Below are 44,317 nucleotides of genomic sequence, written 5' to 3' on the forward strand. Positions count from 1 at the left end.
GCGAGGCCTTCGCCGGTCCGCATCCGGCGGGCCTGGCGGGAACCCACATCCACTTCCTCGACCCGGTCGGGGCGCACAAGTCGGTGTGGTACCTCGGCTACCAGGACGTGGTCGCCTTCGGCAAGCTGTTCTCCACCGGCAGGCTGTGGACCGAGCGGGTGATCGCGCTCGCCGGCCCTGCGGTCGAGCGGCCGCGCCTGGTGCGAACCCGGCTCGGCGCCAACCTCGACGAGTTGACCGCCGGCGAGCTGGTGGCGGGGCGAAACCGCGTCGTCTCGGGCTCGGTGTTCGGCGGACGCGTAGCGCGCGGCGCCTGCGCCTTCCTCGGCCGCTACCATCTGCAGGCGTCCTGCCTGCGCGAGGGCAACGATCGCGAGTTCATGCATTTCCTGCGCGCCGGCTTCAACAAGCACTCGGTGATGAACATCTTCGTGTCCAAGCTGTTCGGCGGTCGCCGCTTCGACTTCACCACCACCACCAACGGCAGCCCGCGGGCGATGGTGCCGGTCGGCAACTACGAGGAGGTGATGCCGCTCGACGTGCTGCCGACCCAGCTGCTGCGTTCGCTGATCGTGGGCGATACCGAGATGGCGCAGAAGCTCGGCGCGCTGGAGCTCGACGAGGAAGACCTCGCGCTGTGCAGCTACGTTTGCGCCGGCAAGTACGAGTATGGCCCCATCCTGCGGGACAACCTGACGCGCATCGAGAAGGAGGGTTGAGCATGAGTCTGCGCTCCTGGCTCGACAGCATCGAGCATCATTTCGAAAAGGGCGGGCGTTTCGAGAAGTGGTACGCCCTGTACGAAGCGGCCGACACCTTCATGTACCGCCCGGCCAGCGTCACCCGCACCACCGCCCACGTGCGCGACGGTCTCGACCTCAAGCGCATGATGATCATCGTCTGGCTGTGCACTTTCCCGGCGATGTTCTTCGGCATGTGGAACGTCGGCTACCAGGCCAACACCATCCTCGCCGCCGACGCCGGGCTGATGGCGGGGCAGGAGGGTTGGCGACTCGCCCTGATCGGCGCCCTGGCGGGCTTCGATCCGGCGAGCCTGTGGGACAACTTCATCCACGGCGCGGCCTATTTCCTGCCGATCTACGCGGTCACCTTCATCGTCGGCGGCTTCTGGGAGGTGCTTTTCGCCACCATCCGCCGCCACGAGGTCAACGAAGGCTTCTTCGTCACCTCGGTGCTGTTCGCGCTGATCTGCCCGCCCGACATCCCGCTGTGGCAGGTGGCGATGGGCATCAGCTTCGGCGTGGTGATCGGCAAGGAGGTATTCGGCGGCACCGGCAAGAACTTCCTCAACCCGGCGCTGACCGGTCGCGCCTTCCTGTTCTTCGCCTATCCGGCGCAGATCTCGGGCGACGCGGTGTGGACCGCGGTCGACGGCTTCACCGGCGCCACCGCGCTGTCGCTCGGCGCCGCCGGCGGCGTGGGCCAGATCGTCGCCGGCGGGATCGACTGGATGGACGCCTTCGTCGGCACCATCCACGGCTCGATCGGCGAGACCAGCACGCTCGCGATCCTGATCGGCGGCGCGGTGCTGCTGCTGACCAAGATCGCCTCGTGGCGGATCGTCTCCGGCGTCATGCTCGGCATGATCGGCATGAGCCTGCTGTTCAACGCCCTGGGCTCCGACAGCAACCCGATGTTCGGCATGCCCTGGCACTGGCACCTGGTGCTCGGCGGCTTCGCCTTCGGCATGATCTTCATGGCAACCGATCCGGTGTCGGCCTCGATGACGAATACCGGCAAGTGGATCTTCGGCGCGCTGATCGGTGTCATGGTGGTGCTGATCCGGGTGGTGAACCCCGCCTTCCCCGAGGGCATGATGCTGGCGATCCTGTTTGGCAACCTGTGTGCGCCGCTGATCGACCACTTCGTGATCGCGGCCAACGTCAAGCGGAGGATGGCGCGCAATGTCCAATAAGGAATCCACTTCCCGCACCCTGCTGGTGGCGCTCGCGGTCAGCCTCGTCAGTTCCGTGTTCGTGGCGGGGGCGGCGGTCTCGCTGAAGCCGCTGCAGACGCAGAACCGCCTGCTCGACAAGCAGCGCAGCATCGCGGCCATCGCCGGCATGGGCGGGCGGGAGTTGCCCGCGGCGCAGGTGCGCGAGCTCTTCGGCGAGACCATCAAGGCCAGGCTGGTGAATCTCGAAACCGGCGAGTTCGCCGACGAGTTCGACCCCGTGACCTTCGACCCGCTGAAGGCGGCCAAGGACCCGCAGCTGTCCACCGTGCTCGCCGCGGGCGAGGACATCGCCTCGATCAAGCGTCGCGAGCGCTTCACCACGGTGTACCTGATCGAGGGCGCGCAGGGCGAAATCGAGACCCTCATCCTGCCGATCCGCGGCTACGGTCTGTGGTCCACGCTGCACGGTTTCATGGCGCTCGAGGGCGACCTCAACACCGTCGTCGGTCTCGGCTTCCACGAGCATGCCGAGACCCCCGGCCTCGGTGGCGAGGTCGACAACCCGCGCTGGCGCGGGCAGTGGGAGGGCAAGCGGCTGTTCGACGAGCAGGGCGAGGTCGCGGTGCAGGTCGTCAAGGGCGGCGTCGATCCGCAGAGTGCGATGGCGGCCTACCAGGTCGACGCGCTCGCCGGTGCGACACTGACCAGCAACGGCGTGAATAACCTGCTGCATTTCTGGCTCGGCGAACAGGGCTTCGGCCCCTTCCTCGCCAAGCTGCGTTCGAAGGAGGCGTGATCATGGCCAAGCTCACTCCGAAGGAAGTCCTGCTCAATCCGCTGTTCAACAACAACCCGATCGCGCTGCAGATCCTCGGCATCTGTTCCGCACTGGCGGTGACGACCAACCTCAACACCGCACTGGTGATGTCGGTCGCGCTCACGCTGGTGACGGCCTTCTCCAACCTGTTCGTGTCGCTGATCCGGGCGCAGATCCCGAGCTCGATCCGCATGATCGTGCAGGTGGTGATCATCGCCTCGCTGGTGATCGTGGTCGACCAGACCCTCAAGGCCTTCGCCTACAGCCTGTCCAAGCAGCTGTCGGTGTTCGTCGGCCTGATCATCACCAACTGCATCGTGATGGGCCGCGCCGAGGGCTTCGCGATGCAGAACCCGCCCTTCCTTTCCTTCCTCGACGGTCTCGGCAACGGACTCGGCTACAGCCTGGTGCTGATCGCGGTCGGCGTGGTGCGCGAGCTGTTCGGCGCCGGCAAGCTGTTCGGCATCACCATCCTGCAGCCGGTGACCGAAGGCGGCTGGTACCAGCCCAACGGTCTGCTGCTGCTGCCGCCCTCGGCCTTCTTCCTGATCGGCCTGCTGATCTGGGGGCTGCGCGAATGGAAGCGTGAGCAGGTCGAGCACACGCAGTTCAAGATGGCGCCGCAGGTGCGCAAGGAGGCGTTCTGATGGAACACTATCTGAGCCTCTTCATCCGCGCCGTGTTCATCGAGAACATGGCGCTGGCCTTCTTCCTCGGCATGTGCACCTTCATCGCGATCTCGAAGAAGGTCGAGACCGCGATCGGCCTGGGCATCGCGGTGGTGGTGGTGCAGACCCTCGTCGTGCCGCTCAACAACCTCGTCTATCACACCTTCCTCGCCGATGGCGCGCTCGCCTGGGCGGGACTGCCCGACGTCGATCTGTCCTTCATCGGCCTGCTGTCCTTCATCGGCATCATCGCGGCGACGGTGCAGATCCTGGAGATGCTGCTCGACAAGTACGTCCCCAGCCTCTACAACGCGCTCGGCGTCTTCCTGCCGCTGATCACGGTCAACTGCGCGATCATGGGCGGCGTGCTGTTCATGGTGGAGCGAGACTACACCTTCGGCGAATCGGTGGTCTATGGCCTGGGCTCGGGCTTCTCCTGGGGCCTGGCGATCGCCCTGCTGGCGGCCATCCGCGAGAAGCTGAAGTACAGCGACGTGCCCGAGGGCCTGCAGGGTCTGGGCATCACCTTCATCACCATCGGTCTGATGTCGCTGGGCTTCATGTCCTTCTCCGGTGTGCAGCTGTAAGGAGGCAGTCAAACGATGAATACCGAAATCGTCCTGGGCATCGGCATGTTCACCGTCACCGTGGTGGTGCTGGCGGTGATCATCCTGTTCGCCCGTTCCAAGCTCGTCGCCAGCGGCGACGTTACCATCGACGTCAACGGCGAGAAGACGCTCACCGTTCCCGCCGGCGGCAAGCTGCTGCAGACGCTCGCCGAAAGCGGCCTCTTCCTGCCCTCGGCCTGCGGCGGCGGCGGCACCTGCGCGCAGTGCAAGTGCGTGGTCAAGGAGGGCGGTGGCTCGATGCTGCCCACCGAAGAGTCGCACTTCACCAAGCGCGAGGCCAAGGAAGGCTGGCGCCTGTCCTGCCAGACCCCGGTCAAGCAGGACATGAAGGTCGAGGTCCCCGAAGAGGTTTTCGGGGTGAAGAAGTGGGAATGCACGGTGGAGTCCAATCCCAACGTCGCCACCTTCATCAAGGAGCTCACCCTGCGCCTGCCCGAGGGCGAGAACGTCGACTTCCGCGCCGGCGGCTACGTGCAGCTCGAGTGCCCGCCGCACGTTGTCCACTACAAGGACTTCGCCATCGAGGAGCGCTTCCATGGCGACTGGGACAAGTTCAACATCTGGCGCTACGTCTCCAAGGTGGACGAGACCGTGATCCGGGCCTACTCGATGGCGAACTACCCGGAAGAGCGGGGTGTGGTGAAGTTCAACATCCGCGTCGCCACGCCGCCGCCGGGCCGTGACGACATTCCGCCGGGCAAGATGTCGTCGTGGGTCTTCAACCTGAAGAAGGGCGACAAGGTCACCGTGTATGGCCCGTTCGGCGAGTTCTTCGCGCGCGAGACCGACAACGAGATGGTCTTCATCGGCGGCGGCGCCGGCATGGCGCCGATGCGATCGCACATCTTCGACCAGCTCAAGCGCTTGCACAGCAAGCGCAAGATCAGCTTCTGGTATGGTGCGCGCTCGCTGCGCGAGGCCTTCTACGTGAAGGACTTCGACGAACTCGCGGCGGAGAACCCGAACTTCACCTGGCACCTGGCGCTGTCCGATCCGCTGCCGGAAGACAACTGGACAGGTCCCACCGGCTTCATCCACAACGTGCTGTACGAGAACTACCTTAAGGACCACCCGGCGCCCGAGGATTGCGAGTTCTACATGTGCGGCCCGCCGATGATGAACGCGGCGGTGATCAAGCTGCTGCTCGACCTCGGCGTCGAGCGCGAGAACATCATGCTCGACGACTTCGGCGGCTGAGCGGCGCGCGCGCCACAACCCGCATCAGCCCGCTGCCCGCCCCCTTCGCCCTGCGAGGGGCGCGGGCAGCGGCTTTATCGGTACTCGAAACAGACAGGAGAACGATCCAGATGGCCGGAACCGCTTTGCTCGACGTCACCGACGGCGTCGCCACCCTGACCCTCAACCGCCCCGACGCGCTCAACGCGCTGTCGGTGGAGATGATGCAGGACTTGCAGGCCTGCGTGCGCACGCTGCCGGGGCGCGATGACGTCGCCGTCGTCGTCGTCACCGGCGCAGGCGATCATTTCATGGCCGGGGGCGACCTGAAGGACTTCGCGACGCAGCTCCACCTCTCGCCGCAGGCCCGCCACGCCGCCTTCCGCGCGATGATCGAGCAGTACATCAACCCGACCGTGGTCATGCTGCAGCAGCTGCGTCAGCCGGTGGTCGCGAAGGTGCGCGGGGCCTGCGCCGGCTTCGGCCTGTCGCTGATGGCCGGCTGCGACCTGGCGATCTGCGCCGACGACGCGAAGTTCACCACCGCCTATGCGGCGATCGCGCTGTCGGGCGACGGCGGGGCGTCCTACTTTCTGTCGCAGATCCTCGGCCGGCGCAAGGCCGCCGAGCTGTTGCTGCTCGGCGACCGCTTCGATTCCGCCGAAGCCGAGCGCCTCGGCCTCGTCAATCGCTGCGTCGCCGGGGCCGCACTCGATGTCGAGGTCGACAAGCTGGTCGCCCGCCTCAAGCGCGGGCCGCGCCGCGCCTATGCGGAAATCAAGGCCCTGCTCGCCGCGGCGCCCTCGAACCAGCTCGAGTCCCAGTTGCAGAGCGAGGCCGAGGCCTTCGCCCGCTGCAGCGCGAGCGCCGACTTCGCCGAGGGCGTCACCGCCTTCCTCGACAAGCGCAAGCCGGGCTTCACCGGGGCCTGAGCGGCGGCGTCCGGCCTCAGCGGCTCAGCCGGTAGGCGAGCAGGCCGAGCCACTCGTGCAGCGCGTACCAGCCGGCGTAGGCGGTGTGCTGGCTCGGCACCAGGCTGATCACGCGATCGCCGTCCTCCCGGCTGCCCAGCCAGGCGGTGGGGGCGGGGATCACGGTCAGGCCCTGGGCCTCGAACTCGGTCTGCGCACGCCGCATGTGGGCGGCATGGGTGACGAGCAGAATGCGGTTCACCCCGGCGGCCTTCAGCCGCACCGCGGAGAACTGCGCGTTCTGGCGAGTGTCGCGCGACGCGGTCTCGCGCCAGCGCACCGCGATGCCGAAATCGCGCCGCAGCGCTTCTTCCATCAGGCTCGCTTCGGCGATCTCGCCGGTCGGTGCGCCGCCGGTGACCAAGACCGGCAGGCCGCTCTCGCGCGCGAGCCGGGCGCCGTAGCGCAGGCGCTCGAGCGCGAGGCGATTCACCGTCTCGCCGCCGAACTCGGGCGCATAGGTGCGCTTGCCGGCGCCGAGGATCACGATCGCCTCGGCGGCGCGCATCGAGCGCGCATCGAGCGCGCGCTCGGCCTCCAGCCCGTTCAGCAGCCAGCCGACGCTGATCGGATGCACCAGCAGCAGGTTGAGCACCACGCCGCCCCAGGCGAGGGCGATGCCGAGCCGGCGCCGGCGCCCGAGCAGCAGCAGGCCGAGCGCGATCGGCAGCAGCGGCAGCAGCGGCGGCAGCACCAGCACGGCGACCATCTTCTTGAGCCAGAACAGCAGCAGCGATAAGTCGAACGTCATCATTGGGAAGCGGTGCGCTTGCGGGGGACGGCGGCCATTGTGCCGCAGATCCGGGGCCCGGCCACATGCCGGCAGCGGGCGCGGGCGGATTACAATCGCCGTTTCCCATTCGTCAGCAGGAGCCCTCCAATGAGCCGCATCATCATCTCCACGCCGAACGCGCCCGCCGCGATCGGCACCTATTCACAGGCGGTCAAGGTTGGCGACACGGTCTACCTGTCCGGCCAGATCGGCCTCGACCCCGCGTCCGGACAGATGGTGGAGGGCTTCGAGGCGCAGACCGTGCGCGTGTTCGACAACCTCAAGGCGGTCGCCGAGGCGGCCGGCGGCTCGCTCGCCGATGCGGTCAAGCTCACCATCTACCTGACCGACCTCGCCAACTTCGGCACGGTCAACGCGGTGATGTCGCGCTATTTCGACGAGCCCTATCCGGCGCGCGCCGCGGTCGGCGTGAAGGCGCTGCCGCGCGGCGCGGTGGTCGAGGCCGACGCGGTGCTCGTCCTCGGCTGATGCCGCAGAGCCCGCCGGCCGCCGGCTGGCCGGGCGTCGGACCGCAGCTGGCGGGGCGTCTGGCGAAGCTCGACATCCGCCGGCCGGAGGACCTCGTCCTCCATCTGCCGCTGCGCTACGAGGACGAGACGCGGCTGACCGCGATCGCCGCCGCCCGGCCCGGTTTTCCCGCTCAGGTGGAGGGCGAGGTGGTCGCCTGCGAGGTCGTCCTGCGGCCGCGCCGCCAGCTCGTCGCCCGTGTGCAGGACGACTCCGGCATCCTCGTCGCGCGCTGGCTCAACTTCTACCCCTCGCAGCAGAAGCAGATGGCGGTCGGCCAGCGGGTGCGGCTGTTCGGCGAGGTGCGCGGCGGCTTCTTCGGCGACGAGATGGTGCATCCGCGGGTGCGCCCGGTGGCTGCCGGGGAGGGGCTGCCGCAGGCGCTGACGCCGGTGTACCCGACCACCGCCGGTCTTGGCCAGGCCACGCTGCGCAAGCTGATCGATCGCGCACTCGCCACGGTGCGACTCGACGAGCTGCTGCCGGCCGATGCCTGCGCCGTGCTCGGCCTGCCCGGCTTCGCCGAGGCGGTGCGTGCGCTCCACCACCCGGCGCCCGACGCCGACCCCGCCGCCCTCGAGTGCCGCGAACATCCCGCCTGGCGGCGGATCAAGCTGGAGGAGCTGCTGGTGCAGCAGCTCTCCCTGCGCCGTGCCTACAACGCCCGCCGCGCGCGCGGCGCGGTGGCGCTGGCGGCGCGCGGCCAGCTCACCGCCGCCTTGCGCGCCCAGTTGCCCTTTCGCCTCACCGGCGCGCAGGCGAGGGCGGCCGCCGAGATCGCCGCCGACCTCGCGGCGTCGCACCCGATGCAGCGCCTGCTGCAGGGCGACGTCGGCAGCGGCAAGACCATCGTCGCCGCGCTGGCGATGCTGCAGGCGGTCGAGAACGGCTACCAGGCCGCGCTGATGGCGCCCACCGAGATCCTCGCCGAGCAGCACTGGCGCAAGCTCGCCGGCTGGCTCGCGCCGCTCGGGCTCGAGGTCGCCTGGCTGTCGGGCAGCCGCCGCAAGCGCGAACGCGAGGCCGAGCTCGAACGCCTCAGGAGCGGCGAACTGCAGCTCGCGGTCGGCACCCATGCGCTGATCGAGGACCCGGTGACGCTGCCGCGGCTCGCACTCGCGGTGGTGGACGAGCAGCACCGCTTCGGCGTGCGCCAGCGCCTGGCGCTGCGCGAGAAGGGCGCCGACGGCCTGCGCCCGCACATGCTGATGATGTCGGCGACGCCGATCCCGCGCACGCTGGCGATGACGCACTACGCCGACCTCGACGTCTCGGTGCTCGACGAACTGCCGCCGGGGCGCACGCCCATCCTCACCAAGCTGGTGTCGGACGGCCGCCGCGAGGAGGTGATCGCGCGCGTCCATGCCGCCTGCCGCACCGGGCGCCAGGCCTACTGGGTATGCCCGCTGATCGAGGAGTCCGAGGCGCTGCAGCTGCAGACCGCGGTGGAGACCTTCGAGGCGCTGTCGGCGGCGCTCTCCGGGCTGCGCGTGGGGCTGGTGCATGGCCGCCTGAAGGCGGACGAGAAGTCGGCGACGATGGCCGCCTTCGCCGCCGGCGAGCTCGACGTGCTGGTGGCGACCACGGTGATCGAGGTCGGCGTCGACGTGCCCAACGCCAGCCTGATGGTGATCGAGCACGCCGAGCGCTTCGGTCTCGCCCAGCTCCACCAGCTGCGCGGGCGGGTGGGGCGGGGCAGCGCCGAGTCGGTGTGCATCCTGATCTACGCCCAGCCGCTGTCGCAGACCGGTCGCGAGCGCCTGAAGGTGATCTACGAGAACACCGACGGCTTCGTCATCGCGCGCGAGGACCTGCGCATCCGCGGGCCGGGCGAGTTCGTCGGCGCGCGCCAGAGCGGGCTGCCGCTGCTGCGCTACGCCGACCTCGAGGCCGATGCCGCGCTGATCGAGCCGGCGCGCGCGCTCGCCGAGCGCCTGCTGGCCGAATCTCCCGTGCTCGCCGAGCGCCTGCTGGCGCGCTGGCTGGGCGGGCGCGAGGCGCTGCTGCGGGCCTGAGCGCGCCGCCCGGCGCGGCCGTCGGCGCTGGCCGGGGCGGCGGCGGCGGGCTAAGATGCCGGCCTTGCCCGTCAGCCCAACCATGCGTCCCCGTCCCCACCACGAAACCTGGCATCGCACGCCGCCGCGTGCAAGCGCGCCGACCGCGCTGCGGCCGTGGCTCACCGATCCCGGCTCGCTCACCGCGCGCATCCGTGCCCGCTGCGGCGAGTTTCGCGTGCAGGTGCTGCGCCAGGGGCTGGGGCGGCCGTGCCCCGACGAGGCGGCGCTGCTCGGCATGCGCCCGGGGGAGCTGGCACGGATCCGCGAGGTGCTGCTGATCGCCGACGGCCGGCCGGTGGTGTTCGCGCGCTCGCTGCTGCCGCCCGGCAACGTGCGCGGGGCCTGGCGGCTGCTGCGCGGCATCGGCAACCGCCCGCTGGGCGCGCTGCTGTTCGCCACCCCGGCGATCTCCCGTGCGCCGCTGGCCTGCGCCCGGGTCGATCGCCGCGATGCACGCTATCATCGGGCGAGCGCCGCCCTGCGCGCCGGTGGCGACGATGCACCCCTGCCGCAGTCGCTGTGGGCGCGCCGCTCGGTGTTCCGCTTTCGCGGCCGCGCGCTGATGGTGAGCGAGTTCTTCCTTCCCGCAATCCTAGATCTGCCGAAGTGATCCGATGACCCTGACCGAGAACCTTCCTACGCGCCTGCAGCACTACGTCCGCCTGATGCGGATCGACAAGCCGATCGGCACCCTGCTGCTGCTGTGGCCGACGCTGTGGGCGCTGTGGATCGCCGCCGGCGGCTTCCCGCCGCTCAAGGTGCTGGTGATCTTCGTGCTCGGCACCTTCCTCATGCGCTCGGCCGGCTGCGTGATCAACGACTACGCCGACCGCGACTTCGACGGCCACGTCGAGCGCACGCGCAACCGGCCGCTCGCGGTGCGCGCAGTCAGCCCGGCGGAGGCGCTCGCGCTCGCCGCCTTCCTCGCCTTCGTCTCCTTCCTGCTGGTGCTGCAGCTCAACACGCTGACGATCGCGCTGTCGGTGCCGGCGCTGTTCCTCGCCGCCACGTATCCCTTCACCAAGCGCTTCTTCGCGATCCCCCAGGCCTATCTCGGCATGGCCTTCGGCTTCGGCATCCCGATGGGCTTCGCCGCGGTGCTCGGCGAGGTGCCGGCGGTCGCCTGGGTGATGCTGCTGGCGAACGTGTTCTGGTCGGTCGCCTACGACACCGAATACGCGATGGTCGACCGCCCGGACGACCTCAAGATCGGCCTCAAGACGGCGGCGATCACCTTCGGCCGCTACGACGTGCTGGCGGTGATGCTGTGCTACGCGGCCACCTTCGCCCTGCTCGCGGTGGTGGGCGCGATGGTCGGGCTCGGCGTCGCGTGGTACCTCGGCCTGCTCGCGGCCAGCGTGCTCGCCGGTTATCACTACACCCTGATCCGGGGCCGCGAGCGCGCCCCCTGCTTCAAGGCCTTCCGCCACAACAACTGGGTCGGCGGAGTGATCTTCGCCGGCCTGGTGCTCGACCTGCTTTCGCGCTGATCGCGCGGCGGGCGAAACCCGACGCGCACGGCCAGGTCAACAGGAAGCGGGCAGGTGCCCGCCCCCCAAGGAGACCAGGATGAAAGTCACCACGCTCGTGACAGGGCTGTGCGCCGCCCTGCTTTCCAGCTCCGCCTTTGCCTTCCACTGCCCGGCGGACATGAGGAAGATCGATGAGGCGCTCTCCGGCAATCCGCAGATCAGCCAGCAGCAGCTGGCGCAGGTGAAGCAGTACCGCATCGACGGCGAGGTCTATCACAAGGCCGGCAAGCATCAGGAGGCGGTCGACACGCTGGCCAAGGCGATGAAGATCCTCGGCATCTGACGCCGTCCGCGAGGCCCGCCGCGGTGCGGGCGCGCGCCCTGGGTGGGCGATCGGGCTTATCATTCGTGCCGCACCCATCCAGGACCTCTCCATGCATTTCATGACCGCCCTGAAGGCCGCCTGGCAGCAGCGCGACAGCCTGCTGTGCGTCGGCCTCGACCCCGATCCGGCGAAGTTCCCCGCTCACCTCCAGGGCCGCCCGGACGCCATCCTCGAATTCTGCACCGCGATCGTCGACGCCACCGCCGATCTCGCTTGCTGCTTCAAGCCGCAGATCGCCTACTTTGCCGCGCATCGCGCCGAGGACCAGCTGGAGGCGCTGATCGCGCACGTCCACGCCAGGCATCCCGGCACCCCGGTGATCCTCGACGCCAAGCGTGGCGACATCGGCAGCACCGCGGAGCAGTACGCGGTCGAGGCCTTCGAGCGCTTCGACGCCGACGCGATCACGGTCAATCCCTACATGGGCCGGGATTCGGTCGAACCGTATCTGGCCTACGGCGACAAGGGCGTCATCCTGCTTTGCCGCACCTCCAACCCGGGCGGCTCCGACCTGCAGTTCCTCGAGGTCGGCGGCGGCCTCAAGCTCTACGAGCACGTCGCCCGCCTGGTCGCAGATGAATGGAATGCGAGCGGCAACTGCGGCCTGGTGGTGGGCGCGACCTTCCCCGCCGAAATCGCGCGCGTGCGCGAACTCACCGGCGACATGCCGCTGCTGGTGCCGGGCATCGGCGCCCAGGGCGGCGACATTGCCGCCACCCTGACCGCGGGCCGCACCGCGGAAGGCACCGGCCTGATGATCAACTCCTCGCGCGCCATCCTCTACGCCGGTAAGGGCGAGGACTTCGGCCGGGCCGCCCGCGAGCTCGCACGCCAGACCCGCGACGCGATCAACGCCCACCGCTGAACGCCACCGGGACAAGCCCACCGGCGATGTAGCAGCGCAGCCCCGTGCCTGATTGCGGCGCCCTAGCCGTGAAAACCGCTGCTATCGCCCTGGGGGCAGGGCTCCTACAGCGGCTGGCCGAAGGCACCGTAGGAGCCCTGCCCCAGGGTGAAAACACCCGCGTCGCTGGCACAAGCGCCGCAATCGCGCAGGGGGCTGCGCTCCTACGCCGCCCCCGGTCAGGGAACGCCGCCGGCGGACGATGCCTCTTCCCGAACACGACCCACACTGACGAGACGCCTGAATGAAATACGACGACCTGCGCGACTTCATCACCCAGCTCGAAGCCCGCGGCGAGCTCAAGCGCATCACCGTTCCGGTCGACACGCATCTCGAGATGACCGAGATCGCCGACCGCGTGCTGCGCGCCGGTGGCCCCGCCCTGCTGTTCGAGCAGCCGATGACGAAAGGCGTGCCGCAGCCGATTCCGGTGCTCGCCAACCTGTTCGGCACCCCCCAGCGGGTGGCGATGGGCATGGGCGAGGACGTCGCCGACGGCGACTGGAACACGCCGCTGCGCGAAGTCGGCAAGCTGCTCGCCTACCTCAAGGAGCCCGAGCCGCCCAAGGGCCTGAAGGACGCCTGGGAGAAGCTGCCGGTGCTCAAGCAGGTGCTCAACATGGCGCCCAGGGAGGTCCGTTCCGCCCCCTGCCAGCAGGTGGTGTGGGAGGGGGAGGACGTCGACCTGGCGAAACTGCCGATCCAGCACTGCTGGCCGGGCGACGCCGCGCCGCTGATCACCTGGGGCCTGGTAGTGACGCGCGGGCCGCACAAGAAGCGCCAGAACCTCGGCATCTACCGCCAGCAGGTGATCGGCCGCAACCGCGTGATCATGCGCTGGCTCGCGCACCGCGGCGGCGCGCTCGACTTCCTGGAGCACCAGCGCGCGCATCCGGGCGAGCCCTTCCCGGTGTCGGTGGTGCTCGGCTGCGACCCGGCGACCATCCTCGGCGCGGTGACGCCGGTGCCCGACTCGATCTCGGAGTACCAGTTCGCCGGCCTCCTGCGCGGCGCCAAGACCGAGCTCGTGAAGTGCATCGGCAGCGCGCTGCAGGTGCCGGCCTCGAGCGAGATCGTGCTCGAAGGCGTCATCCAGCCCGACGACCTGGCGCCGGAGGGCCCCTACGGCGACCACACCGGCTACTACAACGAGGTCGCCGACTTCCCGGTGTTCACGATCGAGCGCATCACCATGCGGCGCGACCCGATCTACCACAGCACCTACACCGGCAAGCCGCCCGACGAGCCGGCGATGCTCGGCCTCGCGCTCAACGAGGTCTTCGTGCCGCTGCTGCAGAAGCAATTCACCGAGATCGTCGATTTCTACCTGCCGCCCGAGGGCTGCTCCTACCGCCTCGCCGTGGTCAGCATCCGCAAGCAGTACCCGGGCCACGCCAAGCGGGTGATGTTCGGCATCTGGAGCTTCCTGCGCCAGTTCATGTACACCAAATTCATCATCGTGGTGGATGAGGACGTCAACATCCGCGACTGGAAGGAAGTGATCTGGGCGCTCACCACGCGCATGGACGCCACCCGCGACGCCACCCTGGTCGACAACACGCCGATCGACTACCTCGACTTCGCCAGCCCGGTGGCCGGTCTGGGCAGCAAGATGGGGCTCGATGCGACCAACAAGTGGCCGGGCGAGACGAATCGCGAGTGGGGCCGACCGATCGTCATGGACGAGGCGGTCAGGCGCAGGGTGGACGAGCGGTGGACCGAGTTCGGCCTCTGAGATCGGCCGCGGCGGACGTCTTGCTGCATTGCAACTGAACGACTGCGCGGGCCGCGGGTCTGAGGTATCTTGACGGCGAGGCCGCCCGGCCGCGCAATCCTGCATCACGAAGGAGATTCGATGAGCAATCCCGTTCCCGCCCCGCTGCAGACCGGCCAGCCTACCGAGAACATGGTCACCCTGACCCACCTGATCTACGCGCTGCACGCCTTCGCGGTGTTCACCGGCGTGGTCGGTTCGGCCACCATCATCGGCAGCTTCGTCGCCAGCCTGCCGTCGATCGCCGCGGTGGTCCTGAACTACTGGAACCAGGGCGCGGTGCGCGGCACCTGGCTCGAGAGTCACTTCCGCTGGCAGATCCGCACCTTCTGGTTCGCCTTGCTCTGGATCGCGGTCGCCGTGCTGCTGTTCATCACCATCATCGGCCTGCCGTTCGCATTCCTGCTGATCATCGCCGCCGGCCTGTGGGTGCTGTACCGGGTGGTGCGTGGCTGGTGGGCGCTGCTCCAGCGCACGACGCTGCCGATCTGAGCGCCGCGCCGTCGGCGCATCAGTCGGCGGCGGCGCTCCACACCCATTCGATAAGGGCATCCTGGGCCGCCTGGCTGGCACCGGCATCGGGATGGTTCACCATCATCACCACCGCATGGCGCTCGCCGTGGCGGTCGAGCACATAGCCGGCGATCGCGCGCACGCCGTTGATCGTGCCGGTCTTGATGTGGGCCTGGCCGCGCGCCGGGCTGTCGCTCAGCCGCCGGCGCGCGGTGCCGTCCTGGCCTGCGACCGGGAGAGAGGCGATGAACTCCGGCATCCATGGCCGCGCCCAGGCCGTCTGCAGCAGGCGGCCGAGACTGTCGGCGCGCACCCGCTCGATGCGGGACAGGCCGGCGCCGTTCTCGATCACCAGGCCGCCGCTGGCGATCCCCGCGGCGGCGAGGCTGTCGGCGGCGATGCGGGCGCCGCGGCTCACCGTGTCGGACTCGGCGACTGGCGCCGACATCGCCAGCGGGCTGACGCCGAGGCTGGCCAGCAGCTGGCGGGCGATGACGTTGCTCGACCACTTGTTCATCTCGCGCACCACCTCGGCGAGCGGTGCCGATTCGTCGGTGAACAGGGTGCGCGCCGCCGGCGGCACGACACCGCTGCGCACCCGACCCTGGATCCGACCGCCCACCTCCGACCACAGCCCGGCGACCAGCGCGGCGCCGAATTCCGCCGGCGGTAGCGGCGCCGCACTCCAGTTGCGCGCGCCGCAGCTCGCCGGCAGGCTGCCGGTCAGCAGCAGGCGTCGGCCCGGTTCCAGTCTCGCCTCGAGGTCGCGGTACCACACGCCGCAGGGCGCGTTCGTGGTGCGCAGCTGGTTGTCGATGCTGAGCCCGGCGAGCGGCGGCTCGGCGGCCACCGTGACCCGTGCGCCCGTCTCTTCCGCGGGAAAGAGGCCGAGCTGCAGCGTGTTGTAATGCATCAGCAGGCCGTGGGGGCCGCTGTTGTAGGGGCGCAGGCCCTTGCCGTCGAAGGCGTCGGGATCGTGCGGCGGCAGGTGCAGCGCCGAGCCGTCGAGCACGATGTCGCCGGCGATGCGCTCGATGCCGAGCGCGCGAAGCCGACGCAGCAACTTCCACAGGCGCTCGTAGCCGAGCACCGGGTCGGCGCCGCCGACAAGGTGCAGATCGCCTTCCAGCACGCCGTCGCGAACCGTGCCGGTATGGGCGATGCGGGTGCGCCAGCGGTGCGCCGGGCCGAGCACCTCGAGCGCTGCGAAGGCGGTCACCAGCTTCATTACCGAGGCGGGGTTCATCGGCCGGCCGGCGTTCTCCGCGAGCGTGGGCGCCGGCGCGCCGACCGGCGCCACCCACACGGCGACCGCATCGGCGGGGATCCGTGCATTGTCGAGGGCGAGGCGGACCGGCGTCGGCAACGCGGCGCTCGCACTCGAAAGCCAGCCGGCGAGCAGCAGGAGGGCGGCGCCACGGCGCCTGGCGGGGGGGCGGATGATGAACGGCAACTGCATCGTGCTCGGTTGGCAAGGGGGGTGGAGGGGCGTGTCGGAACTGTTTGCGGCGGTGCACCAGAGAAGGGGTACAATCCCGCGTTTACGTCATTCAATCCGGTGGCAGCCCCGCATTCTAAGGCGCTACCCCGGCCCGCACATCCCCGCCGGGGTTCGCGGGCGAGTCTGTATGGAAGGACATGAGCGGATTCGGCCACTTTGCGCGCACCGCGCTCGAGCTCGAGCGTGAGATCGTCAAGCGCGGCATCGCCATCGGCATCGACTGGGATGACCGGGCGCGCCTGCGCGAACTCGCGCGCGAGGCCTTGAGCTGCACCGCGGAGTGCCGTCTGGGCCTGCTGCGCAATCCCGACTACGTGGTGCGCCACAAGGGCGAGTTGTTCGCCCTCTCATCGCTGATGCTGATGACGATGCAGCAAAGCGCCCAGGTCGGTGTGCTCACCAGCGGCGGGCCGGCGTGGAAGGCCTTCGGCCGCGCCCTGTACGAGGAGTCGGAGCGCCTGAGGGCGCACCCGCAGGCCGAGGCCGGCGACTGACTCAGCGCAGTGCGTGCTCGCCCGCGTAAAGCGCCGCCACCGTCTCGCGCTCGCGCACCAGATGGGCGTGGTCGCGGTCGACGATGACCTCCGCCGCACGCGGGCGGGTGTTGTAGTTCGAGCTCATGGTCATGCCGTAGGCGCCGGCCGAGAGGATCGCCAGCAGGTCGCCCTCGGCGACCGCGAGGCTGCGGTCGTGGGCGAGGAAGTCGCCGCTCTCGCAGATCGGCCCGACCACCTCGTAGCGCGCGGCGTCGGCCGCGCGCGGCGCGACCTCCACCACCTCGTGCCAGGCGTCGTACAGCGCCGGGCGGGCGAGGTCGTTCATCGCCGCGTCGACGATCGCGAAGTTCTTCTCCTCGCCCGGCTTGAGGTATTCGATGCGGGTCAGCAGCAGGCCGGCGTTGCCCACCAGCGAGCGACCCGGTTCGAAGCACAGCGTCTCGCTGCGGCCGGCGAACACCGCCAGCAGCGGCGCGAGGTAGTCGGCCACGGTGGGCGCCCGTTCGTCACGGTAGCGGATGCCGACGCCGCCGCCGAGGTCGATGTGCTCGAGGGTGATGCCTTCGGCGGCAAGCTGGTCGACCAGGCCGAGCACCTTCTGCCCCGCCTCGGCCATCGGCGCCGGGTCGAGCAGCTGGGAGCCGATGTGGCAGGCGATGCCGCTGATGTGCAGGTTGGGCAGGCTGGTGGCGCGGCGGTACAGCGTCAGCGCCTCGTCGAAGGCGACGCCGAACTTGTTGCTCTTGAGTCCGGTGGAGATGTAGGGGTGGGTCTTGGGGTCGACGTCCGGATTGACCCGCAGCGCGATCGGCGCCTTGCGGCCGAGTTCGCCCGCCACCGCATCGAGCCGCTCGAGCTCGGCGGCGGATTCGACGTTGAAGCAGCCGATGCCCGCCTCGAGCGCCTGGCGCATCTCCTCGCGACGCTTGCCGACGCCGGAGAACACGACCTTGGCGGGATCTCCGCCGGCCGCGATCACGCGCGCCAGCTCGCCGCCGGAGACGATGTCGAAGCCTGCGCCGAGCGCGGCGAACACCGACAGGATGCCGAGGTTGGAGTTGGCCTTGACCGCGTAGCACACCAGTGAGCGGCGGTCGCCGAGGGCCTCGCGCCAGGCTTCGAAGGCGGCGGTGAGGGCCGCGCGCGAATAGACGTAGGTGGGGGTGCCGAAGCGCTCGGCGATCGCCGGCAGGGCGAGGTCTTCGACGTGGAGGATGCCGTCGATGCTGCGCAGGGTGGGCATCGGCAGGGCAGGGGCTGTCTGGGGAGTGTTCATCGAATCGGGCTTTCGCTGAGGTCGGGTTTGTTATCATCGGCGCCCGGTGCGGGCGCGGGAGACTGGGGCTGCGGGGCCTGGTCCGCGGCCGGGCGGGCGGGCGGCACCTCGGGCAGGTAGAGCGGACCCTTGATCCCGCAGCCGGACAGCGCCGCCGCACCGAGCGCAAGTGCAATGAGCGTTGCTCGCATGGCCAATTTTCAGGGCAAAGCGGGAATGCTAACAGAAGGAGTCAGCATGGAAGAATCTGCATTCAACGTGCTCGCCGAGGCCGAGCTGGCGCGCATCGAGGCGGCGGTCGACGCCTGCGGGGCCGAGGTCGACATCGAGCAGCAGCCCGGGGGAATCCTCGAGCTCGAGTTCGAGGACGGCAGCAAGATGATCATCAACCGCCACGTCGCCGCGCGCGAGATCTGGGTGGCGGCACGTTCGGGCGGGTTTCACTTCCGGCCCGAGCAGGGACACTGGATCAACACCCGCGACGGGCAGGAACTCTACGCGCTGCTGTCGGCGCTGGTGGGGGCGCAGTCGGGCACCCCGGTGACCCTCCGGCCGCAGGGCTGAACCCCGCGACCGGCGGCGTTTTCAGCGCCGGATGATGACCGGCGTGCGCTCCTCGACCGGCGCCGGCATCTGCATCCGCGGCACCTGCACCTGCTGTGCTGGCGCGACTGGCGGAATCGCCTCCTGGGGCGCTTCCTGCACCGGCTGGCTGTCGCTCGCGAACATCTCTCGCAGCCAGTCGGGGACCTCGGGCGTGGGCGCGACCGGGAGCGGATTCTCCGCATAGTAGTAGTCGGTGCGGCCGCTTGCCCGAGAGCTCGAGAGACCTTGCGGCAGCGGGCGCTCGCGTTGCGGGCTGCTCTCGAGCGCGGCGCGCATGTAGTCGATCCAGATCGGCAGCGCTGCCGCGCCGCCGGTCTCGCCGCGCCCCATGTTCCTGGGCTGGCTGAAGCCCATCCAGCTCACCGCGACCACGTCCGGGTTGTAGCCGGCGAACCAGGCATCCACATAGTCGTTGGTGGTGCCGGTCTTGCCCGCGATGTCCGAGCGCTTGAGCGTGCGGGCGCGGGTCCCGGTGCCGCGGCTCATGACGTCGCGCATCATCGAGTCCATCAGCCAGGCGTTGCGCTCGTCGATCACGCGCGGCGCGCTTTCACCCGCCACCGGCGGATCGGTGCGGGCCAGCACGCGGCCCTCGGCGTCGTGGATCTCCTTCACGATGTAGGGCTCGATGCGGTAGCCGCCATTGGCGAACACCGCGTAGCCGGTCGCCATTTCCCACGGCGTCACGGTGCCGGCGCCGAGCGCCATCGTCAGGTAGGGCGGGTGCTTGGCCGAGTCGAAGCCGAATCGGCCGATGTAGTCCTGCGCATAGCCGGGCGTGATCGCCTGCAGCAGACGGATCGACACCATGTTCTTCGAGCGCACCAGCGCATCGCGCATCGTGATCGGTCCGGTGAAGCGGCCGTCGTAGTTCTTCGGCTCCCACGCCTGCGAGCCGGTGGTGCCGGGCGGGAAGTACAGGGGTGCGTCGTCGAGGATGCTGCCCGGCCAGAACTCGCGCTCGAGCGCGGCGGAGTAGATGAAGGGCTTGAAGCTCGAGCCCGGCTGGCGCTGCGCCTGGGTGACATGGTTGAACTTGCTGCGCGCGAAGTCGAAGCCGCCGACCAGCGCGAGCACCGCGCCCGTGTTGGGGTCGAGCGACAGCAGCGCCGACTGGACCTGTGGCAGCTGGGTGATCTCCCAGCCCTTGTCGCCGAGATCGCGGATGCGCACGATCGCGCCGCGGCGGATGCGCCGGCTCTGCGGCGCCTTCGCCGCGAGCATCGGGGCGGCGAAGCGCAGGCCGCTGCCGGCGATGCGGATGTGCTCGCCGCGACGGTAGACCTTCACTTCCTTGGTCGAGGCTTCGGTCACCACCGCGACGAGCAGGTCGTCGTAGTCGTGGCTTTCGCCGAGCGCCTCGTCGAGCTGTTCGTCGCTGACCGCGCCCTCGGGCAGGGTGGCGAAGGCTTCCGGGCCGCGGTAGCCATGACGGCGGTCGTAGTCGGTGACGCCCTCGCGCAGCGCGGCGTAGGCCGCCTCCTGGTCCTTGCGCGTGATCGTGGTGACGATGCGGATGCCGAGCTCGTACGCCTGTTCCCCGAACTGCTCGACCGCGATCTGGCGCGCCATCTCGGCCACGTAGTCGCCATGCACCGTCGGCCGGTAGGCGTTGTCGGCGCGCTCTTCGACGCTGGCGGCGGCGGTCCGTGCAGCGCCCTCGCGACCCACCGGGGGCGCCGCGAGCGCGTCCTCGAGCGCGGCGGCGTCGATGAAGCCGGCTTCCTTCATGCGCCGCAGCACGTATTGCTGGCGCACCGCGGCGCGCGCCGGATTGACCACCGGGTTGAAGGCGGAGGGTGCCTTCGGCAGGCCGGCGAGCATCGCCGCCTCGGGCAGGGTGATCTCCTCGAGCGGCTTGCCGAAGTAGGTGCGGGCAGCGACGGAGAAGCCGTAGGCGCGCTGGCCGAGGTAGATCTGGTTGATGTAGAGCTCGAGGATCTGGTCCTTGCTCAGGCTGCGCTCGATCTTCAGCGCGAGCAGGATCTCGTAGAGCTTGCGGTTGAAGGTCTTCTCGCGCGACAGGAAGAAGTTGCGCGCGACCTGCATCGTGATCGTCGAGGCGCCCTGGCCGCGGCCGCCGGTGGACAGGTTGGCGAGCGCCGCGCGCGCGATGCCGAAGATGTCGATCCCGGGGTGCTCGTAGAAGCGCTCGTCCTCGGCGGCGAGGATGGCCTGCTTGAGCACCGGCGGAACGTCCGCTATGCGAACTACGTCACGACGCTCCTCGCCGAATTCGCCCAGCAGATGACCGTCGGAGGTATAAACCCTCAACGGAATGCGGGGGCGGTAGTCGGTCAGCGTTTCCAGGGAGGGGAGGTTTGGCCAGGCGTAAAGCGACACTGCCGCGAGCGTGGCCGCCCCGAGGATCGCGAGCGCGAACAGCGCCGCGATCGGATAGAGAACCCAGCGCATCGGGTATCCAGGCGAGTGAATTGACCGCGCATTATAAATGAGCTCCCGTGTCGCGGTCTCAGGGGTGTTGTTACGGCGCAGCAACGCAGAAGTGTCAAAATTCTTTACACTTCTTCGCGTTTGTTGCTAGCATCTATGCGCCCTGGGCTGATTGCCCATATAATATACTGAAATTTAAAGGTTTTTTGGTGATCGATCTTTCCATTTTCAGCTCCAGGGTGGCCCAGCTGGCTGGGCTGGATATTTCATCGTCATCAATCAAGCTGGTCGAGCTGTCGATCGATGACAAGGGCGCTTACAAACTCGAGCGCTACGGGATCGAGCCGCTGCCGCGCGACGCGGTCGTCGACGGCAACATCAACAACCTCGAGGCGGCGGCCGATGCGGTCGGGCGCGCGCTGCGCCGCTTCGGCGCGCTCAAGAGCGTCGCCGTGGCGCTGCCGGCGGCCTCGGTGATCACCAAGCGGATCGTCCTCCCCGAGGGCCTGCGCGAGCAGGAGATGGAGTTCGCGGTCGAGACCGAGGCGAACCAGTACATCCCCTTCGCGCTCGACGAGGTGAACCTGGATTTCCAGGTGCTCGGCCCGGCGCGCGGCACGCACGGCGAGGTCGAGGTGCTGATCGCCGCCTCACGCAAGGACAAGGTCGAGGACCGCGTCGCGGTGGCGCAGGCCGCCGGCCTGAAGGCCGCGGTGGTGGACGTGGAGTCCTTCGCCACCGAGTCGGCGCTGCGCCTTGTCAGCCGGCAGCTGCCCGGCGGCGACAAGGACAAGCTGATCGCCCTGGTCGACGTCGGCTCGACGACGATGGGCGTCACCGTGCTGCGCAACGGCCAGCCGGTGTATTCGCGTGAGCAGGCCTTCGGCGGCAACCAGCTCACCCAGGAGATCTCGCGCAAGTACGGCATGAGCGTGGAAGAGGCCGAGATCGCCAAGCGCACCGGCAACGGGATGCCGGACGGCTATCAGCAGGAGCTGCTGCGGCCCTTCGTTGACAGCATCGCGCTCGAGACCTCGCGCGCGCTGCAGTTCTTCTTCACCTCCACCCAGTACAACCAGATCGACCAGCTGGTGCTGGCCGGCGGTTGCGCGGTGATGCCGGGCCTCGCCGAGGTCGTGCGTGCCCGCACCCAGGTCGACGCCACGGTCGCCAACCCCTTCGCCGGCATGGCGCTGTCGTCCGCCATCCGTCCCAAGAACCTGCTCGCCGACGCCCCCTCGCTGATGGTGGCCTGCGGCCTCGCCCTGCGGAAGTTCGACGCATGATCCGGATCAACCTGCTTCCCCACCGGGAAGAAAAGCGCCGGCTGCGCCGGCAGCAGTTCTACGTGGTCTCGGCGGCGATGGCGGTCATCGGCGCCCTGGTCGGCTTCGTCGTGCATTCGGTCTACGCCGGCTACATCGAGCGCCAGGACGGCCGCAACGCCTTCCTCAAGGCCGAGATCAAGAAGCTCGACACCGAGATCGCCGAGATCAAGCGGCTGCGTGAGCAGATCGACGCGCTGCTCGCGCGCAAGCAGGTGATCGAGTCGCTGCAGGGCCGTCGCGCCGAGACGGTGCATCTGTTCAACGAGCTGGCGACGGCGATGCCCGACGGCGTCTATCTGAAGACGATCAAGCAGACCGGCGACCGCGTCATGCTCGGCGGCTATGCGCAGTCGAACGCCCGCGTCTCGCACCTGATGCGCAACCTCGACGGCTCGCCCTTCCTGCAGAACCCCGGCCTGGTCGAGGTCAAGGCGGCCTCGGTGAACAGCCGCCGCGTCAGCGAATTCAACCTCAACATCGGCATCGAGCGGGCCCAGCCCGAAGAGGACAAGCCCGTGGTGGCCGCGGGGCAGGACAAGGTGGCGCGCAAATGAAGAAGGCCGTAAACACGAAAGGCAAGCTGCCGGCGATCGACTTCCAGCGCCTGGCGAAGGATTTCCAGGATCTCAATCCGAACGATCCCGGCATGTGGCCGCTGGCGCCGCGGGTCGCGGTCTTCGTCGGCCTGCTGCTCGCCACCCTGGCGGCGTTCTGGTGGTTCGACTGGCGCGAGCAGTCGGAGACCCTGCAGCAGCGCGAGATCGAAGAGCTCAAGCTGCGTGACGAGTGGGTCTCGAAGAAGAAGCAGGCGGTCAATCTCGACGCCCACCGCGAGCAGCTCGCCGAGATCGACCGCCAGTTCGGCGCGCTGCTCAAGCAGCTGCCCAACCGCGCCGAGATGGACTCGCTGCTGCAGGACATCAACCAGGCCGGCCTCGGCCGCGGCCTGCAGTTCGAGCTGTTCAAGCCGGGCAACGATTCGATCAAGGAGTTCTACGCCGAGATGCCGATCGACATCCGCGTCACCGGCGGCTATCACGAGCTCGGCGAGTTCGCCGCCGACGTCGCGCGCATGCCGCGCATCGTCACCCTGAACAACGTCGGCCTGAGCGCGGACAAGGATGGCCGTCTCAAGCTGGAAGCGAAGGCGGTGACCTACCGCTACCTCGACGAGGAAGAGCTGGCGCAGCAGCGGGCGGCGGCGAAGGCGGCGAAGGAGAAGAAGAAGTGATCAGGCAGTTGGCAATCGCGCTCTGCAGTCTCGGGCTCGCCGCATGCGGCGGCGCGGACGAGCAGGACATCCAAGGCTGGATGAACGAGCAGGCCGGGGGCATGCGTGGCGCGGTCAAGCCGCTGCCCGAGATCAAGCCCTTTCCGGTGGTCGACTACGGGTCGGCGATGCTCGTCGAGCCCTTCCAGGCCGACCGCATCGAGCCCGAGCGGCAGGCGGCGCGGGGCGGGCTCAAGCCCGACCTCCAGCGCCGGCGCGAGCCGCTCGAGGCCTTCCCGCTCGAGTCGCTGAAGATGGTCGGCATGCTCGAGCAGGGCCGTGCCTCGCACGCGCTGATCCAGGCCGACGCACATATCCACCAGGTCAGGGTGGGCAATCACATGGGCCAGAACTTCGGCGTCGTCACCGCGATCGGGGTGAACCCAATGGGGGAGACCGCTGTGACGCTGAAGGAACTGGTCGAGGACATCAATGGCGACTGGGTCGAGCGCACCAGTAGCCTGCTTTTGCAGGAGCGGCAGGAGGCCGGGAAATGAAGAAGAAGCGAATCGGGATGCTGCTGCTGGCGGCGATGTTCGCCACGGGGGCGCCCCTCGGCGTCGCCAGTGCGCAGGATGGAGTGCAGGCGCAAGCCGCCGCCAACCAGATCGAAGGCCTCGAGGTCGCCGAGCACGGCGGCGCGGTTTACCTGCGGATCACCCTGCGCGAGCCGCTCGCCCAGGTGCCGGCGAGCTTCAGCGTGTCCAACCCGGCGCGCATCGCGCTCGACTTTCCGGGCACCGCCAACGCGCTCGGCCGCACGGTGCAGAACATCGAGCGCGGCGAGCTGCGCAGCGCCAACATCGTCCAGGCCGGCGACCGCACCCGGCTGGTGCTGAACCTGGTGCGGGTCGTGCCGCACGACATCCGCCTGCAGGGCCGCGACGTCATCGTCGCGCTGACACCCGCTGCGGCGCAGACGATTGACGCCGGCGTGGCCGCGCAGGCGCTCGGCAACTTCGCCGCGCCGCGCGAAGCGGCGGCCAGCGGCCAGGGCGTGCGCGACATCCAGTTCCGCCGCGGCACCAACGGCGAAGGGCGGGTGGTGGTCGACCTCGCCAACCCGGACACCGGCATCGACATCCGCCAGCAGGGCGGCAAGCTGGTGGTGGACCTGATCGGCGCCGCGCTGCCCGAGCACCTGCGCCGCCGCGCCGACGTCACCGACTTCGGCACCCCGGTCACCTACTTCACCGCGCAGCAGCAGGGCGGCAACGTGCGCCTGGTGGTGACGCCCAACGGCATGTGGGAGCACAACGCCTACCAGAGCGACAACCAGTTCGTGCTCGAGTTGAAGCGCGTGGTCGAGGATCCGAACAAGCTGGTCCAGGGCAGCCGCGGCAAGTACCAGGGCGAGAAGCTGTCGCTGAACTTCCAGAACATCGACGTCCGCTCGGTGCTGCAGGTGATCGCCGACTTCACCGACTTCAACATCATCACCTCCGACTCGGTGCAGGGGAACCTCACCCTGCGCCTGAAGGACGTGCCCTGGGACCAGGCCCTCGACATCATCCTGCAGGCCAAGGGCCTGGACATGCGCAAGAACGGCAACGTGATCTGGATCGCGCCGAGCGACGAACTGGCCGCGCGCGAGAAGCTGCAGCTCGAGGCGCAGGCGCAGATCGGCGACCTCGAGCCGCTCAGCACCGAGAGCTTCCAGATCAACTACCACAAGGCCAAGGAGATCTTCGACTTCCTCAAGAGCAAGGACCAGACCATGCTCTCCAAGCGCGGCAGCGTGGTGGTCGACGAGCGTAGCAACAAGGTCTTCGTCACCGACGTCGGCTCCCGCCTCGAGGCGCTGCGCAAGCTGGTCAACGAGATCGACGTCGCCCCGCGCCAGGTGCTGATCGAGGCGCGCATCGTCGAGGCGAGCAAGACCTTTACGCGCGACCTAGGGGTTCGGCTGGGTTTCGGCAGCAGGGGCGTTGCGTCACTGGATGGAGCGCGCGTCGGCTTTGGGGAGTCCAGCTTTGGAGAAGATGCCCGCGGCGACCCAATTGCCTTTACCCCCGGCGGGGCGCAGAGCGGTACTGGCTATCTCCCGAACGGCTTCGGATCGATGGCGCTGAGCATCTTCAACAGCAGGGCGACGAGATTCCTGAACCTCGAGGTACAGGCGCTCGAGTCCGACGGCCGCGGCCGCACGGTGTCCAGCCCGCGGGTGCTGACCGCCAACCAGGTCGAGGCCTCGATCGAGCAGGGCACCGAGATCCCCTACCAGGAGGCGACCAGCTCGGGCGCGACCAACGTCGAGTTCAAGAAGGCGGTGCTGGCGCTCAAGGTCAAGCCGCAGATCACCCCCGACGGTCGCCTGCAGCTGTCGATCGAGGTGAACAAGGACCGCCCGGTGTTCGATCCCCGCTTCTCGGTGCCCTCGATCGAGACCAAGAACATCAAGAGCGAGGTGCTGATCGAGAACGGCGGCACCGTGGTCATCGGCGGCATCTACGAAGAAGTAGAGGGCGACAACGTAGCGCGCGTGCCGGTGCTCGGCGAATTGCCGCTGGTGGGCGGGCTGTTCCGCTCGACCGAACGGACCTCCGACCGCAAGGAGCTGCTGGTGTTCATCACGCCGCGCATCGTGTCCGAGGCGCTGACCCTGAGATAAGCCTTTCGCGCTGCTGATACAATGCCGGGGCGGGCGTTCCAGCCGGGACGCCCGCCCCGTTCTTCATTCACTTCCGGCGATGCGCGCGTGAGCTGCTTGATCCTGATCGGCATGATGGGTGCCGGCAAAACCACCGTAGGCAAGGAGCTGGCCCGGCGCCGGGGGATGCGCTTCGTCGATTGCGACCAGGAGATCGTCGCCCGCACCGGGGTCAGCATCCCCATCATCTTCGAGATCGAGGGCGAGGAGGGTTTCCGCCGGCGCGAGTCGCTGGTGCTCGACGACCTCACCCAGGAGAGCGGCATCGTCATCGCCACCGGCGGCGGCATCGTGCTCGCGCCCGCCAACCGCGCGGTGCTGTCGCAGCGCGGGGTGGTCATCTACCTCGATGTGCCGCCACAGATCCTGTGGGAGCGCACCCGCCACGACCGCAACCGGCCGCTGCTGCAGGTGGCCAATCCGCGCCGGCGCATCGAGGAACTCCACCGCGCGCGCGACCCGCTCTATCGCGAGGTCGCCGACCTCATCGTCGAGGGCGGCCGCGGCAACCCCGGCGCGATGGTGCGCCAGATCGAGAAAGCCCTGCTGACACTGCAAAAGTCCTAATGCGCACACTGACCGTCGCCCTCGGCGCCCGCTCCTATCCGATCCACATCGGCCGCGACCTGCTCGGCGAGGCCGCGCTGCTGCTGCCGCAGCTGAAGACGCCGCGGGTGGCGATCGTCACCAACGAGGTGGTCGCGCCGCGCTACCTCGACCGCCTGCAGGCCGCGCTCGCGTCCGCCGGCGTGCGCGTCACCGCGGTGGTGCTCCCCGACGGCGAGGCACACAAGGACTGGACCACGCTGAACCTGATCTTCGACGCCCTGCTCGGCGAGCGCTGCGAGCGCTCGACCACGCTGGTCGCGCTCGGCGGCGGGGTGGTGGGCGACATGGGCGGCTTCGCCGCCGCCTGCTACCAGCGCGGCATGCCCTTCGTGCAGATCCCGACCACGTTGCTCGCCCAGGTCGATTCCTCGGTGGGGGGCAAGACCGCGATCAACCACCCGCTCGGTAAGAACATGATCGGCGCCTTCTGGCAGCCGAAGCTGGTGCTTGCCGACACCGCCACCCTCGACACCCTGCCGGCGCGCGAGCTCGCCGCCGGGCTGGCCGAGGTGATCAAGTACGGTCTGATCCGCGACCCCGATTTCTTCGTCTGGCTCGAGGCCAATCTCGAGCGCCTGCTGGCGCGCGAGCCGGAGGCGCTCGCTGACGCGATCGAGCGCTCCTGCCGCAACAAGGCCGAGGTGGTCGCGGCCGACGAGACCGAGCAGGGCGAGCGCGCGCTGCTCAACCTCGGCCACAGCTTCGGCCACGCGATCGAGACCGGGCTGGGCTACGGCGAGTGGCTGCACGGCGAAGCGGTCGCCGCGGGCACGATGATGGCGGCCGAGCTGTCGCACCGCCTCGGCTGGCTGGCGGCGGACGAGGTCGAGCGCATCGCGGCCCTCTTCGAGCGCGCCGGATTGCCGGTGTGGGGGCCCTCGCTCGGCACCGCGCGCTACCTCGAACTGATGGCGCACGACAAGAAGGTCGAGGCTGGCCGCCTGCGCCTGGTGCTGCTGAAGTCAATCGGCCGCGCGGTGATCCACGCGGACGCCGCCGAGGCCGACATCGCCGCCGCGATCGCGGCCCGCTGCCGGTGAGCGCCGACGCCGGCTACACATACCGCCCGCGCGCCGGCTATGCGGTGAGCGAGGCGAACTCGCGCGGGCGGCGCAGCGCCGAGGCGAGCGCGGTGGCGCGCGGCGAGTTTCAGCGCGACCGCGACCGCATCGTGCACTCCACCGCCTTCCGCCGCCTCGAGTACAAGACCCAGGTTTTCGTCAATCACGAGGGCGACCTGTTCCGCACCCGCCTGACCCACAGCATCGAGGTGGCGCAGATGACGCGCGGCCTGGCGCGCGAGCTCGGCCTCAACGAGGACCTCGCCGAGGCGATCGCGCTCGCCCATGACCTTGGCCACACGCCCTTCGGCCACGCCGGCCAGGAGGCGCTCAATGCCTGCATGAAGGACTACGGCGGCTTTGAGCACAACCTGCAGTCGCTGCGCACGGTGGACCTGCTCGAGGAGCATTACGCCGCCTTCGACGGCCTCAACCTGATGTTCGAGACCCGCGAAGGCATCCTCAAGCACTGCGCGCGCACCAATGCGGTGCATCTCGGCGAGCTCGGCCAGCGCTTCCTCGACGGCACCCAGCCTTCGATCGAGGCCCAGCTCGCCAACCTCGCCGACGAGATCGCCTACAACAACCACGACGTGGACGACGGCCTGCGCTCCGGCCTGATCACCCTCGAGCAGCTCGAGGCGGTGCCGATCTTCGCCGACAACCGGCGCGAGGTCGAGGCGCGCTGGCCCGGCCTCGGCGGGCGCCGCCTGATCCACGAGACGATCCGCCGCATGATCCACCTGATGGTGATCGACCTGCTCGGGCAGACCCGCGCCAACATCGCGGCCGCCGGCGTGGAGACGCTCGCCGACGTCCATGCCGCGCCGCGCCTGGCGGCCTACTCGGACGCGTTGCTGCCGCGCCTGCAGGTGCTCAAGCGCTTCCTGCACGAGAACCTTTACCGCCACTATCAGGTGCTGCGCATGACCAACAAGGCGCGCCGCATCGTCACCGAGCTGTTCGCCGCCTTCATGGACGACCCGCGCCTGCTGCCCCCGCAGTACCAGGCCAAGGCGCGCGAGGACAAGCCCCGGGTGATCGCCGACTACATCGCCGGCATGACCGACCGTTACGCGATCCGCGAGCACCGCCGCCTGTTCGCGGTGGGGGAGATTCACTGAGGCCGCGAGCGGCATGCCGCGGCGCAAAAAAAATCTTGAACCCCCCGTTTTCGCGGCGTATAGTTTTTTGCGCCTCGAAAAAAACCGCAAAGAAGCGGGTTAGTCAAGTTTTCGAGTTGTTTTTGCACCAACTTGGTGCCATCTTCGAAGCCGGTGCGTGCGCGCCCGGCTTTTTTGTGCGCGTTCGGTTTACCGGACGAGTGAGTCGACGGCTGCGGCCGTCTGAATCGCGCCAGCGCCGAGTGCGCCGGCGCCAGCGTCCAGACGAGGAAGAACGAGATGGATCTCCCCCAGAAGCAGGGTCTCTACGATCCGGCGAACGAACATGATGCCTGCGGCGTGGGTTTCATCGCCCACATCAAGGGCGAGAAACGTCATCAGATCATCTTGCAGGGCCTCGAAATCCTGAAGAACCTGGACCACCGGGGCGCGGTCGGCGCCGATCCGCTGCAGGGCGACGGCGCGGGCATCCTGATCCAGATCCCCGACCAGCTCTATCGCGAGGAAATGGCGAAGCAGGGCGTCGAGCTGCCGGTGCCCGGCGAGTACGGGGTGGGCATGGTGTTCATGCCTCAGGAAGCCGCCTCGCGGCTCGCCTGCGAGGAGGAAATCGAGCGCGCGGTGCGTGCCGAGGGCCAGGTCGTGCTCGGCTGGCGCGACGTGCCGGTCAACCGCGACATGCCGATGTCGCCGGCGGTGCGCGCCACCGAGCCGGTGATCCGCCAGATCTTCATCGGTCGCGGGTCGGACATCATGGTGACCGAGGCGCTCGAGCGCAAACTCTACGTCGTGCGCCGGCGCGCCGCGAACGCCATCGGCGCGCTCAAGCTCAAGCACGGCAAGGCCTTCTACATGGTGTCGATGTCGGCCCGCACGGTGAACTACAAGGGCCTGCTGCTCGCCACCCAGGTCGGCGAGTACTACCTCGACCTCATCGATCCGCGCGCGGTCTCCGCGCTGTCGCTGGTGCACCAGCGCTTCTCGACCAACACCTTCCCGCAGTGGGACCTCGCCCATCCGTTCCGCTACATCGCCCACAACGGCGAGATCAACACCGTGCGCGGCAACTACAACTGGATGCGGGCGCGTGAAAAGGGCGTGAGTTCGCCGCTGCTGGGCGCCGATCTCGACAAGATCTGGCCACTGATCTACCCCGGTCAGTCCGACTCGGCCTGCTTCGACAATGCGCTCGAGCTGCTGGTGATGAGCGGCTATTCGCTCGCCCACGCGATGATGATGATGATTCCCGAGGCCTGGGAGTCGCACGCGCAGATGGACGACAAGCGCCGCGCCTTCTACGAGTACCACGCGGCGATGATGGAGCCGTGGGACGGCCCCGCCGCGGTGGCCTTCACCGACGGCCGCCAGATCGGCGCCACGCTCGACCGCAACGGCCTGCGTCCGGCGCGCTACCTGGTCACCGACGACGACCTCGTGGTGATGGCCTCCGAGTCCGGCGTGCTGCCGATCCCCGACAGCAAGATCGTGCGCAAGTGGCGCCTGCAGCCGGGCAAGATGTTCCTCATCGACATGGAGCAGGGCCGCATCATCGGCGACGAGGAGATCAAGCATGCGCTCGCCAACGGCCGCCCCTACGCCGACTGGCTGAGCCGCATCAACATCGAGCTCGACGCGCTCGAGCTGCCCGCCGACGCCGAGCTGGCGCCGGCCGCGCCCGCAGCCTCGCTGCTCGACCGCCAGCAGGCCTTCGGCTACACCCAGGAAGACATCAAGTTCATCCTCGAGCCGATGGGCAAGGCAGGCGAGGAAGCCACCGGCTCGATGGGCAACGACTCGCCGCTGGCGGTGCTGTCGAGCAAGGAGAAGCCGCTCTACAACTACTTCCGCCAGCTCTTCGCGCAGGTCACCAACCCGCCGATCGACCCGATCCGAGAGCAGCTGGTGATGTCGCTGGTGTCCTTCATCGGGCCGAAGCCGAACCTGCTCGAGATCAACGAGATCAACCCGCCGTTCCGTCTCGAGGTCAGCCAGCCGGTGCTCGACTTCGACGGCATGGCGAAGATCCGCAACATCGCGCGTTACACGAAGAACAAGTTCCGCTCCGCCGAGCTCGACATCTGCTACCCGGCGGCCTGGGGCAACGAGGGCGTCGAGGCGCGCCTGGCTTCGTTGTGCGCCGACGCCGAGAGCGCGGTGCTCGAGGGCAACAACATCCTCATCGTGTCCGACCGCCAGCTCGCCGGGGACAGCGTCGCGATCCCCGCGCTGCTGGCGCTCTCGGCGATCCACCAGCACCTGGTCACCAAGGGCCTGCGCACCCGCGCCGGCCTGGTGGTGGAGACCGGCACCGCGCGCGAGGTCCATCACTTCGCGGTGCTCGCCGGCTACGGCGCGGAAGCGGTTCACCCCTACGTCGCGCTCGAGACCCTGCAGCAGCTCGCTGGCGACGCCGACACCGCCGACAAGTACATCAAGCACTTCGTCAAGGGCATCGGCAAGGGCCTGATGAAGGTCATGTCCAAGATGGGCATCTCGACCTACATGTCCTATACCGGGGCGCAGATCTTCGAGGCGGTCGGCCTGCAGCAGGCGATGCTCGACAAGTACTTCACCGGCACCACCAGCCAGGTCGAGGGCATCGGCGTGTTCGAGGTCATGGAGGAGGCGATCCGCCTGCACCGCAAGGCCTTCGGCGAAGACCCGGTGCTCGCCGAGATGCTCGACGCCGGCGGCGAGTACGCCTTCCGCATCCGCGGCGAGGAGCACATGTGGACGCCGGACGCCATCGCCAAGCTCCAGCACGCCACCCGTTCGGGCAAGGGCGATACCTACAAGGAATACGCGAAGATCATCAACGACCAGACCCGCCGGCACATGACGCTGCGTGGCCTGTTCGAGCTGAAGCCCGCGGCCACCCCGGTGCCGCTCGACGAGGTCGAGCCCGCCAAGGAGATCGTCAAGCGCTTCGTCACCGGCGCGATGTCGCTCGGCTCGATCTCCACCGAGGCGCACACCACGCTGGCGGTGGCGATGAACCGCATCGGCGGCAAGTCGAACACCGGCGAGGGCGGCGAGGATCCGATGCGCTTCAAGCCGCTGACCCAGGCGATGAAGCTGTCGCAGGTGATCGGCGAGACCCGCGTCGCACGCGACCTCGAGCTGAACGCCGGCGACTCGCTGCGCTCGGCGATCAAGCAGGTCGCCTCGGGCCGCTTCGGCGTCACCACGGAGTACCTGGTCAACGCCGACCAGATCCAGATCAAGATGGCCCAGGGCGCCAAGCCCGGCGAGGGCGGCCAGCTGCCCGGCCACAAGGTGTCGGAGTACATCGGCTTCCTGCGCCATTCGGTGCCGGGCGTCGGCCTGATCTCGCCGCCGCCGCACCACGACATCTACTCGATCGAGGACCTCGCGCAGCTGATCCACGACCTCAAGAACGCCAACCCGGCCGCGAGCATCTCGGTGAAGCTCGTGTCGGAGATCGGCATCGGCACGGTGGCGGCCGGCGTGGCCAAGGCCAAGGCCGACCACATCGTCGTCGCCGGCCATGACGGCGGCACCGGCGCCTCGCCCTGGAGCTCGATCAAGCACGCCGGTTCGCCATGGGAGCTCGGCCTCGCCGAGACCCAGCAGACCCTGGTGCTCAACCGCCTGCGCGGGCGCGTGCGCCTGCAGGTCGACGGCCAGATCAAGACCGGTCGCGACGTCGTCATCGGCGCGCTGCTCGGCGCCGACGAGTTCGGCTTCGCCACCGCGCCGCTGGTGGTCGAGGGCTGCATCATGATGCGCAAGTGCCATCTCAACACCTGCCCGGTCGGCGTCGCCACCCAGGATCCGGTGCTGCGCGCGCGCTTCGCCGGCCAGCCCGAGCACGTGGTGAACTACTTCTTCTTCGTCGCCGAGGAAGTGCGCGAGCTGATGGCCGAGCTCGGCCTTCGCAAGTTCGACGAGCTGATCGGCCGCGCCGACCTGCTGGACATGAAGAAGGGCATCGCCCACTGGAAGGCGGCGGGCCTCGATTACTCGCGCATCTTCCATCAGCCGGCGGTGCCGGCCGAGGTGGCGCGCCTGCACAACGCGGGCCAGGATCACGGCCTCGACGGCGCACTCGACAACCAGCTCATCAACCTGGCGCAGGCGGCGCTGACCAAGGGCGAGCGGGTCAACATCGACCTGCCGGTGCGCAACATCAACCGCACCGTGGGCGCGATGCTGTCGGGCCGGGTGGCGGCCAGGTACGGCCACGAGGGCCTGCCGAACGACACCATCCATATCCGCCTGAACGGCGTGGCCGGTCAGAGCTTCGGCGCCTTCCTCGCGCGCGGCATCACCCTCGAGCTCGTCGGCGAGGGCAACGACTACGTCGGCAAGGGCCTGTCGGGCGGGCGCATCATCGTGCGCCCGAAGGCCGAATTCCGCGGCGAGACGCCGGAGAACATCATCGTCGGCAACACCGTGCTGTACGGCGCGACCGAGGGCGAGGTGTATTTCGCCGGCGTCGCCGGCGAGCGCTTCGCGGTGCGCAACTCGGGTGCGAGCGCGGTCGTCGAGGGCGTGGGCGACCACGGCTGCGAGTACATGACCGGCGGCACCGTGGTCGTGCTCGGCGAGACCGGCCGCAACTTCGCCGCCGGCATGTCGGGCGGGGTCGCCTACGTGCTCGACGAGGATGGCAGCTTCGGCCAGCGCTGCAACATGGCGCAGGTGACGCTGGAGCCGCTCCCCGAAGAGCTCGAGGCGCGCCGCGGCTCGGAGTCGGGCGACGAGCTCGAGTCCCAGGGCCGGGTGGAGATCGACCACCTGACGATGGACGACGAGTTCATCCTCAAGGGCCTGATCGAGCGCCACCTGCGCTTCGCCGGCAGCACCCGGGCCCGCACCATCCTCAACAACTGGGCAAGCTGGCGGAGCAAGTTCGTCAAGGTCTTCCCGCATGAATACCGTCGCGCGCTCGGCGAGATGGCCGCGCAGCGCAAGAGCCAACTGGAGGCCGCATAAATGGGCAAGCCCACCGGATTCCTCGAATATCAGCGCCTGTCGGAGGCGTACGCGCCCGCCGGCGAGCGGGTGAAGCACTACAAGGAGTTCGTGCTTCGCCTCACCGACGAGCAGGCCGCCGTCCAGGGCGCGCGCTGCATGGACTGCGGCATCCCGTTCTGCAACAGCGGCTGCCCGGTGAACAACATCATTCCGGACTGGAACGATCTGGTGTACCGCGGCCAGTGGCAGCGCGCGATCGAGGTGCTGCACTCGACCAACAACTTCCCCGAGTTCACCGGCCGCATCTGCCCCGCGCCCTGCGAGGCGGCGTGCACGCTGAACATCAACACCGAGCCGGTGGGGATCAAGTCGATCGAGCACGCGATCATCGACAAGGCCTGGGAAGAGGGCTGGGTGAAGCCGCAGCCGCCGGCGGAGAAGACCGGCCGCAAGGTCGCGGTGGTCGGCTCCGGCCCCGCAGGCCTCGCCGCCGCGCAGCAGCTCGCGCGCGCCGGCCACGACGTGACCGTGTTCGAGAAGAACGACCGCATCGGCGGGTTGCTGCGCTACGGAATCCCCGACTTCAAGATGGAGAAGCACCTGATCGACCGCCGCGTCGAGCAGATGCAGGCCGAAGGCGTCAGCTTCCGCACCGGGGTGCTGGTCGGTGCGAGCGAGCTGCCGGCGGGCATCGTCAATGATGCCAAGGAGACCGTCAGCGCCGAGCGGCTGCAGAAGGAGTTCGACGCGGTGGTGCTGGCGGGCGGTTCCGAAGTGCCGCGCGACCTGCCGGTACCCGGGCGCGAGCTCGGCGGCGTGCACTTCGCGCTCGAGTTCCTGATTCCGCAGAACAAGCAGAACGCCGGCGACAAGCCGAACCCGATCTCGGCCAAGGGCAAGCATGTTGTCGTCATCGGCGGTGGCGACACCGGCTCCGACTGCGTCGGCACCTCCAACCGCCACGGCGCGGCGAGCGTGACCCAGTTCGAGCTGCTGCCGATGCCGCCCGAGGAGGAGGACAAGCCGCTGGTGTGGCCGTACTGGCCGACCAAGCTGCGCACCTCTTCCTCGCACGAGGAAGGCTGCGAGCGCGACTTCGCCGTCGCCACCAAGGAGTTCATCGGCAAGAACGGCAAGGTCAGGGCGCTCAAGGCCTGCCGCCTCGAGTGGAAGGACGGCAGGATGAGCGAGATCCCGGGCTCCGAGTTCGAGATCAAGGCCGACCTCGTGCTGTTCGCGATGGGCTTCACCCAGCCGGTGGGCGGCGTGCTCGAGGCCTTCGGGGTGGACAAGGACGCGCGCGGCAACGCCCGTGCGAGCACCGACGGCGAGGGCTGCTACGCGACCAGCGCGCCCAAGGTCTTCGCCGCCGGCGACGTGCGCCGCGGCCAGTCGCTGGTGGTGTGGGCGATTCGCGAGGGTCGCCAGTGCGCGCGCGCGGTCGATGAGTTCCTGATGGGTGAGAGCCTGCTGCCGCGCTGATATCCTCGGCGCCGAAGCGATTCGCAAAAGGCGGTCTGCGGGCCGCCTTTTTTAACGACCCCAACTTCCACGGAGCGCAAGCCCATGCCCAAGGTCCTCGTCATCAACGGCCCCAATCTCAACCTGCTCGGCAGCCGCGAGCCGGAGATCTACGGCGCCACCACGCTCGCCGACGTCGAAGCCGGGCTGCGCGCCCAGGCCGAGGCGATCGGCGTCGAGTTGTCGTGCTTCCAGAGCAACCACGAGGGCGCGATCGTCGATCGCATCCATGCCGCGCGCGGCGAGGACGTGGCCTGGATCCTGATCAATCCGGGCGCCTACACCCACACCAGCGTGGCGATCCGCGACGCGCTCGCCGGGGTGGCGATCCCCTTCGTAGAGCTGCACATCTCCAACGTGCACAAGCGCGAACCCTTCCGCCACCACTCCTACCTGTCGGACGTCGCCGAGGCGGTGATGGCCGGCTTCGGCACCCAGGGTTACGTGCTCGCGTTGCAGTACATCGCCGCGCGCCTGTGAGGCTGGCGAAGGTCTGATCACGCTGTAAAGCCTTGTCGCAATTTGCAGTGTTGCACCGAGGGGAACGAGGGGTCGGATCGCTAACAGGAGTTTGTTACTGGCGTACCATGCGACCTCCTGTTATCAATCCGGAGTGCTGCCGTGTCCGCGACCGCAAGCCGTGCCCCCGAAACTCGCGATTCGAACTTGCGCGCGGCCGCCGACCGGCGCCTGCGCCTGCGCGAATGGGCGTGGGCGTTCGGCCTGGTGGCGGCCTGGTATGTGGCGGCGCAATGGGCGATCGCGCACTTCGTCGGCGTGGCGCCGCGCCCGCAGGCGTGGCTGCGCGACCTGCTCGCCCACCTCCTGATCGGCGGCCTGCTGTTCCCGATGGCGCGCAGCGTGCTTCGCTTCGGGGTGGCGATGGCGGTGCTGTTTTCCGCCTTCACGCTAGGCAACGCGCTCAAGCTCGCGGTGCTCGGCGGGCCGGTCATGCCCGACGACTTCGTCGCCGCAAAGAATCTCTTTTTGTTGCTGGAAGGCTGGCGGCTGTGGGCGAGCGTCGCCATGCTCGCGCTGCCGCTGGTGGCGCTGATGTGGATGTTCGACTGGCGCCGTGCGCGCGCCTGGGGGGCGCTCGCCACGGTGGTGGCCGGGCTGTCGGCCGTGCTGGCGCAGCCCGCGCCGGTCGCCGCGTGGATGGACGCCCGCTTCGGCGACTGGGTGTGGAACCAGCGCGGAAACTACGAGATGCGCGGCCTGCCGATCCATCTGGTGCAGGAAGCCGCACGCAATCTCGCACGGCGCGGTGCGGCGCCGCAGGCCGATCAGGTCGATGAGGCGCTGACCCTGCTCGGTGCCACCCGGCCCAGCCCCTTCCTGAAGACCGCGATCGGCCGCCAGGGGCGCGGCGGACGCAATGTACACATGATCGTGCTCGAGTCCTTCTGGGATCCGATGGCGCTCGAAGCCGCCGGCCTCTCGGCGGATCCGCTCGATCCGGCGTTTCGCAAGCTGTGGAAGGCCACCGGCAACGCCAGGGCGCTGTCGCCGGTATTCGGCGGCTACACCGCCAACGCCGAGTTCGAGGCCTTGTGCGGCTTCCCGGTGAAGACCGACGCGGTGTTCTTCGAGGGCAGGTTGCGTCGCGACGTGCCCTGCCTGCCGCGCCACCTCGGCGAGGCCGGCTACCTCAGCTTCGCCTCGCATCCGAATGCCGCGCCGTTCTGGAACCGGATCAACGCTTACCGCCGCGTCGGCTTCGAGCACTACTGGTCCGATCGCGACTTCGAGCTCGACGACATGAACCGCGAGTTCCTCAGCGACGCCTCGCTCTACCGCCAGGTGCTCGAGCGCGTCGGCCCGCAGCTCGAGGGCGCGCAGCCCGTGTTCAACTACGTGCTGACCTATTTCGGCCACCTCGACTACCCGCTCAACGCCGAGCGCCCCGCGCGCATCGACACCACGACGGACAACGCGCTGGTCGAGGCCTACGCCAACACCGTGTATTACAAGTCACGCGAGCTGATGGCCTTCCTCGGCGAGCTGCGCGCGCGCGACCCCGACGCGATCGTCGTGCTGTTTGGCGACCATCTCCCTTCGCTCGGCTGGAACCACGGCGGCTACGCCGAGTCTGGCCTGCTCGCGCCCAATCGGGAGCAGTTCGACGACCCGATGTTCCGCACTCTGGTGTCGACCCCGCTGGTGGTCATCGACGGCCGGCGCGGCCCACTGCGGACCGGCGACCTGCCGATCTACGCGCTGCCCGCGCTGATCCTCGACCTGCTCGGCGACGAGCGCGACAGCATGCTGCGCTTCGCCGCGCGCAGCGACGACCCGGTGCGGGTTCGGCCCCTGCCGGGCGTGCATTTCACGGTCGCCGACGAGGGCCTGACGGTGTGTCGCGAGGGCGAGCCGAGGGCCGAATGCGCGTTCTCGAACGCCTGGGTTGCGGCGATCGACGTGCTCAAGCGCGACCTCTTCAGCGGCGCACAGCATGCGCTGCAGGCGCCCACGCGGATGCAGGCGCTGCAGGCTGCGGAACTGGATTCGGAGGATGTGGCCGTCGAGGACGTCCTCGATGAGGTCGTCGACGCCACGCCGGAGGCCTGAGCGTTCCGCCGGGCGGTTGCGGGCGTGACGCGGCGGTCGCCGCTGCTACCGGGGGCGGTGTAGCAGCGGCGACCGCCGCGTCAATACGGGCTCAGAGCCCGAGGACGTCCGCCGTGTAGCGCGCGATCATGCGCTCCTCGTTGGTCGGCACCACCGCGACCGCGACGCGGCTCTCGGCGGTGTCGATGCGGGTCGCATTCTCGGCGTTGGCGGCGTCGTCGATCTTCACGCCCATCCAGGCGGCGAGGGCGGTCACCTGCGTGCGCACTTCGGCAGCGTGCTCGCCGATACCGCCGGTGAACACCAGCGCGTCGAGGCCGCCCGCGGCCGCCGCCAGCGAGCCGAGCTCGCGCGCGATGCGGTAGCAGTAGAGCTCGACCGCTTCCTTCGCCTCGGGGGCGTCGGAGGCGAGCAGGGTGCGCATGTCCTGGCTGATGCCGGACACGCCGAGCAGGCCCGATTCCTTGTAGATCAGCCGGGTCAGCGCCTTCGCGTCCATCCCCTTCTGTTCCATCAGGTAGAGCATCACACCGGGGTCGAGGCTGCCGGTGCGGGTACCCATCATCAGGCCCTCGACCGCGGTGAAGCCCATCGTCGAGGCCACACTCTTGCCGTCGCGCAGCGCGCACATCGACGAGCCGTTGCCGAGGTGGGCGATCACCACCGCGCCCTGGGCCTTGTCGCCGACCACCTCGGGCAGCTGGCGGGCGACGAAGTCGTAGGACAGGCCGTGGAAGCCGTAGCGCTTGATGCCCTCGGCGCTGAGCTTGCGCGGCAGCGCGAAGGCCTGCGCCACCGCCGGCTGGGTGCGGTGGAAGGCGGTGTCGAAGCAGGCCACCTGCGGGATGTCCGCCATCAGCGCGCTCACCGCACGCACGGCGCGCAGGTTGTGCGGCTGGTGCAGGGGCGCCAGCGGGATCAGGCGGTCGAGTTCCCACAGCAGATCTTCGTCGAGGCGGACCGGCGCGCTGTAGCGGTCGCCGCCGTGCACGATGCGGTGGCCCGCGGCGACGATCGTCAGCCCGGGCGCGTTGGCCTCGAGCCAGCGGAACAGGTAGGCGAGGGCGTCGCGGTGCTGCTCCTCGAGATTGCCCGTCACCGCGAGGCTCTCCTGATAGCGGCGGCCGTTGCCGTTCTTTGCGCTCAGCTCCGGGGTGGCGCCGATGCCCTCGATCTGGCCGGAGACCGCGGGGGTGGCGGCCAGGGTGCCGGTTTCGTGCGGGAACAGGGCGAACTTGAGGCTCGACGAACCCGCGTTGATGACGAGAATGGCGTTCATGCGCGAGCCTCCCGCTTGCGGTGCGCCATCAGCTGCACGACTGCGCACGAAGCGGTGCGCGTCTCGGCCGTGTCGGCGCGACTGGTCAGAACGATCGGCACGCGAGCGCCGAGCACCACGCCGGCCATCAGCGCGTCGGCGAGGTATTCGAGCTGCTTCGCGACCATGTTGCCCGACTCGAGGTCGGGAACCACCAGGATGTCGGCGTTGCCGGCGACCGCCGAGAGGATGCCCTTGGTCTTGGCGGCGACGAGCGACACCGCGTTGTCGAAGGCGAGCGGGCCGTCGAGCAGGGCGCCCTGGATCTGGCCACGGTCGGCCATCTTGCACAGCGCGGCGGCGTCGATGGTGGAGCGGATCTTGGAGGTGACCGTTTCCACCGCCGACAGGATCGCCACCTTGGGTTGCTCCAGGCCGAGCATGTGGGCCAGCTCGATCGCGTTCTTGATGATGTCGACCTTGTCCTCGAGCGTGGGCTCGATGATGATCGCCGCGTCGGTGATCATCAGCGGGTGCGGGTAGGTCGGCACGTCGGCGAGGAAGACGTGGCTGATGCGGCGGCCGGTGCGCAGGCCGCGGATGACCTCGGTCATCAGCTCGTCGGTGTGCAGCGAACCCTTCATCAGCGCCTCGGCGCTGCCGTCGCGACACAGCGCCACCGCGGCCTCGGCGGCGGCGTGACTGTGCGGCACGTCGACGATGCGGAAGCCCTTCAGGTCGAGGTCGTTCTGCTCGGCGGTGGCGCGGATCTTCGCCTCGGGGCCCACCAGGATCGGCACCACCAGCCCGGCCTGAGCGGCCTGGATCGGGCCGGCGAGCGATTCACGGTCGCAGGGATGGACGACCGCGATCGGGATCGGCGACAGGCCGGCCGACACCGACAGCAGATGGCGGTAGCGCAGTTCGCGGTCGTTGATGCGGACGTCGGGCAGGTGCATGCGCGGGCGCTTGATCTTCTCGCTCGGCGCGAGCACCTCGGCGGTGCCGTCGATCACCTTCAGGCCGTCCTGGTTCACCGCCAGGCAGTCGAAGATGATGTGGCTGTTGTGATCGAACTTCTCGCGGCATGTGACGGTGATCGTGACCGTATCGCCGATCGTGATCGGGCGCCAGAAGTTCAGCCCCTGCGACACATACACGGTGCCGGGGCCGGGGAACTCGGTGCCGAGCACGGTGGAGATCAGCGTGCTGCCCCACATGCTGTGGCCGACCACCTCGCGGAACTGGCTGGAGCGGGCGAATTCGACGTCGACGTGGGTCGGGTTGACGTCGCCCGACATCGCGGCGAACAGATGGATGTCTTCCGGGCGCAGGGTGCGCGCGATGCGCGCGCAGTCGCCGACCTGGATCTCATCGAAGGTACAGTTTTCGATGTATTGCGTTGCGGCAGGGGTCATGTCTTTGTATTTGATGGTTCTAATGCAAGCCATTGTATCCGGGCTCCATGGCAAAAGATTGATCCTGGGCAAGGTTTTTTGCACTGCAACAATTTCTTGACCTTCCGCGACATAGGCCACGGCAGGGGCCCGAGGCTGCGTGGTAAACTCGCGCCCGTTCGTCAACTCCCCGGAACTCGACAATGGAAGTCGTCATCCTCGCCGCCGGCCAGGGCAAGCGCATGCGCTCGGTGCTCCCCAAGGTCCTCCAGCCGATCGCCGGCAAGCCGATGCTCGGCCACGTGCTCAGCGCTGCCCGCGCCCTCGACGCCGGGCGCATCTGCGTGGTGTACGGCCACGGTGGCGAGGTGGTGCGCGAGCGGCTGGACGCCGATGACCTCGCCTGGGCGCGGCAGGAGCCTCAACTCGGCACCGGTCACGCGGTGCAGCAGGCGCTGCCCCACCTCACCGACGGTGAGTCCGCCATGGTGCTGTACGGCGACGTGCCCCTGATCGGCGAACCCACCCTGCGCCGGCTCGCCGAGGCGGCAGGCGGTTCGCGCCTCGCGCTGCTCACGATCGCGCTCGACGACCCCACCGGCTACGGCCGCATCCTGCGCGACGACGCCGGTCGCGTGAGCCGCATCGTCGAGGAGAAGGACGCCAGCGCCGACGAGCGCGAGGTGCGCGAGGTCAATACCGGCATTCTGGTGGCGCCGGTCGCCGCGCTGCGCGACTGGCTCGGCCGCATCGGCAACGACAACGCCCAGGGCGAGTACTACCTCACCGACATCATCGGGCTCGCCGTCGCCGACGGCGTGGAGGTCGTCACCGTGCAGCCCGACGCGGTGTGGGAAACGCTCGGCGTCAATAGCAAGCGCCAGCTCGCCGAGCTCGAGCGGGTTCATCAGCGCAACATCGCCGAGCGCCTGCTCGACGAGGGCGTGACCCTGATCGACCCGGCGCGCATCGACGTGCGCGGCGAGCTGACCTGCGGCCGCGACGTCGAGATCGACGCCAACTGCGTGTTCGAGGGCAGGGTGGAACTCGGCGACGGTGTCAGGATCGGTGCCAACTGCGTGATCCGCAATGCCCGCATCGGCGCCGGCACCCGCGTCTCGCCCTTCTCGCTGGTGGAGCAGACCACCGCCGGCGGCGACTGCCTGATCGGCCCCTATGCCCGCACCCGGCCGGGCACCGTGCTCGGCAACAGGGTGCAACTGGGCAATTTCGTCGAAGTGAAGAACAGCAACATCGCCGACGGCTCGAAGGCCAACCACCTCGCCTATGTCGGCGACGCCGACGTCGGCGAGCGGGTCAACATCGGCGCCGGCACCATCACCTGCAACTACGACGGCGTAAACAAGTACCGCACCGTCATCGAGGACGACGTCTTCATCGGCTCCGACACCCAGCTCGTGGCACCGGTGCGGGTCGGCCGCGGCGCCACCGTCGGGGCCGGCACCACGCTCACCAAGGACGCCCCGGCCGAGCAGCTCACCGTGTCGCGCGCCAAGCAATTCAGCATCTCGTCCTGGAAGAAGCCGGAAAAGCTGCCGCGCTGAACGCCGCCGTCCCGCCTCCACCGAATCACGCCTTCAAGGAAGTTCCGCCATGTGTGGCATCGTCACCGCCATTTCCACCCGTAACGTCGTTCCCGTGCTGCTCGAGGGCCTGCGCAAGCTCGAGTACCGCGGCTACGACTCGGCCGGGCTTGCCGTGCTCTCCGGCGAACTCGCCCGCCTGCGCGCCGCCGGCCGCGTCGCCGAACTCGCCGCGCTCGCCGACGCGCGCGAACTCTCCGCCCACATCGGCATCGCCCACACTCGCTGGGCCACCCACGGCGTGCCCTCCGAGCGCAACGCCCACCCGCACATCTCGGGCGGCCTCGCGGTGGTACACAACGGCATCATCGAGAACTTCGAGGCGATCAAGACCCGCCTGCAGGGCGAAGGCTACGTGTTCGAGTCCGAGACCGACACCGAGGCGATCGCCCACCTGGTGCACGACAAGCTCAAGGTCGCTCCCGACCTCTTCGAGGCGGTGCGCCTGGCGACCAACGAACTGCTCGGCGCCTATGCGATCGGCGTCGTTGCCGAGGCCGATCCCTTCCGCATCATCGTCGCCCGCCGCGGCTCGCCGCTGCTGTTGGGGGTCGGCGAGGACGGCATGTACGCCGCCTCCGACACCGCCGCGCTGCTGCAGGTGACGCGCAAGGTGGTCTATCTCGAGGACGGCGACCTCGCCGAGCTGCGCCGCGACGGCTACCGCGTGGTTCTCTCCGATGGCAGCCCGGTCGAGCGCGAGGTTCATCTGTCGAGCCTGTCGGCCGACGCGGTCGAGCTCGGCAAGTACCGTCACTACATGCAGAAGGAGATCTTCGAGCAGCCGCAGGCGCTGGCCAACACGCTGGAGATGATCGCCGGCGGCAGCGCGATCGCGCCGCAGGTCTTCGGTGCGCGCGCGGCCGAGGTCTTCGACGGCGTGCATCGGGTGCTGGTGCTCGCCTGCGGCACCAGCTTCCATGCCGGCCTGGTGGCGCGCTACTGGCTGGAATCGGTCGCGAAGATCCCCTGCACCGTCGAGATCGCCAGCGAATACCGCTACCGCGAGTCGGTGCCGTGCGAGGACACCCTGGTCGTCGTCATCTCGCAGTCGGGCGAAACCGCCGACACCCTGGCCGCGCTCAAGCATGCCAAGGCGCTCGGCATGGAGCGCACGCTGGCGATCTGCAACGTGCCGGAATCGGCGATCGTGCGCGAGGCCGCGCTGCGCTTCATCACCCGCGCCGGTCCCGAGATCGGCGTCGCCTCCACCAAGGCCTTCACCACCCAGCTCGCCGCGCTCGCGCTGCTCACGCTGGCGCTCGCCAAGCTCAAGGGCCGCCTCGACGCCGACGCCGAGGCCCGCCAGCTCGACGGCCTGCGTCACCTGCCGGTAGCCGTGCAGAAGGTGCTCGAGCTCGAACCCGAGATCGAGCGCTGGGCCCAGCGCTTCGCTTCCAAGGAGCACGCGCTGTTCCTCGGCCGCGGCAGTCACTGGCCGATCGCGATGGAAGGCGCGCTCAAGCTCAAGGAGATCTCCTACATCCACGCCGAGGCCTACGCCGCCGGCGAACTCAAGCACGGCCCGCTCGCCCTGGTCGACCGCGACATGCCGGTGATCGCGATCGCTCCCGCCGACGAGCTGCTGGAAAAGCTCAAGTCGAACCTGCAGGAAGTCCGCGCCCGCGGCGGCGAGCTCTACGTCTTCGCCGATGCCGGCAGCGAGATCCCCGAGTCGGAAGGCGTGCACATCCTCCACATGCCCGAGCACTACGGCATGCTGTCCCCGATCCTCCACGTGATCCCGCTGCAGCTGCTGTCGTATCACGCGGCGCTGGTGAAGGGGACGGATGTGGATAAGCCGCGGAACCTGGCGAAATCGGTGACGGTGGAGTGATTCCGGGAGGGGGCTGCCTTTGTTGTCCCACGCAATTAATGTCGACAACGTGGCAATAAAGTCGAAAACGCCCGGGAGATGCCTGGGCGCTTTCGTTTCGGACGATGTGCGTGTTAGAGACCTCGGGGAGGCCCTCTATTCAGCGACCGACGGTCTACCTCGAATGGACAGTGTTGCGCGACTGGCAGTAGTTCGGCCTTATGTGGAGCTCCACATAAGGCCGATTATGTAGATGCCTCGATTATGTTGAGCTTCCGGGGTAGCAGGCCTTAGATCCCAGTGTGCTCG

At 68.8% G+C, this 44,317-nt stretch carries 38 protein-coding genes; 31 read left to right on the forward strand and 7 right to left on the reverse strand.

The window, feature by feature from the left end:
• The 7 genes from nqrA to BB334_RS15760 all read left to right on the forward strand — a co-directional run.
• Window positions 1–719, forward strand: a 719-nt coding sequence (nqrA, locus tag BB334_RS15730) for an NADH:ubiquinone reductase (Na(+)-transporting) subunit A (RefSeq protein WP_068809424.1), incomplete at its 5' end; no start/stop codon positions are given.
• 2 nt (window positions 720–721) lie between these two features.
• Complete coding sequence (locus tag BB334_RS15735; RefSeq protein ID WP_068809425.1) at window positions 722–1,936, forward strand: NADH:ubiquinone reductase (Na(+)-transporting) subunit B; 1,215 nt, start codon at window positions 722–724, stop codon at window positions 1,934–1,936.
• On the forward strand, window positions 1,926–2,714 hold the full coding sequence (locus BB334_RS15740) for a Na(+)-translocating NADH-quinone reductase subunit C (protein ID WP_068809426.1): 789 nt from the start codon (window positions 1,926–1,928) through the stop codon (window positions 2,712–2,714). The genes BB334_RS15735 and BB334_RS15740 overlap by 11 nt, the downstream gene beginning before the upstream one ends.
• 2 nt (window positions 2,715–2,716) lie before the next feature.
• Window positions 2,717–3,382, forward strand: a complete 666-nt coding sequence (locus BB334_RS15745; RefSeq protein WP_068809427.1) for an NADH:ubiquinone reductase (Na(+)-transporting) subunit D — start codon at window positions 2,717–2,719, stop codon at window positions 3,380–3,382.
• The gene (nqrE, locus tag BB334_RS15750) at window positions 3,382–3,990 is read left to right on the forward strand and encodes an NADH:ubiquinone reductase (Na(+)-transporting) subunit E (RefSeq protein ID WP_068809428.1); all 609 of its coding nucleotides are present in this window, start codon (window positions 3,382–3,384) and stop codon (window positions 3,988–3,990) included. Before BB334_RS15745 ends, nqrE begins: the two co-directional genes overlap by 1 nt.
• A 15-nt stretch (window positions 3,991–4,005) precedes the next feature.
• Window positions 4,006–5,229, forward strand: coding sequence for an NADH:ubiquinone reductase (Na(+)-transporting) subunit F (gene nqrF, locus BB334_RS15755; RefSeq protein ID WP_068809429.1), 1,224 nt, complete (start codon window positions 4,006–4,008; stop codon window positions 5,227–5,229).
• A 110-nt stretch (window positions 5,230–5,339) separates the two neighbouring features.
• Window positions 5,340–6,140, forward strand: a complete 801-nt coding sequence (locus BB334_RS15760; RefSeq protein ID WP_068809430.1) for an enoyl-CoA hydratase/isomerase family protein — start codon at window positions 5,340–5,342, stop codon at window positions 6,138–6,140.
• A 16-nt stretch (window positions 6,141–6,156) separates the two neighbouring features.
• Here the strand turns inward: BB334_RS15760 and BB334_RS15765 are convergent, their stop codons facing one another.
• Window positions 6,157–6,930 carry a YdcF family protein gene (locus BB334_RS15765; RefSeq protein ID WP_068809492.1) on the reverse strand — a complete coding sequence of 258 codons (774 nt, stop codon included), beginning with the start codon at window positions 6,928–6,930 and terminating at the stop codon, window positions 6,157–6,159.
• A gap of 129 nt (window positions 6,931–7,059) precedes the next feature.
• On the opposite strand from BB334_RS15765, the gene BB334_RS15770 reads away from it, so the two are divergent.
• The 8 genes from BB334_RS15770 to BB334_RS15805 all read left to right on the forward strand — a co-directional run bounded on the left by BB334_RS15770 (window position 7,060) and on the right by BB334_RS15805 (window position 14,563).
• Complete coding sequence (locus tag BB334_RS15770; RefSeq protein WP_068809431.1) at window positions 7,060–7,440, forward strand: RidA family protein; 381 nt, start codon at window positions 7,060–7,062, stop codon at window positions 7,438–7,440.
• Complete coding sequence (recG, locus tag BB334_RS15775) at window positions 7,440–9,494, forward strand: ATP-dependent DNA helicase RecG (protein WP_068809432.1); 2,055 nt, start codon at window positions 7,440–7,442, stop codon at window positions 9,492–9,494. The genes BB334_RS15770 and recG overlap by 1 nt, the downstream gene beginning before the upstream one ends.
• 82 nt (window positions 9,495–9,576) lie before the next feature.
• Complete coding sequence (locus BB334_RS15780) at window positions 9,577–10,146, forward strand: chorismate--pyruvate lyase family protein (protein ID WP_068809433.1); 570 nt, start codon at window positions 9,577–9,579, stop codon at window positions 10,144–10,146.
• Between the two features lie 4 nt (window positions 10,147–10,150).
• Window positions 10,151–11,026 (forward strand): 4-hydroxybenzoate octaprenyltransferase, encoded by an 876-nt coding sequence (ubiA, locus tag BB334_RS15785; protein ID WP_068809434.1) that lies wholly within the window; start codon window positions 10,151–10,153, stop codon window positions 11,024–11,026.
• A 79-nt stretch (window positions 11,027–11,105) separates the two neighbouring features.
• Window positions 11,106–11,351: a hypothetical protein gene (locus tag BB334_RS15790; RefSeq protein ID WP_068809435.1), complete on the forward strand. Its 246-nt coding sequence runs from the start codon at window positions 11,106–11,108 to the stop codon at window positions 11,349–11,351.
• A 91-nt stretch (window positions 11,352–11,442) separates the two neighbouring features.
• Window positions 11,443–12,258, forward strand: coding sequence for an orotidine-5'-phosphate decarboxylase (gene pyrF / locus BB334_RS15795; RefSeq protein ID WP_068809436.1), 816 nt, complete (start codon window positions 11,443–11,445; stop codon window positions 12,256–12,258).
• 283 nt (window positions 12,259–12,541) lie between these two features.
• Window positions 12,542–14,032 carry a 4-hydroxy-3-polyprenylbenzoate decarboxylase gene (gene ubiD / locus BB334_RS15800; protein WP_068809437.1) on the forward strand — a complete coding sequence of 497 codons (1,491 nt, stop codon included), beginning with the start codon at window positions 12,542–12,544 and terminating at the stop codon, window positions 14,030–14,032.
• 120 nt (window positions 14,033–14,152) lie between these two features.
• On the forward strand, window positions 14,153–14,563 hold the full coding sequence (locus tag BB334_RS15805) for a DUF4870 family protein (protein ID WP_068809438.1): 411 nt from the start codon (window positions 14,153–14,155) through the stop codon (window positions 14,561–14,563).
• Between the two features lie 19 nt (window positions 14,564–14,582).
• Here BB334_RS15805 and dacB read toward each other — a convergent pair whose 3' ends face one another.
• The gene (gene dacB / locus BB334_RS15810; protein WP_068809439.1) at window positions 14,583–16,043 is read right to left on the reverse strand and encodes a D-alanyl-D-alanine carboxypeptidase/D-alanyl-D-alanine endopeptidase; all 1,461 of its coding nucleotides are present in this window, start codon (window positions 16,041–16,043) and stop codon (window positions 14,583–14,585) included.
• Window positions 16,044–16,222: 179 nt separating this feature from the next.
• Here dacB and BB334_RS15815 point away from each other — a divergent pair, with 179 nt between their 5' ends.
• Complete coding sequence (locus BB334_RS15815; RefSeq protein WP_068809440.1) at window positions 16,223–16,579, forward strand: hypothetical protein; 357 nt, start codon at window positions 16,223–16,225, stop codon at window positions 16,577–16,579.
• Window position 16,580: 1 nt separating this feature from the next.
• Here BB334_RS15815 and lysA read toward each other — a convergent pair whose 3' ends face one another.
• A complete protein-coding gene (lysA, locus tag BB334_RS15820) occupies window positions 16,581–17,858 on the reverse strand; it encodes a diaminopimelate decarboxylase (RefSeq protein WP_068809441.1) in 1,278 nt (425 codons plus the stop codon).
• Window positions 17,855–18,049, reverse strand: a complete 195-nt coding sequence (lptM, locus tag BB334_RS18925; protein ID WP_083200459.1) for an LPS translocon maturation chaperone LptM — start codon at window positions 18,047–18,049, stop codon at window positions 17,855–17,857. The genes lysA and lptM overlap by 4 nt, the downstream gene beginning before the upstream one ends.
• 46 nt (window positions 18,050–18,095) lie before the next feature.
• Here lptM and cyaY point away from each other — a divergent pair, with 46 nt between their 5' ends.
• Window positions 18,096–18,422: an iron donor protein CyaY gene (cyaY, locus tag BB334_RS15825; protein ID WP_068809442.1), complete on the forward strand. Its 327-nt coding sequence runs from the start codon at window positions 18,096–18,098 to the stop codon at window positions 18,420–18,422.
• Window positions 18,423–18,443: 21 nt separating this feature from the next.
• Here the strand turns inward: cyaY and BB334_RS15830 are convergent, their stop codons facing one another.
• Entirely contained in the window at window positions 18,444–20,879 is a 2,436-nt protein-coding gene (locus tag BB334_RS15830) for a penicillin-binding protein 1A (protein WP_068809443.1), read from the reverse strand.
• Window positions 20,880–21,067: 188 nt separating this feature from the next.
• Here BB334_RS15830 and BB334_RS15835 point away from each other — a divergent pair, with 188 nt between their 5' ends.
• The 12 genes from BB334_RS15835 (at window position 21,068) to BB334_RS15890 (ending at window position 37,933) form a co-directional block, all read left to right on the forward strand.
• Window positions 21,068–22,144, forward strand: coding sequence for a pilus assembly protein PilM (locus BB334_RS15835; protein WP_068809493.1), 1,077 nt, complete (start codon window positions 21,068–21,070; stop codon window positions 22,142–22,144).
• Window positions 22,141–22,740: a PilN domain-containing protein gene (locus tag BB334_RS15840; protein ID WP_068809444.1), complete on the forward strand. Its 600-nt coding sequence runs from the start codon at window positions 22,141–22,143 to the stop codon at window positions 22,738–22,740. Before BB334_RS15835 ends, BB334_RS15840 begins: the two co-directional genes overlap by 4 nt.
• Entirely contained in the window at window positions 22,737–23,417 is a 681-nt protein-coding gene (locus BB334_RS15845; RefSeq protein ID WP_068809445.1) for a type IV pilus inner membrane component PilO, read from the forward strand. The genes BB334_RS15840 and BB334_RS15845 overlap by 4 nt, the downstream gene beginning before the upstream one ends.
• Window positions 23,417–23,953, forward strand: coding sequence for a pilus assembly protein PilP (locus BB334_RS15850; RefSeq protein WP_232756761.1), 537 nt, complete (start codon window positions 23,417–23,419; stop codon window positions 23,951–23,953). Before BB334_RS15845 ends, BB334_RS15850 begins: the two co-directional genes overlap by 1 nt.
• Entirely contained in the window at window positions 23,950–26,067 is a 2,118-nt protein-coding gene (pilQ, locus tag BB334_RS15855; RefSeq protein WP_232756755.1) for a type IV pilus secretin PilQ, read from the forward strand. The genes BB334_RS15850 and pilQ overlap by 4 nt, the downstream gene beginning before the upstream one ends.
• 87 nt (window positions 26,068–26,154) lie before the next feature.
• Window positions 26,155–26,673, forward strand: coding sequence for a shikimate kinase (locus BB334_RS15860; protein ID WP_068809447.1), 519 nt, complete (start codon window positions 26,155–26,157; stop codon window positions 26,671–26,673).
• Window positions 26,673–27,755 carry a 3-dehydroquinate synthase gene (aroB, locus tag BB334_RS15865; RefSeq protein ID WP_068809448.1) on the forward strand — a complete coding sequence of 361 codons (1,083 nt, stop codon included), beginning with the start codon at window positions 26,673–26,675 and terminating at the stop codon, window positions 27,753–27,755. Before BB334_RS15860 ends, aroB begins: the two co-directional genes overlap by 1 nt.
• Window positions 27,752–28,900: a deoxyguanosinetriphosphate triphosphohydrolase gene (locus BB334_RS15870; protein ID WP_068809449.1), complete on the forward strand. Its 1,149-nt coding sequence runs from the start codon at window positions 27,752–27,754 to the stop codon at window positions 28,898–28,900. Before aroB ends, BB334_RS15870 begins: the two co-directional genes overlap by 4 nt.
• Window positions 28,901–29,179: 279 nt before the next feature.
• Window positions 29,180–33,859: a glutamate synthase large subunit gene (gltB, locus tag BB334_RS15875; RefSeq protein ID WP_068809450.1), complete on the forward strand. Its 4,680-nt coding sequence runs from the start codon at window positions 29,180–29,182 to the stop codon at window positions 33,857–33,859.
• Window positions 33,860–35,323, forward strand: coding sequence for a glutamate synthase subunit beta (locus BB334_RS15880; RefSeq protein WP_068809451.1), 1,464 nt, complete (start codon window positions 33,860–33,862; stop codon window positions 35,321–35,323).
• An 84-nt stretch (window positions 35,324–35,407) separates the two neighbouring features.
• Window positions 35,408–35,842 carry a type II 3-dehydroquinate dehydratase gene (gene aroQ / locus BB334_RS15885; protein ID WP_068809452.1) on the forward strand — a complete coding sequence of 145 codons (435 nt, stop codon included), beginning with the start codon at window positions 35,408–35,410 and terminating at the stop codon, window positions 35,840–35,842.
• Between the two features lie 141 nt (window positions 35,843–35,983).
• Complete coding sequence (locus tag BB334_RS15890) at window positions 35,984–37,933, forward strand: LTA synthase family protein (RefSeq protein WP_232756756.1); 1,950 nt, start codon at window positions 35,984–35,986, stop codon at window positions 37,931–37,933.
• Between the two features lie 91 nt (window positions 37,934–38,024).
• On the opposite strand, the gene BB334_RS15895 is transcribed toward BB334_RS15890, so the two are convergent.
• A complete protein-coding gene (locus BB334_RS15895; RefSeq protein ID WP_068809453.1) occupies window positions 38,025–39,212 on the reverse strand; it encodes an acetate/propionate family kinase in 1,188 nt (395 codons plus the stop codon).
• Window positions 39,209–40,609 (reverse strand): bifunctional enoyl-CoA hydratase/phosphate acetyltransferase, encoded by a 1,401-nt coding sequence (locus BB334_RS15900; protein WP_068809454.1) that lies wholly within the window; start codon window positions 40,607–40,609, stop codon window positions 39,209–39,211. Before BB334_RS15900 ends, BB334_RS15895 begins: the two co-directional genes overlap by 4 nt.
• A gap of 182 nt (window positions 40,610–40,791) precedes the next feature.
• Between BB334_RS15900 and glmU the strand changes: the two genes are divergently transcribed.
• Both glmU and glmS read left to right on the forward strand, forming a co-directional pair.
• Window positions 40,792–42,153, forward strand: a complete 1,362-nt coding sequence (gene glmU, locus BB334_RS15905) for a bifunctional UDP-N-acetylglucosamine diphosphorylase/glucosamine-1-phosphate N-acetyltransferase GlmU (RefSeq protein WP_068809455.1) — start codon at window positions 40,792–40,794, stop codon at window positions 42,151–42,153.
• Window positions 42,154–42,202: 49 nt separating this feature from the next.
• Window positions 42,203–44,029 (forward strand): glutamine--fructose-6-phosphate transaminase (isomerizing), encoded by a 1,827-nt coding sequence (gene glmS, locus BB334_RS15910; RefSeq protein ID WP_068809456.1) that lies wholly within the window; start codon window positions 42,203–42,205, stop codon window positions 44,027–44,029.
• The last annotated feature ends 288 nt before the right edge of the window (window positions 44,030–44,317 follow it).

This window comes from Thauera phenolivorans (genome assembly GCF_001696715.1).
Taxonomy (GTDB): domain Bacteria; phylum Pseudomonadota; class Gammaproteobacteria; order Burkholderiales; family Rhodocyclaceae; genus Thauera; species Thauera phenolivorans.

Bases quoted from the DNA above. Each gene is read 5' to 3' on its own strand.
- BB334_RS15770 (WP_068809431.1), top strand. From the start codon at position 7,060: ATGAGCCGCATCATCATCTCCACGCCGAACGCGCCCGCCGCGATCGGC.
- dacB (WP_068809439.1), bottom strand. From the start codon at position 16,043: ATGCAGTTGCCGTTCATCATCCGCCCCCCCGCCAGGCGCCGTGGCGCC.
- BB334_RS15815 (WP_068809440.1), top strand. From the start codon at position 16,223: ATGAGCGGATTCGGCCACTTTGCGCGCACCGCGCTCGAGCTCGAGCGT.
- BB334_RS15840 (WP_068809444.1), top strand. From the start codon at position 22,141: ATGATCCGGATCAACCTGCTTCCCCACCGGGAAGAAAAGCGCCGGCTG.
- aroB (WP_068809448.1), top strand. From the start codon at position 26,673: ATGCGCACACTGACCGTCGCCCTCGGCGCCCGCTCCTATCCGATCCAC.
- BB334_RS15805 (WP_068809438.1), top strand. From the start codon at position 14,153: ATGAGCAATCCCGTTCCCGCCCCGCTGCAGACCGGCCAGCCTACCGAG.
- aroQ (WP_068809452.1), top strand. From the start codon at position 35,408: ATGCCCAAGGTCCTCGTCATCAACGGCCCCAATCTCAACCTGCTCGGC.
- lptM (WP_083200459.1), bottom strand. From the start codon at position 18,049: ATGCGAGCAACGCTCATTGCACTTGCGCTCGGTGCGGCGGCGCTGTCC.
- BB334_RS15790 (WP_068809435.1), top strand. From the start codon at position 11,106: ATGAAAGTCACCACGCTCGTGACAGGGCTGTGCGCCGCCCTGCTTTCC.
- BB334_RS15765 (WP_068809492.1), bottom strand. From the start codon at position 6,930: ATGACGTTCGACTTATCGCTGCTGCTGTTCTGGCTCAAGAAGATGGTC.
- nqrF (WP_068809429.1), top strand. From the start codon at position 4,006: ATGAATACCGAAATCGTCCTGGGCATCGGCATGTTCACCGTCACCGTG.
- glmS (WP_068809456.1), top strand. From the start codon at position 42,203: ATGTGTGGCATCGTCACCGCCATTTCCACCCGTAACGTCGTTCCCGTG.
- pyrF (WP_068809436.1), top strand. From the start codon at position 11,443: ATGCATTTCATGACCGCCCTGAAGGCCGCCTGGCAGCAGCGCGACAGC.
- BB334_RS15895 (WP_068809453.1), bottom strand. From the start codon at position 39,212: ATGAACGCCATTCTCGTCATCAACGCGGGTTCGTCGAGCCTCAAGTTC.
- cyaY (WP_068809442.1), top strand. From the start codon at position 18,096: ATGGAAGAATCTGCATTCAACGTGCTCGCCGAGGCCGAGCTGGCGCGC.
- BB334_RS15735 (WP_068809425.1), top strand. From the start codon at position 722: ATGAGTCTGCGCTCCTGGCTCGACAGCATCGAGCATCATTTCGAAAAG.
- BB334_RS15880 (WP_068809451.1), top strand. From the start codon at position 33,860: ATGGGCAAGCCCACCGGATTCCTCGAATATCAGCGCCTGTCGGAGGCG.
- BB334_RS15745 (WP_068809427.1), top strand. From the start codon at position 2,717: ATGGCCAAGCTCACTCCGAAGGAAGTCCTGCTCAATCCGCTGTTCAAC.
- pilQ (WP_232756755.1), top strand. From the start codon at position 23,950: ATGAAGAAGAAGCGAATCGGGATGCTGCTGCTGGCGGCGATGTTCGCC.
- BB334_RS15740 (WP_068809426.1), top strand. From the start codon at position 1,926: ATGTCCAATAAGGAATCCACTTCCCGCACCCTGCTGGTGGCGCTCGCG.
- gltB (WP_068809450.1), top strand. From the start codon at position 29,180: ATGGATCTCCCCCAGAAGCAGGGTCTCTACGATCCGGCGAACGAACAT.
- ubiA (WP_068809434.1), top strand. From the start codon at position 10,151: ATGACCCTGACCGAGAACCTTCCTACGCGCCTGCAGCACTACGTCCGC.
- recG (WP_068809432.1), top strand. From the start codon at position 7,440: ATGCCGCAGAGCCCGCCGGCCGCCGGCTGGCCGGGCGTCGGACCGCAG.
- BB334_RS15760 (WP_068809430.1), top strand. From the start codon at position 5,340: ATGGCCGGAACCGCTTTGCTCGACGTCACCGACGGCGTCGCCACCCTG.
- glmU (WP_068809455.1), top strand. From the start codon at position 40,792: ATGGAAGTCGTCATCCTCGCCGCCGGCCAGGGCAAGCGCATGCGCTCG.
- lysA (WP_068809441.1), bottom strand. From the start codon at position 17,858: ATGAACACTCCCCAGACAGCCCCTGCCCTGCCGATGCCCACCCTGCGC.
- nqrE (WP_068809428.1), top strand. From the start codon at position 3,382: ATGGAACACTATCTGAGCCTCTTCATCCGCGCCGTGTTCATCGAGAAC.
- ubiD (WP_068809437.1), top strand. From the start codon at position 12,542: ATGAAATACGACGACCTGCGCGACTTCATCACCCAGCTCGAAGCCCGC.
- BB334_RS15830 (WP_068809443.1), bottom strand. From the start codon at position 20,879: ATGCGCTGGGTTCTCTATCCGATCGCGGCGCTGTTCGCGCTCGCGATC.
- BB334_RS15900 (WP_068809454.1), bottom strand. From the start codon at position 40,609: ATGACCCCTGCCGCAACGCAATACATCGAAAACTGTACCTTCGATGAG.
- BB334_RS15780 (WP_068809433.1), top strand. From the start codon at position 9,577: ATGCGTCCCCGTCCCCACCACGAAACCTGGCATCGCACGCCGCCGCGT.
- BB334_RS15845 (WP_068809445.1), top strand. From the start codon at position 22,737: ATGAAGAAGGCCGTAAACACGAAAGGCAAGCTGCCGGCGATCGACTTC.